The following is a 55669-nucleotide window of genomic DNA, read 5'->3' as shown; positions in this document are numbered from 1 at the left end:
TATCGCCGCGCGCATAATTCTCGCGCACGATCCCCGCCTTCCAGAGCCGCCAGACGTTCGACACTTCGTCGCGCAAATAAGGCCGCAGGTCGTCGAGCGTGACGCCGGGCTTGAAATTGTCATAGGCAAGAATCTTCATCGGCCATTCCTTGCATTGCTGTTCGACCAGCGCCGGGTAGCATGGCGGAATCAGCGGCGGCAACGAACGAGATGGTGCGTTGAAACGGCCGCACGATTGCCGTTCTGTGCCGTGCGACGGACGGCCAGGCGGCCGCGGTATAGTTTTCGCTGAGGAGGAAAAGCGCAGTGACCATCGAAAGGCTGAACCCCGAGGGCATGCACAGCAACCCGGCCTATTCGCAAGGCGTGTCGCTGCCGGCATCCGCGCGCATCGTGCTGGTCGGCGGCCAGCATGGGGTCGACGCGCAAGGCCGGATCGTCGCCAGGGACGATCTCGCTGCGCAGACCGCTTAGGCGCTTGCCAACCTGGCAAAGGTGCTCGAAGCCGGTGGGGCAAAGCCTGAAGACCTTGTCAGCCTCTCGGTCCATATCGCCGGCGACCTGGACATAGGGCCGGCATTCGGCGCCTGGATCGCCTTCGGGGCAAATCGTGGCGCGCCGCCGATCATCAAAGTGCTGCGCGTCGCCGGGCTCGGCAATCCGGATTTTCTGATCGAGATCGAAGCCCAGGCGGCGATCGCCTGAGCCCTAAACAGGTTCTGCAAATCTTTTGCCCTGCCTGGAGGCCGGCGAAGCTTTCGCGAAATTCCATTCCCCTGCTGGCGGCCGGATTGGCACGATCTATCTTCTTTCCAACTGCAAACGGCTGGAAAAGACGGTAGGTTGCCGTCTTCCAGGGCGGTTGCTCATTCTGGCAACGGAGCATCTGACATGAGCAAGCACAAGATCGTAGCACCGGACGATGCATCGTCCCGCCTGCGCCCGCCCTATGCCTCGGTTCTCGACCTGATCGGGCAGACCCCGGTCGTCGAGCTGACCAAATTCGACATCGGCAAGTGCCGGCTGTTCATCAAGCTCGAAAGCCAGAATCCCGGCGGCTCGATCAAGGACCGCATCGCGCTGTCGATGATTGCCGCCGCCGAAAAACAGGGCAGACTGAAGCCCGGCGGCACCATCGTCGAGGCGACCGCCGGCAACACCGGTCTCGGCCTCGCCCAGGTCGGCATCCCCAAGGGCTACCGCATCATCCTCGTCGTTCCCGACAAGATGTCCCGCGAAAAAATCCAGCATTTGCGCGCGCTCGGCGCCGAAGTGCGCATGACGCGCTCCGATGTCGGCAAGGGCCATGCCGAATATTACCAGGACATGGCCGAAAAGATCGCCGTCGAGCTGCCCGGCGCCTTCTATGCCAACCAGTTCGCCAACCCGGCCAATCCGCTGGCTCATGAAACCACGACCGGACCGGAAATCTTCCAACAGCTCGAAGGCGACGTCGACGCGGTTGTCGTCGGTGTCGGCTCCGGCGGCACGCTGACCGGGCTCGGCCGCTATTTCGCGAAAGTCTCGCCGAAGACCGAGATGATTTTGGCCGATCCGGTCGGCTCGGTGCTGGCGCCTTTGATCAAGACCGGCAAGATGGTAGAGGCCGGAAGCTGGACCGTCGAAGGCATCGGCGAGGATTTCGTCCCGCCCAATGCCGATCTGTCGCTGGTCAGGAAGGCCTATTCCATCCCCGACAAGCAGAGCATGCTGGCGGTGCGCGACCTGCTTTCGAAGGAAGGCATCCTCGCCGGCTCGTCTTCCGGCACGCTGCTTTCGACGGCGCTCCGCTATTGCCGCGAGCAGACCGTGCCGAAGCGCGTCGTCACCTTCGTCTGCGACAGCGGCAACAAGTATCTGTCGAAAGTGTTCGACGACTTCTGGTTGGCCGAACAGGGCCTTGCCGAGCAGGAGCAGCATGGCGATTTGCGCGATCTGGTGATGCGCTCGCATCGCACCGGCGACACCGTGTATGTCGGCCCCGACGAAAGCCTGCTCAACGCCTATGGCCGCATGCGCCGCTCGGATGTTTCGCAGCTGCCGGTGCTGGACGAGGGCAAGCTCGTCGGCATCATCGACGAAAGCGATATCCTGGCCAAGGTCGAAGGCCCCTATGACAGCCGCTGGGACCGCTTCAAGGCCCCGGTCAGTACGGCCATGACCTCTACCCTGCACACGCTGCAGGCCAGCCAGACGCTGGATGCGCTGCTGCCGGTGTTCGACCGCAACGAGGTCGCTATCGTCTTCGATGGCGACGAATTCATTGGCCTGATAACCCGTATCGACCTGATCAACCATCTGAGGCGCGCCCGATGACCGTCAAAGCCACCGTATCGGGCAGGAACCGCCTCGCCTTCTCGACGCGCACCATCCATGGCGGCCAGAGCCACGACCCGACGACGGGCGCGGTGATGGTGCCGATCTACGCGACCTCGACCTATGGCCAGCAGAGCCCGGGCGTGCACAAGGGTTTTGAATATGCCCGCAGCCAGAACCCGACCCGCTTTGCCTTCGAGCGCGCTGTGGCCGACCTCGAAAGCGGCACAGCCGCCTTCGCCTTCGCTTCGGGGCTGGCGGCGATCGCCACTATTTTCGAACTGCTCGATTCCGGCGCCCACATCGTCGCCACCGACGACATCTATGGCGGCACGTTTCGGCTGCTTGAGCGGGTGCGCAAGCGCTCGGCCAACCTCCAGGTCGACTTCGTTGACTTCACTGATCTTGCCGCGGTCGAAGCGGCGATCCGCCCGGAAACCAAGCTGCTCTGGGTCGAGACGCCGACCAATCCACTGCTGCGTGTCGTCGATCTCGAAGGCGTCGCGGCATTGGCCAGGCGCAAAGGCGTGCTGTCGGTCGCCGACAACACTTTCTGCAGCCCCTATCTGCAGCGGCCGCTGGAGCTCGGCATCGATATCGTTGTTCACTCGACGACGAAATACCTCAACGGCCATTCCGACATGGTCGGCGGCGTCGCCGTGGTCGGCGACAACAAGGATCTCGCCGATCGGCTGAAGTTCCTGCAGAACGCCATCGGCGCCATTTCCGGGCCATTCGACAGTTTCCTGGCGCTGCGCGGCCTGAAGACGCTGGCGCTGAGGATGGAGCGTCATTCGTCGAACGGCCAGAAGATCGCGCACTGGCTGGAAAGCCGCCCCGACATCCGCCGTGTTATCTATCCCGGCCTGCCCAGCCATCCGCAGCACGCCATCGCCAGGCGGCAGATGCACGCCTTCGGCGGCATGATCACCATCGAGCTCGACCGCGACCTCGCCGGCACCAAGCGCTTCCTCGAGCACACGCAACTGTTCACGCTGGCCGAAAGCCTCGGCGGCGTCGAAAGCCTGATCGAGCACCCCGCACTGATGACGCACGGCTCGATCCCGGCGAAAAAACGCGCGGAGATCGGGATATCCGATTCGCTGGTGCGCTTGTCGGCCGGGATAGAGGATGGTGATGATCTGATTGCGGATCTGGATCAGGCGCTGGCGAGTTGAGTGCACGATGCCGAAACGACGGCGGGACAGCGCCCCCCTCTGCCCTACCGGGCATCTCCCCCACGAGGGGGGAGATTGGCCGTCATCTTGCGCTTTCGCCAATCTCCATCGCTGAAACACGGACGGACGGCGAAGCTGCCGATCTCCCCCTTGTGGGGGAGATGTCCGGCAGGACAGAGGGGGGCGTGAAGGATCACCAAAGATCGGAGCCTACACGCTGCTCCGTTGACCTTGGCGCCATCTGGCGAAATGGTAGTCTCCCTATGAACAACCGACACCGCAACCAACCGACGGTAAGCGACACTCCGCTGACCTTCGCCATCCTGGTCTTCCCCGGTTTTCCGATGATGGCGTTCAGCTCCGTCATCGAGCCGTTGCGCGCGGCGAACGTGCTGGCCAAGCGGGACTGCTATCGCTGGATCATCGTCGGCGCCGCCGAAGGCCCGGTCGAGGCCTCGAACGGCGTCGTCATCCAGCCCGGCTTTGCCGCCCATGACGCGCCGAAGGTCGATCGCATCGTCGTCTGCTCGGGCGGCGATGCCGATCATCTCGTCGCGCACGATGCCGTGAGCTGGATCCGCAAGAGCCTGCGCGGCGGCGCCCATATCGGTGCGGTGGCGGATGCGGCGTTCTTCCTCGCCCGCGCGGGCCTGCTCGACGGCCATGCCTGCACCTTGCACTGGACCAGCCAGGCAGCCTTCACCGAAGCGTTTCCGGATATCGAGCTGAGGCGCGATCTCTATGTCATCGACCGCAAGCGCTTCACTTCGGCCGGTGGCGTCGGCAGCCTCGACATGATGCTGGAGATCATCACCAACGATTATGGCGCCGAGCTGGCGGCCGGCGTCGCCGAATGGTTCGTGCACAGCCCGCTGCGCTCCAGCGTCGACCGCAAGCTGATGCCGCTGCGCTTACGCACCGGCGTCCAGAACGAACTGGTGCTGTCGGCCATCGCCATCATGGAGGATGCGGTGGAGGAGCGGCTCGGCATGGCGGAGCTGGCGGGGCGGCTCGGCGTCTCCTCCGACAAGCTTGAACGCAATTTCCGCTCCGAGCTCAGCATCTCGCCCAACGGCTACTACCGCCGCCTGCGGCTGAAGCGCGCCGCTGATCTCCTGGCACATTCGACGCTGATGGTGCGTGACGTGGCGCTGGCCTGCGGCTTTGCGTCGATGTCGAGCTTTGCCCGCGCGTTCCGGGAGGAGCATGGCCACGCGCCGAAGGTGATGAGGAGGCACTAGCGGCGTTAATCGCTCCACGCTGAGTTCCCGCCCACCCCCCTCTGGCCTGCCGGCCATCTCCCCCTCAAGGGGGGAGATTGGTAGCTTCGCAAGCAAAGCTCACTCGACAACTTTGGAGATTGGCGAAAGCTGAAGTGACGTCCAATCTCCCCACCTGAGGGGGAGATGGCCGGCAGGCCAGAGGGGGGTGCTGTCCGGCCACCGCTCACGGCATCCAGCACAACATTTGCGGTTTTCCGCACAACGCCCGCACGTCCTTTGCTCCATGGTCTCGCTTCCAGGAGGCACCCATGAGCATCGTCGTTTTCGACCCCGACAGCACCGAGGACGTTGACTTCAAGGACCGCATGCGGCATCCGGCTGCGGCCGATCCGGCCGGCGGCATGTGGTTGTCGGATACCGAGCCGTCCTTCATCAATGCCGACGCGCTGCGCAAGGGGCGACTGGCCAAGCTGCGCGCGTGGATGCGCGAGGCCGGCTATGGCGGCGTCGTGCTGTTCGACCCCTACAACCAGCGCTACGCCACCGGCTCGCGCAACATGTTCGGCTATTTCCTGCGCAACTCGACGCGCTACTTCTTCATCCCGACCGAAGGGCCGATCGTGTTGTTCGAATATCCGCAGAGCTACCATGTCTCGATGGTGCTCGACACGATCGACGAGGCGCGGCCGTCGAAGCTGGTCTGGTCTTCGGTGTCGGGCCGTGACGACGAAACAGCCGGCCCGTTCGCCGATGAGATCGCCGAATTGCTCAAGGCGCATGGCGGCGGCTCGATGAAGCTCGGGCTCGACCGCTGCAGCCATCTGCAGGCACTGGCGTTGGAAAAGCGCGGCTGCGACGTCCGGGATTGCCAGGGCGAGATTTTGGCGGTGCGCGCGGTCAAGACGCCAGAGGAAGTAAAATGCCTGCAGGTGTCGATGGCTGGCGCCGAGGCTGCGGTCTATGCGGTGCGCGAGGCGATCAAGCCCGGCGTATCCGAAAACGAGTTGTTCGCCATCATGTATGGCGAGGTGATCCGCCAGGGCGGCGAATTCATCGAAACCCGTTTGCTGACCTCGGGCCAGCGCACCAACCCATGGTTCAATGAGGCGAGCGGCCGCAAGATCAGGCCGGGCGAACTTCTGGCGCTCGATACCGACACGATCGGCTGCTACGGCTATTATTCGGACTTTTCGCGCACCTTCCGCTGCGGCCCGGGCAAGCCGACCGATTATCAGAGATCGCTCTACCGCATGGCGCACGATCAGGTTCAGCACAACATCGGGGTCGTCAAGCCGGGCATGGCGTTTCGCGAGATTGCCGAAAAGGCCTGGAAGATCCCGGACCGCTTCGTCGACCAGCGCTACACCTCGGTCATGCACGGCGTCGGCATGCATGGCGAGACGCCGTTCATCGCGCATGCCATGGATTACGAGACCTATGGCCGCGACGGTGTCATCGTGCCCGGCATGGTGGTCAGCGTCGAAAGCTATATCGGCGAAAAGGGCGGCCGCGAGGGCGTCAAGCTGGAGGACGAGATCCTGATCACCGAGACCGGCACCGAACTCCTGTCGCGCTTTCCCTATGAGGACGATTTCCTTGACAGGCACGTTTGAGTGCTGACAGGCAGTTTTGCATGAAAAGCCCGATCTCGATCAAGCGCGGCAAGGCGGCGGCGGTGTTCATCGATCTCCAGGAGGAGCATCGGCGGGACAAGCGCTATCTGGTCGAAGGCTATGGCGACATTCTCGCCAACGTCCAGCGGCTGCAGCAGGCGGCTCGGGCCAACAATGTGCCCCTGTACCACTGGGCCTATATCGTCGATCTCGCCACGGCACGGCCGTTCCACCCGGTCGAGGCCAACGGCAAGTCGGCGTTTTCCGACAAGGACGATCCACTGACGGCGATCTGTCCGGAAGTAGGCCCGGCGACAGGCGAGACGATGCTGGTCAAGACCGATGCCAGCGCCTTCCGCGCGGGGCCTGCCGCCGAGCGGCTGAAGGCCGATGGCGTCGAGTGGCTGGTCGTTGCCGGCGTCTGGACCGAGGCCTGCATCGATGCCACCGTAAAGGACGCGGTGGCGCTCGGGTTTCGCGTGCTGCTGGTCAAGGATGCCTGCGGCAGCGGCAGCACGGCGATGCATCAGACGGCCATTCTCAATCTCGCCAACCGGCTCTATGGCGGCGCCGTCACCACCACCGACGGCGCCTGTCGGCTGCTGGCCGGCGAGACGGTCGAAGCCTGGCAGGTCGAGGGCTCGGTGCCATTGCGCTTCAGCTACGAAAACGCCGCCCGCCTCTACGCCGAGCTCTGAGCGGGACCGCGCCGCGATGATCACCGAGGCCGATCGACCAGAAACGACAGAGCGCGGAAAATACCAAACGCTGCTCGATCCGGAGCTGTGGGCCTATATCGACCGGGTCAATGAGTCGTATCCGCCCGAGATCGTCTACATGCCGATCGACAGGCAGCGGGCGGTCTATGACGCCATGTGCCGGGCGTTCCGCGAGCCCTATCCGTCCGGTGTCAAGGCCAGCGACAGCGCGGTTCCTGCCATTGACCATGCGATCCCGGTCCGGCGTTACCAGATGGCGGGCACGGCGTCACAAGCGATGGTCGTCTATTATCACGGCGGCGGCTTCGTCCTTGGCGGGCTCGACAGCCATGACGACATCTGCGCCGAGATTTGCGCCGGCACTGGCTTTCCCGTTCTGTCCGCAGACTACCGGCTGGCGCCCGAGCATCTGCATCCGGCGGCCTTCGAGGATGCGCTGGCCGTATTCGAATGGGCTGCGGCGACGACCGGCCTGCCGCTCGTACTCTGCGGTGAGAGTGCCGGCGGCAATCTTGCCGCCGCCGTCGCGCATGCGACGCGCCGCCATCCTCGCCATGCGATCGGCCAGGTGCTGATTTATCCCGAGCTCGGCGGTGACGAGCTAGACGGCCCCGAGCTGGACGGCAAAGCGCGCGCCGGCTCCTATGTCGAGCACGCAGAGGCGCCACTGCTGACATTGCGCGACGTCGAATTCTATCGGCATATCCGGGCAGGGAAGGGGCAGTCGCCGGACGACCCAACATTTTCGCCGCTCGGCGATACGGACTTCTCTGGCCTGCCGCCGACCGTCGTCATCACTGCCGAATGCGACCCGCTGTCGGCTGACGGCAAGGCCTATCGCGATCGCATCCTTGCCGCCGGCGGCCAGGCATGGTGGCGCGAAGAGCCGCGGCTGGTGCACAGCTTCCTGCGCGCCCGCAAAACCGCACCGCGCGCCGGCCAGGCGTTTGAGCGCATAATCGCGGCAATAGCCGCGCTGGGCGGAGGTGATTGGCCTGAGTGACGCGGACCGTCCTCCAATCTCCACTGTCGCGGAACAGCGCACAACAACTGCGGAAACCCGAACACTGCTTCGGTCAGGCCAGCCCTATCATCACGCCACGTAAGGAGCCCGCATCCGCGATGCGCCGGCCCGACAGGGAGGATTTACGATGAAGTTCATGCTGACCGACCGGAAATTGCATCCGCAGGCGGAGCCCGTCGCCGATGGCTTCAAGAAAGGCCAGATGAACCGGCGCGAATATCTCGCCACCATGGCTGCGCTCGGCGTCAGCGCTGCCGGCGCGCTGGCGCTGGGCGGGCTTGCGCCGTCACCGGCCAGGGCCGAGGAACCGAAGCGCGGCGGCATCTTGCGTGTCGCCATGAACGTCAAGGGCTGGAAGGATCCGCGCACTTTCGACGGCGTCGAGATGTCCAACGTCGCCCGCCAGTGCAACGAATATCTGGTGCGCTGGAAGCGCGACTTCACCTTCGAGCCATGGCTGCTCGAGAGCTGGGAAACCAGCGACGACGCCCGCGTGCTGACGCTGCATGTCCGCAAGGGCATCACCTGGTCGAACGGCGACACCTTCAACGCCGACGACGTGATCCACAATCTGACGCGCTGGTGCGATGCGTCCGTCGCCGGCAATTCGGTCGCCGCGCGCATGGGCGCACTGGTCAACGCCGATACCAAGAAGGCCGTCGACGGCGGCATCGAGCGCGTCGACGATTTCATCGTCCGGCTCAATCTGCCCAAGCCCGACATTTCGCTGATCGCCGGCATGGCCGACTATCCGGCGCTGATCATGCACCGCAGCTATGAAGGCGACGGCGATCCGCTGAAGGCATTGGCGATCACTACCGGGCCTTGCGAACTCGTCGCATGGGACGCCGAGGTCGGCGCCGAAGTCCGCCGTAAGGACAAGCCATGGTGGAAGGGCGACTTCTACCTCGACGGCATCAAATGGGTCGACTACGGCTCCGATCCCAACGCCATGCTGTCGGCCTTCGAATCGGGCGAAGTAGATACCGACCACGAAACCGCCTCCGACACGGTTTCGCAGACCGACTCCATGGGCCTGAGCAATTCGGAAATCGCCACCGGCTCGACCATCGTCGCGCGTTTCAACATCGGCAATCCGCCCTATGACGACATCAAGGTGCGGCGCGCCGCCCAGCTCGCGGTCGACAACGCCGCCGTGCTGAAGATCGGCATGGACAATCGCGGCAAGCCTGCCGAGAACCATCACGTCGGGCCGATGCATCCCGAATATGCCGATATCGGCCCGGCCGTCCGCAACACCGATCAAGCCAAGGCCTTGCTCGCCGAGGCTGGCAAGGCCGACCACGAATACGAACTCATCTCGGTCGACGTCGACTGGCAGAAGAGCACCGGCGACGCCATCGCCGCGCAGATGCGCGAGGCCGGGCTGAAGATCAAGCGCACTGTGCTGCCGGCCGCGACGTTCTGGAACGATTGGAGCAAATATCCCTTCTCCTGCACGGAATGGCTCGGCCGGCCGCTCGGCGTCCAGGTGCTGGCGCTCGCTTATAAGTCTGGCGCCGCGTGGAACGAGAGCGCCTATGCCAATCCGGAGTTCGACACTCTGCTCGACAAGGCCCTAGCGATGCCTGATCCCGGCGCCCGCAAGGAGCTCATGGCCAAGATCGAACAGAATCTGCGCGATTCCGGCGTTATCATCCAGCCCTACTGGCGCTCGGTTTACCGCACCTACCGCAAGGGCGTCCATGGCTGCGAGCAGCACCAGTCGCTCGAGCAGCATTTCGAGAAGGTCTGGCTCGATGCCTAGTCTCGCCGCTCGAAAGAAAGGCCGGCGTTAGCCCGTCGCGCCCGTCGCTGAAATCTCCTGCCCGAGCCGCACCGTTTCCCGGACCAGCAGGTCAAGATCGTCGCGACGGGTGCGGTGGTTGTTGATCGCCACCCTGAGGCAATGCTGGCCATGCACTGTCGTGTCGGAAATGGCGGCGATGCCTTCTTCCTGCAGCCTCAGCATGATCTCGGTGTTGAGCGCCTTCTGCCTCTCTCCCGTCAGCCCGGCGCCGCGGTAGCGAAAACAAACGATGTTAATGTTCACCGGTGCCACCAGTTCGAGAGCCGGTTCCGCCTCGATCAGCGCGCCGAGATGATGTCCCTGCGCAATGTTCTGGTCGATCAGCCGGCCGAACTTTTCGATGCCGTGCTCTCTCAGCGCCATCCACACCTTCAGCGCGCGGAAACCGCGTGACGTCTGCAAGCCGAAATCGTGCAGCCAGTGGCCGGAGGCGAGTCCGCGCGGGGTCGATTCCAGATATTCCGGCGTCACCGCGAACGTGCCGCGATGCGCGGAGGCATCCCTGATCAGCGCGCAGCCGACCTCGAATGGCGCGTGCAGCCATTTGTGCGGATCGAGCGCGATTGAATCGGCGCGTTCGATGCCGGCAACGCGATGCGAATTGTCCGGCGCAATCGCAAGCAGGGCGCCGATGCACCCGTCGACATGGAACCACAGATCCTCTTGTGACGCCAGGTCTGCCAGCGCTTGCAGATCGTCGATCGCGCCGGTGTTCACGGTGCCGGCCGTGCCGATCACGCAGGTCGGCTTGAAGCCCGCGTTACGGTCCTCGACAATCGCCGCCCGCAATGCAGCGATGTCGATGCGCAGCCCCACATCGCTTGGGATGCGACGCAGTGCCCGGTTACCGAGGCCGAGCGCCTCCATCGCCTTGCGATGGCAGGAGTGAAGCTGGTCGGAGCCATAGAAACGCAGCGGCCTGTCGATGCCGGCAACACCGTGCTCGCGTATGTCGATGCCGGCCTTGGCGTTGCGCGCCACGGTCAGGCCGATAATGTTGGCCATCGAGCCGCCGCTCACCAGCGTGCCGCTGGCCGATTGCGGAAAGCCCATCATGTCCTTGCACCAGTCGACGACCTGGTTGTCCATCAACGCGGCGGCATGGTTGCCGCCGCCGAGATTGGAGCCCTGGATCGCCGCCAGGAAATCGCCGAGCGCGCCGGTGAAATTGCTAGAGCCCATATACCAGGACCAGAAGCGCGGATGGATGTTGCCCATCGGATAGGGCATCAGCTTCCCTGTGACGTCGCCGTAGATTTCGGCCAGCGGAGCCGGCGAACGCGGCAGCGGCGCCGTGAAGAAAGTCCTCACATCAAGCGGCATCTCCTGCCACACCGGACGCTCTCTGACATCGCGCAGGTAAGCGACGGCATCGTCGACGATCCGATGCGACAAGACCTGCACGTCGGCCCAGTTCGAGGGGTCAAGCGTTTCCTCGGTGGCCGTGACGGCCAATCCAGGCTTCGTGTCCATGCAGGCCGCTCCCGATGTGCCGCCGTCACGCCGGAAACTGGCAGCCGGGCGTCGACTGCGAAAGCGCAGTCTCCTCGGCGTCCATCTCGGCTTCGATGCCGTCGAACAGCGGTGTCGTCATGTAGCGTTCGCCAGTATCGGGCAGCATGCACAGGATCACCGAGCCGGGCGCCGCCTTTTCCGCGATCTGCCGCGCCACCGCGAAGGTCGCTCCGCCGGAGATGCCGGTGAAAATCCCTTCCTTCTGCGCCAGCGCCTTGGCCCATTTCATGCCCTCGGGCCCGGCAATCGGCACCACCTCGTCATAGAGGCTTGCGTCGATCGCCTCCTGCAGCACGTCCGGAATGAAGTCGGGCGTCCAGCCCTGGATCGGATGCGGCTCGAAGGCCGGATGGCTGGCGGCAGGCGCGCCACCGGCGCCGCGCTGCTGCGGCTTGCCGCTGCCGATCAGCTGCGCGTTGGCCGGTTCGGCGAGCACGATCCGGGTCTCCGGACGCTCCTGCCGCAGCACGCGCCCGACGCCGACGACGGTGCCGCCCGTGCCATAGCCGGTGACGAAGCAGTCGAGCCGCGAGCCGGCGAAATCGTTGATGATCTCGCGCGCCGTCGTCGCCTCGTGAATGGCGGCGTTGGCCTTGGTTTCGAACTGGCGGGCCAGGAACCAGCCATTGGCTTCGGCGAGCTCCACCGCCTTCTTGTACATGCCGAAACCCTTCTGGGCGCGCGGCGTCAGCACCACCTTGGCGCCCAGCATGCGCATCAGCTTGCGGCGTTCGATGGAAAAACTGTCGGCCATCGTCACCACCAGCGGATAACCCTTCTGGGCGCAGACCATGGCAAGGCCGATTCCGGTGTTGCCGCTGGTCGCCTCGACTACGGTCTGGCCCGGCTTCAGGGCGCCGCTGCGCTCGCCTTCCTCGATGATGTTGAGCGCCAACCGGTCCTTCACCGAGGCGGCGGGATTGAAGAACTCGGCCTTCACATAGATCGTCGCATGATCCGGCCCGAGATTGTTGATGCGGATCACCGGCGTATCGCCGACCGTGTCGAGAATGCTGTCGAACAGGCGGCCGCGCCCGGCCGTGGTTCTGATTTTCTGTTGATGCAACATGTCGATCTCCTCGCTTCCTCGTTGTCTCTTGTCGTCACGGGCCGGTTACAGACCGGTGGCTTGGGCGGCGAGGTTTCGAGACCTTGCCGCGCTACATTTGCCTCCCGGCAATGTGGCCATGGCGGCATCCGGCGCGGAAATTCGCCGCCGGATGCACCGTGTCGCGTTTGGTGATAAAACAAAGGCCGACTGGCCAGCGTGGGAGCAGGCGTGGAAACGCACGTGGAATCCACCCGATCGAGCCTCGACGGCGAGGTGACCGGCCTTTCCGTGCGCCTGCTCGGCCCGCTGACGATCGCACGCAATGGTACCATCATCGCGCTTCCGAAGTCGCGCAAGCTGCGCGCGCTGTTCGCCTATCTGGCGCTGGCGCCGCATCCTGTCGGGCGCAGCCGCCTCTGCGAGCTTTTGTGGGATGTGCCGAACGACCCGCGCGGCGAGCTTCGCTGGTGTCTCAGCAAGCTTAGAGGCATGCTCGATGAACCCGATCGGCCCCGGATTGAGACGCAAGGTGACACGGTTGCGGTCGACCTGAACGGTGTATCCGTGGATGCCGTGGAGATTGCCTCCGCCGCGACGAAGGGAATAGAGACGCTCGAGCTCGAACGCCTGCTGGCGCTTTCCCGGCTGTTCGCCGGCGATTTCCTCGACGGGCTGGAGATCGACCGCAGCCCGCATTTCAACAGCTGGTTGACCGCTCAGCGCCGCCGCTTCAGCTCATGCCACGCGGCCGTGCTGCAACAGCTTGTCGAGCGGCTCCCCAGCGATTCCGATGACGTGTCCGCGCACCTCGAAAAATGGCTAGAGCTCGCGCCATTCGACGGCCGTGTGCATCTGGCCTTGCTGACGAGGCTCGCCCAGCGCGGCCAGTTCGGCGCGGCCGAGGAGCATATTGCGGCCGCCGCACGGCACTTCCAGTCCGAAGACCTGGATTTCGGACCCGTTCGCGACGCATGGCGGGCAATCCGCTGTCAGCACGGCGCGTCATCATGGGTGCAGCCGGCCGTTCCGCTCTCGGTATCCCCTATCATGCTTGCCGATCCCAATGCCGCAACGTCGCGCAAGGCTTCGCTTGCGGTGATGCCGTTTATTGAACAGGCCGGCATCGGCGGCGTTCCTGGTGGCCCTCGCGGAGGGGTTGCCGACGGCCTGACCCACGACATCATCACCCGCCTGGCCAAGCTCAGGGATTTCTTCGTCATCGCGCGCGGCTCGGTGTTTGCCTTGGCGGAGAAAAACATCGCGCCCGAAGATGCCGGGCGGCGGCTCAACGTCGACTATGTCGCCACGGGCACGGTGCGCTGCCAGGCGGGCCGCGTCACCGTTGCGGTCGAGCTGGTCGAAGTGCGCACCGCCAGGATAGTCTGGGCCGAGACGTTCGAGCGCAAGCCGGACGACATCTTTGCCGTGCTCGATGATATCGGCAACAGCATCGTCTCGTCGATTTCGGCCGAGATCGAAACGGTCGAGCGTAACCGCGCCATGCTGAAGGCGCCCAATTCGCTGAATGCCTGGGAGGCCTATCACCGCGGCCTGTGGCACATGTACCGCTTCACCCGCGCGGAAAACGAGCAGGCCCGGCATTTCTTCGACATGGCCTTGAAGCTCGATCCTACCTTCGCCCGCGCCTATGCCGGGCTCTCCTTCACCCATTGGCAAAACGCATTCCAGCGCTGGGGCGACCGTGACCAGGAGAGCGCCATGGCCTTCGAGGCAGCCGGCCAGAGCCTTCTCGTCGACGATCACAATCCGGCCGCGCATTGGGCCATGGGGCGGGCGCTGTGGCTGCGCGGCGAGCAGGACGGCTCCCTCATTGAGCTGGAACGCGCCGTCGACCTCAGCCCTAATTTCGCGCTTGGTCACTATGCCCTGTCTTTCGTCCACTCGCAGTCCGGCGACCCGAAGGCCGCGATCGGCTCGTCCGACCATTCCAGGCATCTGAGCCCCTTCGATCCGCTGCTGTTCGGCATGCTGGGCGCCAGGGCGATGTCGCATGTCCGGCTCGGCCAGTTCGATGAAGCCGCCGAATGGGCGCTGAAAGCAGCCGCGCGTCCCAACGCCCATGCCATCATCCTGGCAATCGCCGCGCATTGCCTTGCGCTGGCGGGACGGCTGGACGAGGCTCAAGGTTTCGCCGCCGCGTTGCGCAAGACGCTGCCGAACTATTGCGCCGATGATTTCATCGGCACCTTCCGCTTCGAGCCGGACGCCGAGGCGCTGTTCCGGCAAGGCGCCAAGCGGATCGGGCTGGGGTGAAGCAGGCGCGGTTAGCCGGGTTCTCTAAACCGCTCATCGCGGCTGAGCCGCCCCAAACATCGTCATGTCCGCAGCCCAAGGCGCCAATGGTCAGATCGGTCGCAAAATTCGTCGACCGGAGCGGATCAGACGGGCTCAACGGATTTGACATTGCCGTCGGTATCCACGAGGCAGCTTGTCTTCTTGCCGCCGGCATCGAGTTCGACCTGATAGGTCTTGGAATCGAGCTTGCTCGATGAAACCGGAAGTATCTTCGTGCTGTCGACGCCGCTGGCCTTGGCGACCGCATTGGCGCAAAGCAGCTGAAGGTCCGCCGGGGCCGTCTCGACCTTGGTCCTGGACATCTGGTCCTGCGGCGGCGGCGATGGCGCGCTGACGCAAGCGCCAAGGGCTCCAGCCAGGAATCCAATTGCTGTCGCCCGAATCGAAGTTCTCACTGCATTTTTTGCCGACATTGCTTGTCCCTCTCCGAATGCCCTCACACGCCTTTGTAAAGTGCCGCCCCCTGCATGAGGACGATGACCTTGGCCCCGACCTTGACGCGGGATGCGAGATCGACGATGTCGTCGTTCCTCATCCGGATACATCCCGACGACACGTCGAGCCCGATAGTCCAGGGCTCCGGGGTGCCGTGTATCCGGTAGATCGTGTCCTGGTCGCGCTCATAGAGGTAGAGCGCCCTTGCGCCGAGCGGGTTGTCCGGCCCCCCCTTCATGCCTCCGGCATATTTCACCGCCTTTGGATCGCGAGCGACCATTTCGGCCGGAGGTGTCCAGGTCGGCCACTCCGCCATACGGCCGACGCGCACGATGCCGGCCCAGCCAAACCCCTCCCGGCCCACGCCGATACCATAGCGCATGGCCTGCTGACCCGGCTGCACAAGGTAGAGAAAGTGCTGGTTGCCATCGATGATGATCGTGCCCGGCACTTCCGCGGTGCGGAACTTGACCATCTGCGGACGAAATGCCTCGGGCACTTCATTATGCGCGGCATAGTATTTGCGCGCCTTGGTGCGATCATAGTCCACCCATTTGTGGGTTTTCGGGTCAAAAACCTGTGTTCCCGCAGCCAGCGCCGCCACCGCGACAAGACCGAACGCTGCCGCGACAATTGTTGCAAGGGAGCTCCGCTGGAGAGTGGCGCGCCCCACGGTCATCAGATTTCGGGTCATGGATTTGCCCACCCGTGCACCCGGGCGCCTTGTGCGGCAACCCATTGTTTGGCGTATTCATAAGGATCCTGACGCTCTACCTGGAGCGCATAACTCATCTTGGTGATTTCCTCGGGCTTCAGCTCGACCCGTTCCAGGAACGCCACCACCTTCGGATATTTTTTGCGCAGCGAGGTGGCGTAGGCGATATGGAAATGGGCGGTATCCCATGACACCGGCGCACTGGACTTCGAGACCCAGAGCGGGTCCTCTGACGGCAGTACGATCTTCCACCTTGCCGGATCGAAGGGCGGCTCGGTAAGCCGGACAATGTCGTGCAGCTCAAAGACGTAGTGCGGCGCGTAGCAGGCAAACACCATTGGATGATCCGTGGCGACCGCGGCATCGACAGCCGCCATTCCGGCATCCTCGGGCGTCTCCAGCAAGGTCATTGTCTTGGCATAACCATAGCTGTTGGCGCGGACGCGCTCGATAGCGGTTGAGGACCAACCCTCAGCGCCTATCCAGAGTTCGCCACGTCCGTCGCCATCGGTATCCAGCGCGGCGGTTTTCTTCGGGTCGCTGAGATCCGAAACGTCGCGAATTCCAAATTTGTCGGCTGCTTCACGCGTCGCGCATATGCCTTGCCAGGCCGGCACGCCAATGGGGCTGATGGCCACCGTGCCGGCCCCGTCGACATACTTCTTCACCAGATTGTCGAGGTTGGGCAGCCAGATTTCGGGATGAATATCCACCTCACCCGAATTGAGGCCGGCAAAGGCAATAAGCGTCCCCATCTCGCGCACGTCGGCATCGAGCCCGAAATTTTCCTTCAGGCTGACCTTGAGGATGTTTGCCGTGGCCTGGCCCGACGGCCAGTTCGGCATCGCAATGACGAGATCAGCCGCGTGGACCGGGATGTTTAGCGCCAGCATCGTCAACGCTGCCAGCGACATTTGCCGCAGGCACTGCCGAAATCGGTTGTGCATCTCTTCCCCCCTCGCTTCGGTGCTGAAATGAACCGGGACGGGAACAATCTGTCGCGGCAAGCACCGGGTTGTGACACCAGCCCCATCTTCGGACGGGCAACTGCTGAAGGTGCAGCAGTGCGTTCGCCAACCAGCGCCTTCACGTGCCGCCACTGCACGCTACCCGATGACAATCCGACTGGGAAGATGCTCACAACGCGGCCGCGGCCCCCCACTGCGCCGCTATGCGGCACGCCGCAGCGTTGAAAAAGTCGAATGATTGAGCGGCGTTTCTTTCGGCCTGCGCAACGGCTTGGCTGGATTCGAAAAAAATACCACAATAGATTCGGATTATAGCGATCATATAAGAAGCGATGCCGTCGCGCCTTTTTACAAGGCTGGGCGAGAATTCACAATAACATATGAAACTACTTGCAATAACGCGAGATAAAGAGAATGAAGCTAAGAGCGTATTCCGCAAACTTGCTTCCGATCATATTTCAGCATCTGCTAAGATAGCCGGCGCTGGTTCCGAATTATTAAGCATTTGCAAAATTCATCGCCGCAATATTGTGGTTTTTCCTTGCCGCAGGCCGAATCGGATGCAACTTTTTAGAAGCACAGCCGCGTCAGCGGATTGTTGAAACATGCTTGGGCGGACGGGGCACTAAGCATGGAGAGGAATATTGACATTCGCTAATGCGGCGGCCCCCGCTGGGAGCGTTCCCTCCCACGTAAGAGATTACGGCAACCGTCGGCTAACTCGTCGAATGCATCGCCCACAGCCTGGCTCTCGTTCGATGGCCGGCGAAGCTTTGCCCTCCTCCGATTGGCGCCAGACTTCGCGACAAAAGCGGGGATCGCCGCCTGCGATAGCCTTCCGATGCGGACGATCCGAGCCGCCAGCCAGTCGGAGGAATGAATCATGAAACTCGTAATCTGTGCGGCCTTGGCCACTGCTTTGATGGCAATCTTCGGTTGTACCACCGACGACTACGATGGTTGTCGCGGAAAGGGCTGCCTGGTTGATCGGTCCCATAAAGGGAGCCGGAAGATAGACGACCGGCCGCAGTTCGACAGGAACGGCAATCCCAACTTCGATACCAGGGGCCGTTACATCGGCTGCCATGGGCTCGGATGTAAAGTCGACGATCCTGATGACGGGGATCAAAGCATCGACGACAGGCCGCAGTACGACAAGGAAGGCAATCCGAACTTCGATACGCAAGGCAACTACCAAGGCTGCCGCGGCATCGGCTGCGAGGTCGATACACCGGACGATGACAACTCATCGGACGACGACGATTCCGATTAGTGGACCCTCCAATACGAACGAAGAGGATGCCCTCATGTTTGAATCCAACGGTCTTATCCCGCGATGTGCCAAAATCGTGATGATCGGCCTCATGGGGTTGGGAATGACGCTGACCTTCGCTTTCGCCGCGAATGGTGCCTGCGACGGCGTAAAGGTCGATGTGACGAAGGCGCGCAAGCAGGAATATGCCCCCCTCGTTGCCTCGGCGTTGGACAACAAGGTCAAGCCTGCTCGGGTGAAGTTCATCACGATCATGGAGAACGGCAACTGGAGCGCCGCCTACGTCTCCACGCCGGTGAGCGACGACGGCGTGATGTTCTTCCAGACGGTCGACGGAAAAAAGCAATTTCGCGACGTGTGGGGCGGCTATGCCGACCCGTCGGAAAAACCTGAACTGGTATCCTGGGCGAAGAAGCTCGGAGCGCCGCAAGATCTGGCAAAGTGTTTTGCCGAGGAAGTTACGGAATGACGGTGATGATCGCAGGGGGAGAATGATTGGTGAGCGCTCCGGGGCGCCGGGCCTCTGAGATCGGTTCCAATCATCAGCTGCAGGATGTGCAAAATGCAAACTGTTCGAAAGTCCAGACTGATAATGCAGTTCGCCCGTGCATTGGCAACTTCAGTGAAAATGACGGCTGTTGTGAGTGTAGCCGTCCCGCACACGATCAATGTTGCGTATGCCAGCAAATATGATCTGCCGAAACCCTATGTTTCCCGGGCTCTTAACGCGGTTTTGATACCCATCAACCACGCCTCTCGGCACCGCTACCAGATCCCGCCCAAGCTTCGCGGGGTGTATGTCTTGGCCGTTGCACCCCATGGCGTTGCCGCGCGGCAAGGCATCCGGCCGGGCGACGTGCTTGCCACAGTGCGGCATCAACCGATTTCGACGCCGACCGATGTCGACCGACTCGTATGGGCCGCTCTTGCCGTGAGCGCTACCAGTTTTCTGTTTGGCGTGAACCGCGGAACAGAAGCCGCAGATGTCGTCGAGGTCAACACCAACATCACCGTCAACAACTTCAATACCAACATCTCGGTCAACAATATCTCGCAATGGACGAGCGTCGATAACCATGAGGAGTGGACGCAGATCGTCGATCAGTACGACGACGAGATGGAGACGGGCCTCGATGACACGAGCTATCGCGAGGACGACTCGCAGCCTGGCGACGCCAATCCGGACGCCAACGCGACCGCTCCCGATGCTGATGACAAAGACAGCACAGACACTGACGACGATAGTACGGATACCGATGCGTCGGATGACAGCACTGACAACAATAGTTCCGACGATCAGGACGTTTCGAGCGATCAGAACGACGATCAAGACTCAACGGACGGGGACGATGACAGCCCGGACGACAAGACCGACGCCGACAGTTCCAATGATCAGGACGATTCGAGCGATCAGAATGACGATGCAGACCCAACGGACGGCGGTGATGACGACAACAGCACCGACGCTGGCGACAACAGCCCGGACAACGACGCGTCGGATGACAGCACCGGCGACGCTGACGGATCGGACGACGACGATGCCAACTAGCAGCCGACCGCGCCGGTAGTTCTAAACGGAGGGCAACCGATGAAAACCGCGATGCTGACCACTGCCATGGTTCTGGCCATGCCGGCTTTCGCATCTGCCCAGGACAAGTGCAACGACGCCGCCAAGGATCAGTCCGCCCCGAACGAGTGCGCCGATGCCGGTTCCAGGAAATCCGACAAGAAGCTCAACGAGCTTTATAAGCAGATCGAAGCCCGCCTGAACGACGACGCGGATACCAGGACGCTTCTCGTTCAGGCACAGCGCGATTGGGTCAAATTTCGCGACGCCGAGTGCAGTTTCCAGACCGCGCGAGCGGCTGGAGGAAGCGTGGCTCCAACGCTCGCCGCACAGTGCATGGACGGCCTGACGCAATCCCGGGTCAAAGATTTCGAGGGTTACCTGAAATGCAGGGAAGGCGATGCGAGCTGCCCCGTTCCGGCAGCGAACACATCACCTGCCGTATCTGCCGTGGCCCAGGAGAAGGGCCGGACCGGCCTTGCTCAGGCTGCTGGCCCGATCCCCATTCCATTGCAACATGTCAGGGACTACGGAACCGACAGTGATGAAGTCATCTATCACAAACTCGGGATCTCGGTGGGCATCAATGGTGCCAAGCCTCGTCTGTTCGAATTCGACACCGGGTCGGATGAGTTCAACGCTGAGATCGATTCGAGCGTCCCTGGCGTAAAGCCGGTGCCCGGCAGCAAGCCCGAAATGTACGGTTATGGAGACGGCACCTATGGCGATTGGGTACAACAGGTGCGGTTCGACAGCCTGTCCTATTACGATCCGGATGACCCCTCGGAGCCGGTCGTAACCTTCGACGGCGGGTTTAGCGCCGGTCGGGTGGTGGATTACGTCTACACCAAGGGTTTCGGCGACCTCGAGGATCTGAAATTGACGCCAAGGCCCGTTGGCCAATACGGCGATACGCCGGTCTATGCGGATCTTAATGCACGCAAGAGCATGCAGAATGGCAGACCTGGTGGTTCGACGACGTTTTACGGCATCTTTGGGGCCGCCGATTTTATCTTTCCAGGAAACCAGACCGTTGCCCCGGGCGGTCAAACCCAAAGCGGCTATGTGGTCTCTGCCAATGCAAATCTTGGAAAAGAGAAGACGACACCGGGCTGCGCTCCCTGCCTGACGCTGAATTTGTCCCCCAGCCTGAGATCTCAGTTCACGGCCCTGATGCCGTGGGGCGAAGGGGATTTTCAGGCTTACCAGAGACGATTCCCGCGATCAGGCGCGAACGCATCCAATGAGTTCGAAGGGTCTTACCGCTATGCAATTTCTTTTGATAATAAGGGAAAGAAGCAATCGGTTGATTTCAGCGGACCTGTTTTATTGGATACAGGAACGTCGACCTTCATTTTTATTACGACAGAATCTATTTTCAATAAGCTTCAGTCAAGAGGATTTCATCTTAATGAATATCGTTCTGCCGTAGTCGACGTTAAGATTTGGGGATTTAAAGATAGTTTCAATAATAAGGAATACAGCGATGTCGTTATCGATCGCCAAAGCGATGAGGAGGGACGTGATGGAGTTATTGTCGGCATACCCTTCTTTCAGTCCAATTCCGTAATGTATGATCTGGAAAACAGAACAACCGCATATTCACCCTATTTTGTCAGCGCTGCCAACTTTACGACAGATGCGGCTGCCGAGGATCAAGTGCAGCTGAATCGCGCGACCAGCGATGCTGGAAGCAATGGCTGGCTCGGACTGGCCGGCATCATCTCCGGCGCCGGCGACTTCACGATCGAGAAGGACGCGGACGTGCGCATGACCGGGGCCAATACCTACACCGGCACAACGCATATCGCGGCCGATGGGTATCTTACTCTGGCCGGGCCGGGCAGCATCGAGCATTCCTCGCGCGTCATGGTCGGCGGTGTGCTCAACATCGATCAGAAAGGAAACCACCTGAAGTCCTGGGGGGTGGCGCACTCCCTGAACGATACGGTCATTCGCAACCTTGGTGGTAAAGGCAATGTCTATCTGGGTGCGGGCAGACTGATCCTGACAGAAGCCGACGGGCAATTTGATGGAACCATAGCGGACTTTGATGACGCCGGCGGCATGAGCGGCGGCCTCGTTGTCGCCGGCGGCAAGCTGACGCTGAGCGGCAAGAACAACTACTCCGGCGTGACGGAAGTCGCGTCAGGGGCGCAGTTGCGCGTGACCGGCTCTTTGACCGGTGACATTTCCGTCTCGGGACTGCTTGTCGTTGACGGGGAAGTCTCCGGCAAAGTCACCGTCAAAGAACGCGGCAAGCTGACCGGCTCAGGAAAGGCCGGCAGCGTCACGGTCGCCGAAGGTGGCAAAGCTGATCCAATGAAAACCAGATAATCGGGAAAGGGAAATCGATGAAAACCGCAATACTGACTGCCGCCGTGGTTCTGGCCATGCCGACGTTCGCCTTTGCCCAGGACAAGTGCTACGACGCCGCCAAGGATCAGGCCTCGCTGAATGCGTGCGCCGATGCGGCGTTCAAGAAATCCGACAAGAAGCTCAACGAGCTTTACAAGCAGATCGAAGCCCGCCTGAAGGACGATGCGGATACCAGGAAGCTTCTTGTCCAAGCTCAACGGGATTGGGACAAATTTCGCGACGCCGAGTGCAGTTTCCAGACTTCAGGAGCGGCCGGAGGAAGCGTAATGCCGATGCTCACCGCGCAGTGCATGGACAGCCTGGCGCAATCCCGGGTCAAAGCCTTCGAGGGTTACCTGAAATGCGGCAAGCAGGGCGATCCGATGAGTTGTCCCGTTCCGGCCGCGAATTGACACATCGGTGCCGGGATGAAGACCTTCATCGTATCTGCAGTGCACTTGATAGCTGGGCTGTTGCTGGCGGCAATTGTTACGGCCGCAGCTGCCGCTGAGATCCCCGAAGGGGACTATTACATCGTCGCGAAGCATTCCTACAAAGCGCTCACCGCCTTTGAAGGCAGGCATGGCGAGATCGTGCTTGGTCAGTCCGCTCGCAAACCCAAGGATGGTCCCGCGCAGCTGTGGACCATCACCAGGGCGACCGGGGAAACGAACGGCGCAACCTATCAGATCCGGTCTCGACGATACGGAACGTATCTTGCTGGGGGCGACGAAGACGAAAACGGGAATACGAGTGTCGTCCTCAAGGACGAGCAGTCCGCTGAGGGGCAGGCATGGCGCTTCAAGCCGCATCTGAACAGCTATGGCATCGAGCTGGATGACAGCGGCACGACGCTCAACGTCAGGGCCAATGAACGTGCGGACGACGCTCAGATCATCGTCTATGACGCCAGCCTGGACGATAACGCCCAGTGGTTGCTTTATCCGGCCGGCAATGGCGACCGACCGGCAGCGGCGTCGGCAGCGGTGTCGGAATTCGACAATCTGAACAAGCGCTATCGCCTCGCTCCGATGCCTGCAGCCACACCCGAGGCCAATAGGCTGAGACGCACGAAGCTGATGGACGATCAGCCAAGCGGTGTGTTCGTGAGAAAGGGAGAGGCAGTATCGGTTACGGCCGAAGGCCTGCCGCCTTCCCCCGACGGCTTGATGATCATGATCGGCCCGATGAACAGCTTCTATGACGAAAGACCCCAGGATGACCCGCAATTGGTCATTGCCAAGGAAGGGCGCACCGACTTCACGGCGAAGCGCGACGGGCTGATCCATTTCCGCTACGCCTACAGCGGCTTCAGTGCGGCTCTGCCTCCGATCGACGTGGCAATCGTGCGCGGCGGCAGTTCGATCCCCCTCTACGTCAAGGGAAAAACAAGCTTCGAAGACTGGCGTAAAATGCTCACCGACATGCCCGGTGCGCCATTCGTCGAGATGATAAGCGAGCGTGTTGCCATTACCGCGACCCGCAAAGTCTATATGAGGGCGCCTCAGGACGACCCTGCGGAAATTCTCGACGCCCTCGAGCAAATTCTAGGCTGGTACGATGCACTATCCGGTCTCGACGGTTCCTCCAAACTTCATCGGGCATCCCGTTTGCGCATGCACTATCAGCAGGACACGGTGACACCGGCGAAGGTCTTCGACGACGGCATATACATGTACGCAGGCAACTATTTTATGGGTGTCCCCGGCAGCAACATGGGTGATTTGCTGGACGTGAATAAGCTGCGGCAAGCGTGGTCGATCTGGCATGAAACCGGCCATATGTACCAGCAGGAGGATTGGACCTGGGGCGAGATCGTAGAAACTACGGTCAATATCTATTCCCTCAATGCCCAGGCACATTTTGGCCATCCGTCCCGCTTGAAAGAGCGCGATGACTCTACCGGCAAGACGCCGCTGGATCTGGCGGCGCGATATCTGGCGCGGAAGACGCGCGATTTCGACAATGAAAAACAAATGCGTGCCAGCGCGGATGACGACGATGAGCTTTGGGTGCGGCTGGTCATGTTCGATCAATTGCGCCGGGGTCTCGGCGAGGACTTCTATCCGAAGCTTCACCGATATTACCGGGGGCTGCACATAGAGCAGGAAACCGCCGACAGATTGAAGCGTTTGAATCTGCCTCCAGCAGATCCTCAACTGTCGCGCGTTGGTCTGAATGTTGTTTCACGGTGAAGCCGGCGGCGAGCGTGATGCCGGAGCCAGACACGAAAGGATGCGGGGGTATCGGCATTGCGTGAGGGGCTAAAGGAGGTGGATTGTGAAACGCTATAGATCACTGCCCGCAGTGACGATTGCAGCATCTGCGCTGTTGGCTTGTGCTGTGTCGGCGACAGCCCAGGGCGACCTCGGCTTCGACGTCAACGTCACGCTTTCCAAAAAAGCAGCCGCCAAACTCGCGACTGAAAAGGAAGGGATCGTTGTCCTCGCCTCCTATTACGGTGACCCGAAGCGGAGCGCCGAGAAGCACGCCAACGAAGTCGGCCAGATCGATCTCACGCCGCAGGACGAAGAGGTCGAGATAGCGGGCACAGCGGGCCACGCCCACATCGGCGGCACAAAGGTCGACACGAAGCGTCTCGACTGGCTTGCCGGCCCTCCCGAGGTCAACGTCAACGTTGCATCCGCACGCAAGAGAGTCCGGACAATCTGCTCAGCTGCGATTTCATCGACGGTCCACTAAGCGATGTCCAAAGGAAGCCTGTGACGCTTCATTGCGGATTGATCGAAGAAAATGTGGACACGAAGTTGAGGCCATAAGGCCTACAAAATCATGCCGCCTCGTTACCTGCGTCAACGCAGATTATCGGCGGCATGACCTGCTTTACTTAAGGAGGTAAAGGTTCTCATGCGCCCATTATTCGCTACCTGTTTCTGCCTGGCCATCATGTCCTTGCCTGCCGCCGCCTACGCCGAGCGCCGTTGTGGCTGGTACTCCAGCCCGACACCCGGCAACCTCGTCCTGACCGACAGTGACGGGGATTGGTGGATCCAGATGCAGGGGCGACCGGATCCCAAAGGCATCGACAATGTGCCGGCCTTTGACGAGCGGCAATTCGTCGAGACCAATGTGCCTGGTTCCGGCCACGGCTACGGATGCGCGTGCATGACCGTCGTAACCAACGCCAAGCAGCAAAAGATCACCAGAATAATCTCGGGCGAAATCCTTCCGCTCGTGCGCTGTCGCAACGACAGATCGCTGCCTAACCCGGACGGATAGTCATGACCAGGAACCGGCGACAGTCAGGAAACGGCGCCTCTCCTCCAATCGCTTCTGGATCGAAGGGACGGACCGGCGATGCTTCCGTAATTAAACATCTGATGGGTTCAGCTTGTGGAACCGATCGAAGACGGGACCGCGGAGAAGCCGCGGCCAATATTCGGAAACGTCAACCAGATGGCGCCGTAGCGCCACAAGTTACCGAAAAGCATCATGATCCGGCTGGTCTTTCTTTTTCTTGGGGCGCGTGCGCTGAAACCCATCTGGCAGCTCCTGACTGCGGCAGGCGTCATCTGGATGCTTGTCGGGGTTGCCATCCTGTTCGATCTGAGCGATGGCGCGCTCTCCGTCGCGCTGGATACGCTCGCCATATTCCTGGTAGTCGAGGGACTGGTCGAGATTGCCGCGGCCATATCCGTCGGACTTCGCCAGCATTGGATTGATACGCTGCGTGGCATCGCATTTCTGTTCGCGGCGTTTCTGGTCTTCGACGTCCCCTGGGACAACAATATCGGCGCGGCAATCGTGTTCGGCACTGCCTTCCTGGTTGACGGGCTCTTTCGGATCGGCTCCGCTTTGGTGATCCACAACCCACGCTGGCGGGTGGGGATTATCGCCGGCCTGATCGAGATCAGCCTGGCCATCGGCATCTTGATGTCCTGGCCGGTCCCGCACCAGCTGACAGTTCCATTTTGCTTTGCGCTCCTTCTGCTGACATCCGGCTATGCACTTGTGCGGATGGCCCTGCCATTACGGCAATTGCCGGAAGGCGGCTCGATCACCTCCCTGCCGCTTTATGCGGCCCGAAACTGGCAGGGTCGCGTGGCCCGCCCGGTCATTCCCGCAAACGGCGATGTCTGGGCCAAGGCGGACGAGGTCCTCAATGTCTATGTCTGGACGGCTGTCGGTTCGATAAAGGACCCGGAGCGCAGGATTCTAATCGACCGGTATGTCGCGGCAGTCGACAAGAAAGGCGTGATCTCAACGGGCCATTCCGCGCTGGAAATGCCACCGGACCTTTACATCAGCCACTATCCGTTCGACGACATCGACCACAGCCCTGACGACTTCCGGGCCATTCTCTCGGCGGGACATGAGAATGATGTAGCTGGGCGGTTCAACGAGTCCCTTGCACAGGAATCGGCCGACTGGTGTGAGCCGGACCAGAAGGTGACGTTCCACAGGTTCAATCCGCAAGCCCTGAGGATATTCTGGGAAGCATATTCTCAGGACAAGACCTACAATCTCACGGCCCGCAACTGCTCGACAACCGTTATCCAGGCACTCGATGCGGCTCTGGAGGGCGCATCGTACAACGGCCATGTTTGGCGGGATCTCTTCAAGATCATCAGCAACCCGCAATTCTGGTTGTTGCGGCTCGTGCGCGGCCGGGCTGAGGCCTTGACGTGGACCCCTGGGCTCGTTCTGGACTATACGCGCCTCCTGCGCAGCGTTGTTGAGCACAGCGACCGGCGCTGGAGAAGCAAGCTCTCCGACGCGTTCAGCACTGGCCGCAAGCTCGCCCATGTGGCCGAGCGCGACGGGGCGCCTGCATGATGAGCGGGCTTGTGCGCACGTCAGCGGTCGTCATCCTGACCGCCGCAATCTTCGGGCTGACCTATGGCCTCAGCGCACCGCTGATTGCACTTGAGCTGGCGGAAGCGGGCTATTCCGAAAGCCTTATTGGGGCGAACAGTGCCATGTACGCCATCGGTGTACTTCTGGCGGCCCCCTACCTGCCCCGCCTTGCACAGCAGCTTGGATTTGTGCGGCTGGCGAAGGGAGCTCTAATAGCATCGGGCGGGTTGTTCGTCTTTTTTCCCTTGGCACCGTTTCTTTGGGTCTGGTTTCCCTTGCGTGCGGCTCTCGGAGCGGCGTCAGAGACGCTGTTTGTCGTTTCCGAAACGTGGCTCAACCAGCTTGCCGGTGAGAGAAACCGGGGACGAATGATAGCAATCTATATGACCGCTCTTTCCTGCGGCACCGCAATTGGCCCTGCCATCCTGGTCCTGGTCGGACGTGAGGAGTCTCTTGCTTTCATTGTCGGCGCTGCAATAGCACTTGTCGCTTGCGTGGTCCTGATCGTAGGTAGGCCCGATGCAGCCAAGCCAGCGCGCGAGGATATCGGCAATCCGTTTCGGTACCTCAAACTAGCGCCAGTGGCGGTTGCTTCCTCAGTCTTGAACGCCGCATTGGAAGCGGCCGGTCTCAGCCTATTGCCGCTCTATGCCATCCGCGCCATCCGCCTTGGATGGCCGGAGCATTCAGCGACGCTCCTGTTAACCGTGCTCCTTATCGGCTCGATCCTGCTGCAATTGCCCATCGGCTGGCTCGGTGACCGAATGGATCGCCGGTGGCTGCTGATTGCCCTTGCGGCCATATCGGCGCTTGGGGCGCTTGCATGGCCCTTGGCCTTCTTGCACCCGTGGTTTGCCTATTCCCTGCTTTTCCTGTGGGGAGGTGCCTTCGTCGGCATCTATACGACTACGGTCGCCATGCTCGGCGAGGCTTACAAGGACGCAGAATTGCTCAGCATCTATGCGTTGCTCTCCATCGCCTGGGGTATCGGCGCGCTCCTGGGGCCGTTCATCGCCGGCATGGCGATGGAAAGTTCACCGCATGGTCTGCCCGTCTTCGCTGCGATCACCTGTGGCGGATTCACGTTGTTTGCCGGCTCGCGGGAGGAGATATGGAAACGAGGCAGGGTGGTATGACGATTGCGGCATCTGTATTGTTGGCGGGTGCCGTGCCGGCAACGGCCCAGCCGACATGAGCTTCGACGTTAACGTCACGCTTTCCAAAAAAGGCAGCTGCCGAGCTCGCGGCTGAAAAGGAGGGGATCGTTGTCGTCGCAAGCTCTCGAGCGAAAATCCTGGTGCGCTGTCGACGCGTACAGCCTAGGACATCCGGCCAAGAAAAAGGCCCGGCAAAACCGGGGCTTTTTCTTGGGGTTTCTGAACCTTATCAAAAGTTCGAAACGGGAATTTGGTGCCCAGAAGAGGACTCGAACCTCCACTCCTTGCGGAACACGGACCTGAACCGTGCGCGTCTACCAATTCCGCCATCTGGGCTGGTGCGCGCTCATTAAGCGGGCAAAGGATGAGTGTCAACGCGCTTTTTTGAAAGCCGCGTTCCTTCTCCGGCTCAGTGCTCCAGCACTTCCTTCGACGCTACCGTGGAATCGGCGTTGAGCGTGTAGATGATCGGCACACCGGTGCCGAGCTCGAGCTTGACGATCTCCTCGCCCGACTTGCCGTCCAGCGCCATGATCAGCGCGCGCAGCGAATTGCCGTGCGCCGCCACCAGCACGGTACCGCCGCGCAGCACATGCGGCTGCAGATCGTGCAGGTAATAGGGCCAGACGCGTGCGCCGGTGTCTTTCAGGCTTTCACCGCCGGGCGGCGGCACGTCGTAGGAGCGGCGCCAGATATGCACCTGGTCCTCGCCCCATTTTTTGCGCGCATCATCCTTGTTGAGGCCGGAGAGATCGCCATAGTCGCGCTCGTTCAGCGCCTGGTCGCGGATGGTCTCGAGCCCGCTCTGGCCGACAGCGTCTAGAATGTGCTGACAGGTCTTCTGCGCCCGGATCAGCGACGACGTGAAGGCGATGTCGAATTTCATGCCGCGCGCCCTGAGCTTGGCGCCGGCCGCCTTGGCTTCGGTATGGCCTAGTTCGGTCAGGTCGACGTCGCGCCAGCCGGTAAAAAGGTTCTTCAGGTTCCACTCGCTCTGGCCGTGGCGCACGAGCACGAGAGTTCTCGACATATTTGCTCCTTCAAATTTTATGGATCAACTGGTCAGGCCGAGCACGTCCCGCATCGAATAGAGGCCCGGCTTGCGGCCGCGCGCCCACAGGGCTGCCTTGACTGCGCCGCGGGCAAAGATCGCCCGGTCCTCGGCATGGTGGGCGAGCGTGATGCGCTCGCCGGTACCGGCCAGCACCACACTGTGGTCGCCGACGACCGAGCCGCCGCGCAAGCTGGCGAAACCGATCGAGCCTGCCTTGCGCACGCCGGTATGACCGTCGCGCGACCGCACGCTGTTCCCGTCAAGGTCGATGCCGCGCCCATTAGCGGCGGCTTCGCCGAGCAGCAGCGCCGTTCCCGACGGCGCGTCGACCTTGTGCCGGTGATGCATTTCCAGGATCTCGATGTCGAAATCGTCGGCATCGAGCGCGCGCGCCGCCTGCTCCACCAGCACCGCCAGCAGATTGACGCCGAGGCTCATATTGCCTGACTTGACGATCGTCGCGTGCCGCGCGGCGGCCGCGATCCTGGCGTTGTCTTCGGCCGAACAGCCGGTGGTGCCGATGATGTGGGCGATGCGCGCCTGCGCCGCGTAGCCGGCGAATTCGACGGTCGCTTCCGGGGTGGTGAAATCGAGTACGCCGTCGGCCTTGGCGAAGACCGGCAGCGGATCGTCCCCGATCGCCACGCCGAGCCGGCCGACGCCGGCCAGCTCGCCGGCATCCTTGCCGATATGGGGCGATCCGGCCGGCGCGATGGCGCCGGCGACACGCGCGCCCGGTATGGTGTGGATGGCGCGGATCAGCGCCTGGCCCATGCGGCCGGCCGCGCCGACCACCACCAGGCCCATTTCACTCGCGGTCGGTATGTCACTCATGAATGTCTCCCGGCCGCCTTTTTCGCGCGGACATGTTGCGCCGCAGTCTGGATTGGCTTGCCGTCATCGACAAGCCCCAGCCCTTTCCTGCCTTGCACCCGGTGGAACCGCGCATAGACGCTGTGCGGGTCGGCCATCAACGAGGCATGCGTGCCCTGTTCGACCAGCCGGCCCTGCTCCAGGACGATGATATGGTCGGCATTGACCACCGTCGACAGCCGGTGCGCGATGACGATGGTGGTGCGCCCTTCCATGACATGGGTCAGCGCCTGCTGGACGCGGGCCTCGGCCTCGTTGTCGAGCGCCGAGGTGGCTTCGTCGAGCAGCAGGATCGGCGCCTGCCGCACGATGGCGCGGGCAATCGATACGCGCTGGCGCTGGCCGCCCGACAGCGTCACGCCGTTCTCGCCGACGGGCGTGTCATAGCCTTGCGGCTGGTGGCGAATGAAATCGTCGGCCACAGCCTGTTGGGCGGCGCGTTCAATCTCTGCGTCGGTGGCGCTCAGCCTGCCGTAGCGGATGTTGTCGCGGATGGTGCCTTCGAACAGATAAGGCTGCTGCGATACATAGGCGATCGAGCCGCGCAGCGAATGCTTGGTGACCTTTGAAATGTCCTGGCCATCGATATCGATGCTGCCCGACTCGACGTCGTAGAAGCGCTGCAGCAGCGCAACCAGCGTCGTCTTGCCGGCGCCCGAAGCTCCGACGATGGCAGTCACCTTGCCGGCAGCGGCGACAAAGCTCAGATCCTGCAGGACCGGCGCCTCTTCGACATAGCGGAAGGACACATTGTTGAAGCGCACTTCGCCAGAGGTGAATTTCGCCTCGGCGGCTCCCGGCACGTCACCCTGCTGCGGCTCGAGGTCGAGAAGCTCGTAGATCATGCGCGCATTGACCAGCGACTTTTCCATGCCGACCTGCATACGCGCCAGCCGCCTGGCGGGGTCATAGGCAAGCAGCAGGGCGGTGATGAAGGCAAACACCGCGCCCGGCGGTTGGCCGCCGACAGTCGCCCGGTAGCCGGAATAGGCGATGACGCCGGCGACGGCGAAGCCGGCCAGCATTTCGGAGATCGGCGTCAGCCGTTCCGAGACGCGGGCGATCTTGTTTGCCCGCTGCTCGGCGCCGGCGACGAGGCCGCCGATGCGCCGCGACAGCTCGTCCTCCAGGGTGAAGGCCTTGACGATAGCGATGCCTTGCGTCGCTTCCTGCATGGCGCCGATCAGCCGCGAGTTGATCTGCACCGATTCGCGAGTGATGCGACGTACCCGGCGCATCAGATAGGTGACACTGTAGATCAAAGGCGGCCCGATCAGCAGCGACATCGCCGAGAGCACCGGGTCCTGCCAGATCATGACGCCGACCAGCGCGACAAGCGATACGGCATCGCGTGCCAGCGATGTCAGCGTCATCGACAGGAGATCGCGGATGCCGTTGACGTTCTCGTTGATCTGCGCGGCGAGCCGGCCCGAACGGGTGTCGTTGAAGAAACTGACGCCGAGCTTCATCAGGTGGTCGAAGATGCGGCGCTGATAGCGCGCCACCAGATTGTTGCCGATCTTGGCCAGCGTCACTGCCTGGCCGTAGCTGGCCAGCCCGCGCAGCATGAAGGCGGCCAGAATCGACACGCTGATCAGCGCGATAAGGTCGCCGCGCTGCTTGTAGAAGATCTGGTCGATGACATCCTTCATGATCCAGGCGGTGAAGGCGGTCGTCGCCGCGATCGTCACCAGGCACAGCACGGCAAGAGCATAGTACCAGCGATAGTCGCGGCTGTTCTCGGCGATGATGCGGCGGATCACCGCCACGATCTCGCTGGGACGGACTTTCCCTTTGGTTGGTGCTGGAAGTGTCAAGTTGGAGCGCTTTGTGGTTTCGGTTCGGCCGGGCTGCAATTCGGCAACCTCTTAACGCCCCAATGGCGGCTTGCCTATGGCCGGGGACGGCGAAACTTCGTCGCGGCGCAGCTTGTGTCCTAGACCCGCCAGCGCCGCCCCGCCGTCTGCACGCCGAACAGCGACGGATTTCTGGCATAGGCGGCCAGCCCTAAAAGCGCCGCTAGCGGATGGGTGATGACATAGACCGGCATGCTGCGCATCAGGGCGCTATGCGGCGCCTTGTCCTCGAAGGCGGCGCGGAAATTGCCGGTGCGCAGTGCCGGCAGGATTTTTTGCGCGATGCCGCCGGTGAGAAACACGCCGCCGCGGCTCATGAACACCAGAGCGAGATCGCCGGCGGTGCGCCCCAGGCAGGTGACGAAGATCGACAGCGCCTCTTCGGCTACCGGATCGTTCTTTGCCAGCGCCGCGGCGGTGATCTCGGCGGGCGTGGTAAAGGGCGACGGCTTGCCGTCCGCCTTGGCCACCGCCCGGTAGGCATTGACCAGGCCGCGCCCGGACAGGATCTGTTCGCCGGAGATGCGGCCCTCGAGCTTCTCGATATGCGGAAACACCTGGAAATCGCGCGGCGAGCGCGGGCCGATATCCATATGGCCGCCCTCGCCGGGCACCGGTATCCAGTGATGCAGCGCATAGACCAGCCCGGCGACGCCGAGCCCGGTTCCCGGGCCGAGCACTACCCGCCCGGAATTCGGTTCCGGCGCGTCACCGCCGATCTTTTCCATATGCTCTTCGCCGAGCGCGACGACGGCCAGCGCCTGCGCCTCGAAGTCGTTGAGCACCACGACGTCGCTGAGACCGAGACTGGCGAACATCTGTCTCGGCTTGACGATCCATGGGCAATTGGTAAGCGGGATCTCGTCGCTTTCGACAGGACCGGCTACCGCCAGCACAGCTGAATTCGGCCGGACCGACGAGCGGTCGAGCACGGCCGACTGGATCGCCTCGTCGATCGTATTGAAGTTGGCGGTCTGGACGATCGTCGGCTCGCCGGCTTCGGAATTCGCGTCAAGCACGATCGAGAAGCGCGCATTGGTGCCGCCTATGTCGCCGATCAGAATCGGAAACCGCAACAGAGTGTCGTCGTCGCTTACGCCTGGCATGCTCTCGTCCGTTCCCGACGCGTATCGCCGTTCTCTCGTTGACTAGCGCATGACCGCAAAAAGGGAAATCGGTTTTCGAAGTGGAGATGCACGGATGCAGACAGCGAACACGCTGCCCGCATCAGTGCCCCGGTCGTGGCCGCGGCAGCGGAATGCGGATCTCGGGGGTCGCCACAAAGGCGTTCGCCGAGGCCGGAAGCGCTGCCGCGCCGGCTGCGACCGTCGGCGGCGGCGAAGGCTCTGCCGCGGGAGCGGGTACGGCCGCGATCGGCACGCCGTCGCCATAATAGGTGACTGCTTCCGCCGAGGCCGGAGCCGGCGCGTCGAGCACGAACTGGCATTGCCTGGGCAGGTTCGCCATCGTCATCACGTCGCGTGCCTTCGGCTTGTCCGGATTCTTGTTGGGGCGCCACGGCTCCTCGGTGAACCACCAGGCCAGCGCCTGGTCGCAGCCATCGCCTGGCGCCGTCGCTTCCTGCGCCTTGCAGTCGGGTGACCCAGGCTGGCAGCCGATACGAATGTGGAAGTGGTAATCGTGGCCCCAGAACGGCCTGACCTTGCGCAACCAGCTGCGGTCGCCTTTGACCGTGTCGCAGAGCTTCTTCTTGATCCCTGGATTGACCAGGATGCGCTCGACTTCGGGATAGCTCGCGGCGCGCCTCAACAGCCGCGTGTGCATCGGCGTCCACAGGCCATCCTTTACCAGATGGGTCTTTTCATCGACCATCAAGGTAGCGCTGATGTTTTCGCGCTCTTCGGTCGAAAGCTTGCGGTCGGGCATCGGCGTCAGCCAGATGTCGGCGTCGAGGCCGATCTGGTGCGAGGCATGGCCGGTAAGCATCGGTCCGCCGCGCGGTTGCGAGATGTCGCCGATCAGCAGGCCCGGCCAGCCGTCGGCTGCAGCATCGCGTGATAGTTTCTCGATTAGCGCGATCATTGCCGGATGGCCCCAACGGCGGTTGCGCGACGGTCGCATCACCTCCCAGTGCCGGCCGTCCATGGGCAGCGCGACGCCGCCGGAAAAACAGCCTTTGGAATAAAAGCCGATCGATTGCGCTGCTGCGAGTGCCGGCAGCTTTTTGGCGCCGAACAGCTCTTTTGCCCGTTGCTCGGCGCTCGCCGTTGGCGCGGCAAGCGTTAGGCCGGCGACGGCCAGTGCTGCCGTCAGCAGCAGTGTTTTTCCCGGCAAGGCTCGCTTTAACGTCTTCCCCAAGCTGGACCCCTCCGCGATTTGAACCGCATCATACCACGCCCCGCGCAACGTATCGATCACGACCGTTTCATCGGACTGCGCGCCTCGCCGTCGCGCCAGTCGCCGCTCGCCCACATGGCGTCGAGAGCCGAGCGGTAGTCGGGGAAGCGAAAGCCATAGCCGGCCGCCTTGATCGCCGCGTTGGCGACACGCTTGTTCTCGCCATAGAAGGACCGCGCCATGGGCGAAAGTTGGGCGGTCTCGAACGGAATTTCGGGCGGCGGCTCGATGCCCATCAACCTGGCGGCATAGGCGACGACGTCCTGCGGCGGCGCCGGCAGGTCGTCGGTGACGTTGAAGATGCCGCCGCGATCGCCTTCGGCTAGATGCCAGAGAGCGCCGGCAATATCGTCGCAATGGATGCGGTTGAACACCTGGCCCGGCTTGACCAGTCGCCGGGCGGTGCCGTTTTCGAGATTGACCAGGGCGTTGCGGCCCGGCCCATAAATGCCGGAAAGCCGCAGGATCGCCACCGGCCGGTGGATGTCGTGGCCCAGTTGCAGCCAATCCTGCTCGGCTGCGACACGCATCACCGACCGCTTCGACAACGGCCGGCATTCGGCGGCCTCGTCCACCCAGTTGCCGCCATGGTCGCCATAGACGCCGACGGTGGAGAGATAGGCGATCCATTCGAGCTCCGGCATGTTGGCCACGATCACCTCGCGTGCCGCGCCCAGCACCGGGTCGCCGGCCTCGTCCGGCGCGACCGAGACGACGAGATGGGTTGTCTTCCCAAGCGCATCGCCGATTTCGGAAGTCAGCGTGCCATCGAAACGCAGCGGCACGATACCGGCTTGCCGCAGCGCCGCGAATTTTTCCAGCGACCGTGTTGTACCGAAGATCGTTGTGTCGGCATCCCTGTTGGCGCCGGCGAAGGCCCTGCCCGAATAACCGGCGCCGAAGATGAAAATCTGCTTTTTTGTCATGTATGGGCCTCGATCGGCTTTGGCAGGGCCAGAAGCCATTCGCCTCTTACCGCCTCGTCACCTTCTAGTTGCAAAGCGGCTGCGGCACGTTCGGCAAATTCCTGACCCGGCACTAGCCGCGACAGCGCCCATACCGCGGCGCCGCGAACCAGCGGCGAGGCATCGTCGAGCAGCGCGCGGACGGCGCCGGCCAGCGACAAGTCCTGGGAATTGCCGGCCGCGATCAGCACGTTGCGGATAAAACGGTCACGGCCGATGCGCTTGACCGGCGAGCCCGAAAAAAGCGCGCGGAAGGCAGCGTCGTTCAGGCAAAGCAGCTCGGCGAGCGGCGGTTCGCGCAAGTCCGCGCGGGCGGCAAGCTTAGCCTCGGAGGCAGCTTGGGCGAATTTGTTCCACGGACAGGCGGCCAGGCAGTCGTCGCAGCCGTAGATGCGATTGCCGATCTTTTCCCGGAACTCATGTGGGATCGGTCCTTTGTTCTCGATGGTGAGGTATGAAATGCAGCGCCGCGCATCGAGCCGGTAAGGCGCCGGAAAGGCGTCCGTCGGGCAGGCGTCGAGACAGGCGCGGCAGGAGCCGCAATGATCGTCCTCAGGCGCGTCCGGCACCAGCTCGGCCGTCGTGAAGATAGTGCCGAGGAACAGCCAGGAACCATGGGCGCGGCTGACCAGGTTGGTGTGCTTGCCTTGCCAGCCGAGGCCGGCCGCCTCGGCCAGCGGCTTTTCCATCACCGGCGCGGTGTCGACAAACACTTTGACGTCGCCGCCGGTGCGCGCCACGAGCTTGCCGGCGATCGCCTTCAGCCGGCCTTTCATCACGTCATGATAATCGCGGTTCTGCGCATAGGCGGAGATCGCGCCGCGGTCGCGCTTTGTCTGGATGTCGCGTGGGTCGTGGTCGGGGCCGTAATTCATCGCCAGCACGATGATCGAGCGGACCTCTGGCCAGAGCGCCGCTGGTTTGCCTCGCCGCTCGAGCGTTTCGGCAATCCAGCCCATCGAGCCGTGAAAGCCGTCCGCAACGAATTCGGCCAGCCGTTCCGGCGCCCGCGGAATCGCATCGGGCGTTGTGACGGCGACGGCGTCAAAGCCGGCGTTCCGCGCCTCGCGGTCGATCAGCGCGCGCAGCTTTGCCGTATCAGAAATCGAGATCCGCATAATGTGACACCGGCGACAGGCCACGCACCCGGTCGGACAGAAGCGGCCGGAACGAAGGCCGTGATTTCACCCTTGTATACCATTCGCGCGCGGCGCTGTGTTCGCGCCAGTCGATCTCGCCGAGATAGTCGAGCACCGACAGTGCCGCCGCCGCCGCGAGATCGGCATAGGTGACCTTGTTGCCGGCCAGCCAATGACGGGTGCCGGCCAGCCAGTTGGTGTATTTCATGTGCTGGCGGATATTGGCGCGGGCGGCGCGGATCGCCGCCGAATCGGGCGAGCCGCCGCCTGCTGTTTCCGGCATGACCGGCTTCAGAACGCGCTCGCGCACCAGATGCCGGGTAACCTCGCTTTCCGCCTTGTTGAGGTACCAGTCGGTCAGCCGGCGGATTTCGGCGCGTTCCATCGGGTCTTCGGCGAATAGCCGCTTGTCGCGCTTGAGTACGCCGCGCGTCTCGTCGAGATATTCGGCAATGACCACTGCGCCAACAATCGGCACGTCGCCCTCGGCAAGCAGGATCGGCAGCGTGCCGGCCGGGTTCAGCGCCAGGAACTCCTTGCGCCGCGTCCACGGCTTCTCTTCGATCAGTGCCAGTTCCTCGCCATACTCGCCAAAGGCGAGGCGGACGAAGCGGCAGCTGGCGAACATCGGATGGTGGAAAAGCGTTAGCATGGTCCCGCGATAATAGAGCGCACTGGCAAATCGCCGGCTGCGCCGGTAAGTCTTGGCCGCCCGATTCAGGGGCTGTCAGGGTGCTGCGACCTATAGGGGGAGTTCCGCGCCGTGACAAGCAAGCCGTTTTCTCAAGCCCTCCCTCCAACGCCGAGGTTGCCATGGAAAGCCAGACCGTCGTCGAAGCGCTGCTGCTCGGCATGCTCGAGGGCCTGACCGAGTTTATTCCGGTGTCTTCGACCGGTCATATCCTGCTCGCCGGCCATTTCCTCGGCTTTCATTCGACCGGCAAGGCCTTCGAGATCCTGATCCAGCTCGGCGCCATATTGGCGATCCTCAGCGTCTATTTCCGCCGGCTCTGGAAGATGCTGCTCGAACTGCCATACGATCGGCTGACGCGGCATTTCGTCCTTGGCATTCTCATCGCGTTCCTGCCGGCGGCCGTCGTCGGCGCGCTGGCGCATGATTTCATCAAGACGGTGCTGTTCGAATCGCCGCGGCTGATCTGCATCATGCTGATCATCGGCGGCGTCATCCTGCTGCTGGTCGATCGCATGAAGCCGAAGCCATATTACCACGATGTCGAGCGGTTCCCGACCAGGCTCTATCTGCAGATCGGGCTGTTCCAGTGCTTGTCGCTGATCCCCGGCACATCGCGCTCGGGTTCGACCATCGTCGGCGCGCTGCTGCTCGGGGTCGACAAACGGGCGGCGGCGGAATTCTCCTTCTTCCTTGCCATCCCGACCATGGTCGGCGCCTTCGCCTTCGACCTGTTCAAGAACCGCAATGTGCTGAGCAGTGCCGACCTGCCTATCATCGCCGTCGGCTTCGTCGCCGCCTTCGTCACCGCGCTAATCGTCGTGCGCTTCCTGCTCGACTATGTCTCGCGCCATGGCTATGCGCTGTTCGGCTGGTGGCGGCTGGTCGTGGGCATCGTCGGCCTGGCGGGGCTGGCAATCTGGGGGTGAGCCGGCGCGGATAGCGCAATCCCAGCCGGAACTCTGTTCTTGCCCGAAGCCGAGCCATACGATCTTGTGGACGTATGGTTGGCAGGGGGAATGCATGAGCGAAGTTCTTGACGCCCTCGTTATTGGCGCCGGTCCGGCGGGGCTCGGCGTCAGCTACTTCTTGAAACGGCAGGGCCGCGACCACCGTGTGCTCGATCGAGGCCGGATCGGCGAAACGTGGCGAACGCAGCGATGGAATTCGTTTCGACTGAATTCGCCGACCATTCGCTCCATCTTACCCGGTGATTCCTACGAGGGGCCGGAGCCCTGGGGCGCGATAACCCACCACGAATTTGTCGCGTATCTCGAAGGCTATGCCGAGCGGCACCGCCTGCCGGTAAGCACCCAAACTCCGGTTCAAGAGCTGACGAGAGACGATGGGATCTTTCGCGTCACTACGGCGGCTCGTGGCGTGCTTCTGGCGCGCAATGTGGTGATCGCCACCGGCGACCAGAACCGACAGGTCCGGCCACCAGGGTCGGCGGACTTGCCGGCGGCAGTTCGCCAAGTCGATTCTTCGGCTTATCGCAACCCGGCCGAGTTCGAGAATGGCGCGGTGCTGGTGGTCGGCAGCGGCCAGTCGGGCGGCCAGATCGCCGAGGATCTGGCGGTGGCCGGACGTGCGGTCTTTTTGGCGACCAGCCGCAACGGCCGTTGGGTGCGGCGCTACCGCGGGGGCAACATACTTAAATGGCTGACGCTGTCCGGTTTTCTCGACGTTCCGCGCAAGGAACTCGTCCTCCCCTCCGGCAAGCTGCAGGCCCGCGCGCTGGTCGGCGCGACCCATACAATCAGCCTGCAATCGCTGAGTGCACAGGGCGTGGTGCTGCTCGGCCGCTTCAGGGGCGTGGAGAATGGCAGCCTCGTCTTCGGCGACGAACTCGACGACCATATGCGATTTGCCGACGAGGTTTCGGCGAATGCCAAGCGCCTGGTCGACGAGTACATTGAGCGCGCCGGCCTCGATGCGCCCCTGGCCGAGGATGATCCAGCCGAGACGGTTGCCCCGCGCTTGCCCGATCCTCCGATCCGCTCCCTCGACTGGACGGCGAGCGGCATCAGATCAGTGATCTGGTGCACGGGTTTCACCGGCGATTTCTCATGGGTCCGGCTTCCTGGCGCGCTCGATGTGGCCGGCCAGCCCGTCCACGAGGATGGCGTCGGCGCTGTTCCAGGTCTCTTTTTCGCCGGCCTCGATTTCGGGTCGACACGGAAATCGGGCACCATACCGGCCATTCCAGAGGAGGTGGCTGGCATTGTGGAGCGACTTGTCCAGGTGCGGCGGCCTTGACCTCGGCGCGTCTGGACCTCGGCTGGTCGTCGTCGGGCTGACAGCACTGGCCATATAGGGATGAGCCGGCGCAGTCATTCGGAATGGTCGCCCTGGAGACGCCAAAGGAGGTGCATCAAGGCGCGCGATCGGTCAGCGCGCTCGCACCTTCCTCAGCGGCGCAATGTGCGCAGCAGTAGATGATGTCATCCTGTTCGACGCCATGTCCGATGATCCGGCATCCGCAATGCGGACACGTCGGAGCAAGTTTCTGGACCGCGCATTCGAAGCTGTCGAATGTGTAGGTCTCCTCGGCCATCGTCACTTTGAAAGCCTTGTCGTAGTCATTCCCGCATTGATCGCATCTGGCCATAGTTCTTTTCCTTCTTTAATTGGCTTCAAGCTCGACCAACCTGTCGCGCGGCGATAGGTTCCCGCCAGGATCAGGGGGCCGTCCTAAGGCGGAGACGAGCGCGAGCCTACGCCTCGGCGCTGTTCGATCACGCGGATCACCTCGTCGATATCCCGCGGCTCGATGTCGAGTTCCTTCAGGCCCGGCGCGTCAATTGCTGCCACATTATCCTGACGCATAAGATCGATCTGGTTGCGCGTTATGGGGGCAGCCGGGAGGAGTTCCGCGACGCCAGCCAAGGCGTTCCATACAGCAAACGGCACCGGCATCAGCTTTACGTGCGTATCGAGCTGTCGGGCGATCTCCCGAAGCAGTTCCTTATAGGTATAGATACGCGGGCCACCGAATTCGAATATGGGTGAACCCTTGTGGCTTCGCCCGTCGATCAGCCTGCTCACTGCTTCCGCGACGTCGGCCACATAGACCGGCTGAAGCCGTGTGCCACCATCGCCGAACAGCGGATAGACCGGCAGGAGGCGTATCAGCCTCACAATGGTCGTGAGGAAAGCGTCGTCAGGTCCTGTCATGACGGCGGGACGCACAATGAAAGCGCCGGGAAATGCGTTTCCCACGGCAACTTCTCCGCGCCCACGTGCCCTTATATAATTCGAATCCGATTGAGGATCGGAGCCGATCCCTGAAATCTGGACGAACTGATCGATCTCGACCTTGCGCGACACGGCAGCGAGATCGGCCGCGGCTTTCACATGGACGCGTTCAAAGGTCTGGACGCCCTGCTCGACGTAAAGACTGATAGCATTCACGACCGCCTGTGATCCGGTAATGGCCGACCCAATCGAGGACGCATCCAATATATCCGCCTCGACTGCTTCGGGCATCCTTGTAATCGAGGAAAAGACCAGGGCCACGCGAGCCGGATGGCGAGATGCGGCGCGCACCGTGAAACCCCTTTCCAGGAGCCGCGTCACGATCCTGCGCCCGAGAAAGCCAGTTCCGCCGAACACGGTGACGATCCGTTCCTGGTTGAGATCGTCAGGATCCATTTGCCTCGCCATCCCTTGTCCTCGCACGCCTGCCACGAGGACTGCCCTGATCGGCATTTGAACCAGCCCGTCGAACATCAGGACGGTTGGAGAACAACGCAGGAACGCTTTTGTTCCAGTCAGTGCTGGGCGGAGACCAGGTCGACAAACCGATCGATTGAGCGAATCCAGGTGAGCGTCGGCACATGATCCAGGCAGCAAATGGCGCTACTTGCTTGTTCCCATCGACGAGACGACAGGCAATCGAATCTGAACCGGAGATCGCGGCAAAACCGACCCCACTTCGGGAATGACCTAGTTCCCCCCGTAAAAAACGTTCTCGACATGCACCGGCCAGCGCCACGGCAATACCGCCACCATGTCGAAGCGCACCGATAATTTTCCGTAGTCGGATTGGCGCGACAGCCAGAAATCGGCCGCGCCTTCGATGCGGCGCTCCGATTCGCGGCCGACGGCCTCCATCGCCTCGATCAGCGTACGGCGTGCCTTGACCTCGACGATCAGCACCAAATCGCCACGCCGCGCGATCAGGTCGATCTCGCCAAACCTGGTACGGTGGCGGCGGGCAAGAATCCGGTAGCCCTTCAGCATCAGCGCCGCCGCCGCCAGCCATTCACCGTGATGGCCGCGCCGGTAGGCCTTTTGCCGGCTGGCGCTTGGCCGTTCAGCCATCGCCGTCTCCGCCGGCCCCGTCTCTTCCGGCATTCCTGAGGTCGAGCAGCCGTCGGTAGAGCGTCTGTTTTTGGCCACCCGTCATCTTGGCGGCTTCCGCCGCCGCCTTGGAGGCCGGCATCTCGGCGGCCAGCGAAAGCAGCAGCCGGTCGATGTCTTCAGGCTCATCAGCGACCGCATCGGCCGGGCCGACGCAGATGACGATTTCGCCCTTAGGCGTATCGGCTGCCGCGTAATGGCCGGCGAGTGACTGCAGGGTGCCGGTCCGCATCTCCTCGAAAGTCTTGGTCAGCTCGCGGCCGATCGCCGCCTTGCGGGCGCCGCCCAGCACCTCGACCATGGCACTGAGCGTCTCGGCCAGCCGGCGCGGCGATTCGAAGAAGATCAACGTTGCCGGCACCGCCTTCAGCGCTTCCAGCCGCGTCAGCCGCTGGCCGGTCTTCACCGGCAGGAAGCCGGCAAACAGAAAGGCGTCCGAAGGCAGGCCGGATGCCGTCAGAGCGGCAAGTGGCGCCGACGGTCCGGGGATCGGCACGACACGAATGCCGCGTTCCAGCGCCTCGCCAACCAGCCGGTAGCCGGGATCGGAGATGAGCGGTGTGCCGGCATCAGAGATCAGCGCTACGCTCTGCCCGGCCAGCAGTGCCGCGATCAGCTTCGGCCCGGCCTCGGCGGCATTGTGCTCGTGATAGGCGGTGGTGCGGCGGCGGATGCCGTAGCGGTCGAGCAGGACGCGCGAAACACGCGTGTCCTCGCAGGCGACGATATCTGCGGCGGCGAGCGTTTCCAGCGCGCGCAGCGTGATGTCGGCGAGATTGCCGATCGGCGTAGCCACCAGATAGAGCGCGGGCTCGAGCGGCCGGGCGGCGATCTCGGTCTGCCCGACCACATAACTGCGTTTGGCCAATTCGCCGGTCACCTGCACAACTCCGTTCGACCCTGTTTGGCACGGCTCACGCCTGGTTGCAAAAGCCTGGGTTGCAAACGCCCGGTTCCAAACGGGGTCCCGACGTGAACCGGCCGCCATGCCTTTGCCATAGTAGGGAACGAAACCGTTGCCGGCGAATTTTAACCCTGATCTCGGGAGGAGCAGGATGGACAGCCTGACGATACAGGACGTTTTCGAACCCTATTATGCCGGCCGCAAGCGCTTCGCCGCGCCAGGCGACAAGAGCCTGCGTGGCAACGCGGATGGCGAGGCCAGGAAACCGCTCGCACGCCAGCCATTGGCCGAGAGCAAGCCCGTAACCGAAACCGACAGCACGACGGAGCACTGACCGGACGATGCCCAATCGCTTCGATATTTTCATCACCCGTCTCGAAACAAAAAGCGCCCGCGATGGCGCAGCATCACATCCCACAGGCGACCAGCATTCTGCCCCGCGCGACAAGAGCGAGATCAAGCAGACCCGCTCCGGAGAAGCGCATGCCGAGAAGGACCGCGGCAAGCGTCGTTTCAAGCACGACGCTTAGCCGGGCACTTCGTCCTTCGCTAGGCCGCGATCGATCTCGCCTTGCGGATAGCTTCGGCATTTGGCCGAGGTGCGGCTTTCGAGGCCTTCACCGTTCTATCGATCTTATAGATCAGACCATCCTCAATATCGACATCACCTAAAAACCCTCCCCGAAAACGATGAAGGGGTTGAGCTTCGCTGTGGTAGCTAAATAAAGGAATATTATTGATAAAATGGTTTGTTGTGTTTGTAACCGTTACCTTATCTAGCCGAACCGGAGAGTTAATGGCCGATCTTATTCTGTCAACAAACTTGATAATCGTGGTGGGTCCATACGTTTGAACGTCGGGTGTAGCAATAAAGAGCTGCCAATCAGCAGAGTCTTGTAAACATAACCAAGCCGCGATTGATATGGGAAGCCCAGCTTTTTCCAAAGCGTGTACGAGGTTGCGACCGCCGTCGATATCAAAGTCTACCAATGGTGTCTTAGCCATGAGAGCACTCCTGTACCTCTTTGGACTACCGCGCGAACCATGTCCGTGGCCTCTACCTGCGACCAGGCTTTATACCTCGAATTGATGTTCCATGCCCGTACGGTCGCCCAGTTTGCGCGAAATGCCGGACGAACCTGTTCTTCAGCGTTCAGGTGACCATCCAACTGGGCCAGCCTAACCAATTTTACAAGATCGTGGCCGTCCCTATAAAAGTCTTCGACCAACTTTTTGTCGGGGACGTCGTTGGCTCGAAAGAGGGTAGATATCTTGGCCTTCAGCGCACATTCAACTGAAATCCCTGCAATATGGTAAGCTACATCATAGCGACCATTTGCAAGTAATGTGGACGCACTTCGTCCAAGCTCTCTTGACCGTGCCTTCCATTCGTCTCGTGTCATTTTCGCCCCTAAGACACGATCTGGATCTTAGTACCGAATAAGCTCGTTACAACTCCCTTCGAGGATTTACTACCGGGCCAGATCCGCCACGACCGCATCGAGCACGATCATGCCGGCCGGCGTGGCGCGCAGGCGGGTATTGCCGATCGGCGCCACCAGGCCTTCGTGCTGCAGCACCGACAGCCGTGCCGTCGACAGGCCGCGCCCTGAGAAGGCCTCGTAGCGGGAAAGGTCGATGCCTTCCGCCAGCCTTAGCCCCATCAGCAGGAACTCGTCGGCTTCGTCCGATCGCGTCAGGATCTCGCCGCCGGTGACGCCATGGCCCTTGGCCTCGACCAGATTGGCCCAGGTCTCCGGCATTTTCTCGGCGATTGTCACCACGCGCCGCCCGCTCTCGACGAAACGGCCATGCGCGCCGGGACCGACGCCGACATATTCGCCATAGCGCCAGTAGGTGAGATTGTGCCGGCTTTCGGCGCCGGGTCTGGCGTGGTTGGAAATCTCGTAGGCCGGCAGTCCGTGCGCGGCGGTGATCTCCTGCGTCAACGCATAGAGATCGGCGGCAACATCATTGTCTGGAATGATGAATTTCCTTGCTGCATGCAGTGCATGGAACGGCGTGCCTTCCTCGATAGTCAGTTGGTACAGCGACAGATGGTCGGCGGCGTGGCCGATCGCCTGCTCGAGTTCCGTCTGCCACGCTTCAGGCGTCTGGTCCGGCCGCGCGTAGATCAGGTCGAACGACAGCCGTGGGAAAATCTCGCGCGCCAGGCCGATCGCATGCAGGGCCTCATCGACATTGTGCAAACGGCCGAGAAAGCGCAGATCCTTGTCGTTCAGCGCCTGCACGCCAAGCGACACCCGGTTAACGCCCGCCGCGCGATAGCCGCGAAAGCGCTCGGCCTCGACCGAGGAAGGATTGGCCTCCAGCGTCACCTCGATGCCATCTGGTACCGTCCAGTTCTTCGCCACGGCATCCAGCACCGCCGCCACGGTCTGCGGCTTCATCAGCGACGGCGTACCGCCACCGAGAAAGATGCTTGTCACCTCGCGCGGCCCGGTGCGGCCGCGCATGGTCGCCAGCTCGGCCTCGAAGGCGCGCGCAAAACGCTCCTGGTCGACCGGCTGGTGGCGGACATGGCTGTTGAAGTCGCAATAGGGGCACTTGGCCGCGCAGAACGGCCAGTGGATGTAGACGCCGAAACCCGGGCTGCGGTCGAGCAGCATAGTCATGCGGCGGCCAATCGGGCTTGCGCGAATTTCTGGAAGGCGCGGGCGCGGTGCGACAACGCTGTCGGCTGGCCGGGCTTCCAGCCATGTTTTTCCTCAGCGGTCATCTCGCCGAAAGTCTTTTCGAACCCGTTGGGCAAGAACACCGGGTCGTAGCCGAAGCCGAGTTCGCCGCGCGGCGGCCATACCAGCGTACCCTCGACCTCGCCGCGAAAATATTCAGCTTGGCCGTCGGGAAAGGCCAGGCAGATGACCGCGACAAAGCGGCCCTTGCGCTGAGCAGGCGCGATCGCGCCAACTTCCTGCAAGGCCACTTCCGTGCGCTGCATGGCCATGCCGAAGTCGCGGGGGCCGTCCGGCGTCTCGGCCCAGTTGGCAGTGTAGACGCCGGGTGCGCCGTCGAGCGCATCGACACATAGGCCGGAATCGTCCGACAGCGCCGGCAATCCAGTGGCCTTGGCAGCGGCCAAGGCTTTTATGAGGGCGTTCTCCTCGAAAGTGGTGCCGGTCTCGTCCGGTTCCGGCAGGCCGTACTCCTTGGCCGACTTCGCTTCTATGCCGAACGGCGCCATCAGATCGGCGAATTCGCGCAATTTGCCGGCATTGTGGCTTGCGACGACGATCTTATGCCCATCAAGCGAATGAACAGTTGGCGAATGCATCAGATGCCCCAAATTCTTGGCTCGGCGAATTCGATCGAATTGCCCGAGGGGTCGCGAATATAGATCGAGCGGCCGCCTTGCGGCCACTCGAACTCGCTTTCGATGGCGATGCTCTTTGCTTCCAGGTGCGCTTTCCAGCGCACGATCTCGTCGGCGCTTGCGGCGAAACAGAGATGGCCCTCGCCGACCGCGCCATGCGGCGGCACCGGCAGCCTGGCATCGGACGCCGGCGGCACTTTGGTCGCCTCGGCATTGAAGATAAGCAGCACGCCGTCGCCGCAGCGGAAGAAGAGATGCCTGCCGTCGACCCTGCCGAGCGGATCGAGCCCGAGGACGCCCGAATAGAACTGTTCCGCGGCAGCAAGATCCGTCACGTAGAGTGCTGATTCCAGGATTGCGGAAGGGGTCACAGGATTATCAATCCTCATCGTCATAAACTGAAGATCAGTCCACCGCCATCTGCTGCAGGCTGACCAGGCGCTGAATGCCCTTCTTGGCCAGCCCCATCAAGGCCGCGAACTGCTCTTCCGAGAACGGCTCGCCCTCGGCCGTGCCCTGGATCTCGACGATGCCGCCCTTGCCGGTCATGACGAAATTGGCGTCGGTTCCGGCCGAGGAATCCTCGATATAGTCAAGGTCGATGACCGGCTGACCATCATGGATGCCGCAGGAGATCGCCGCAACGTGATCCTTCAGCACCTTGCCCAGGCTCGCCATTTGGCGGGCTTCCATCCAGCGCAGGCAATCGTAAAGCGCCACCCAGCCGCCGGTGATCGAAGCGGTGCGCGTGCCGCCATCGGCCTGGATCACATCACAGTCGACGGTGATCTGCTGCTCGCCGAGCGCCTGCAGATCGACCACGGCGCGCAGGGAGCGGCCGATCAGCCGCTGGATCTCCAGCGTGCGGCCGCCTTGTTTGCCGGCCGAAGCCTCGCGGCGCATGCGCTCGCCGGTCGAACGCGGCAGCATGCCGTATTCCGCCGTCACCCAGCCCTTACCGGAGTTGCGCATCCAACCCGGCACCTTTTCCTCCAGGCTGGCCGTGCACAGCACATGCGTGTCGCCGAACTTCACCAGGCACGAGCCTTCCGCATGCTTGGAGACGCCGCGCTCGAAGGAGATGGGGCGCATTTCGTCGAACTGGCGTTTGGAAGGGCGCATTCAGGCTTCTTTCTTTCTTCGGGATCTTGGCCGGCTTGTAGCCGCACGGGGCGTGAGGCGCAAAGGAAAATGGACCGGTTGCGCCGACGCCGCGGAAGTCTATATCTTCGGGCCGGAGGTTTTTGGCTCGAAATGACCAAGGCAGTCGATCCCGGTTCGCAATCGCACGTGCTCCCGTCGCACGCGCTGCAATCGCCCGCGCTTCAATCGCTCGACATGCGTTCGCGCGACATCTTCCGGCGCATCGTCGATTCTTATCTGAGGGATGGCGAGCCGGTCGGCTCGCGCAGCCTGTCGCGCATCCTGCCGTCGTCGCTATCGCCGGCCACCATCCGCAACGTGATGAGCGACCTCGAGCATCTCGGCCTGATCTATGCGCCGCATATTTCGGCCGGCCGTCTGCCGACCCAGGCTGGCCTGCGCTTCTTCGTCGATGCGTTCATGGAACTCGGTGACCTCTCCGACGAGGAGCGCCGCACCATCGAGGCGCAGGTGCGCGCCTCCGGCTCGGGCGCGACGCTGGAGCATATGCTGACCGAGGCCAGCCAGATGCTGTCCGGCATGTCGCGCGGCGCCGGCCTCGTGCTCGCCGCCAAGAACGAGGTGGCGCTGAAGCACATCGAATTCATCCAGCTCGAGCCGACCAAGGCGTTGGCCGTGCTGGTCTCGCAGAACGGCGACGTCGAAAATCGCGTCGTCGATCTGCCCGCCGGCATCACCGTCTCGCAATTGCACGAAGCCTCCAATTTCCTCAACGCCCATATTCGCGGCCGCACCCTGGCCGAAGCGCGGGTCGAGATCGCCCGCATCAAGGAAGAGACCAGGGCAGCCCTCGATACGCTTTCACAGGATCTGGTCGAGAAGGGCCTGGCGGTCTGGGCAGGCGCCGAAAGCGGGGTGCCTGGGCGGCTTATCGTGCGCGGCCGCGCCAATCTCCTGGAAAACGTCACTGCCCAGGCCGACATCGAATTGCTGCGGCATCTCTTCGAGGATCTCGAAACCCAGGACGGACTGATCCAGCTCCTCGACCTCGCCGAGGAGGGCCCGGGCGTGCGCATCTTCATCGGTTCGGAAAACAAGCTGTTTTCTCTGTCGGGCTCATCACTGGTGGTGGCACCCTATCGCGACAAGGACGCCCGCGTCGTCGGTGCGCTCGGCGTCATCGGGCCGACGCGGCTGAATTATGCGCGCATAGTACCGATGGTCGACTATACCGCGCAGCTGATTTCGCGCATGCTGCGCTAGGAGCCGCCGCGGCCTGCCGCAAGGAGAAAAAGAATGGCGCTGGAATCGTTCAAGGCCCAGATCAGCCTGCTGCTCGAAGAAATGATCAACCAGCCAGAGGATCAGCACGAGGTGCAAGAGCAGTTGCGCGAGAAGCTGCAAGAGATGCGGGCCATGGGCTTGCCGCTGCCGGCCGATCTGGTCGCGCTGGAAAAGCGCCTCGACGACGATTTCTACGCCGCCGGCAAGTGAATCGGGGTTCGGCTTCAAATCCTCGTGTGCTGGACGGCCGCTTGGAACGACCAATGCCTCATCCTGTTTGCCCTTTTCGAGGCGAATCCCGGAGGACGTTGATGATCCGATCTGGCGGCTTTGCGGCCATTGCCGCTGCTCTCCTTGTTGCGACACCGGCAGCCGCCCAGCAGGCGGATCAGAAGGTGCTCAAAGGCGAAGCCGCTTTTGGCGATTGGCACGCCGACAGGCCTGGCACCCGCCGCCTGATCGGGCCGCAAGACATGCCGCCAGCCGATCCCGCCCAATCCGCGTCGAACGGCGCCGGCGTGGCGGAACGGCCCGAAAGGGCCAAGCCAGATTTGCCGCCGGGCTTTTCGGCCGAACTGATCGCATCCGGCATCGTCAATCCGCGCGTCGTGCGCGTCGCTCCGAATGGCGACCTGTTCGTTGCCAACAGCCATGCCGACCAGATACGTGTCTATCGTCTCGCCGAGGGCAGCGCCAAGCCCATCGAGAAAGCGATCTTCGCCAAGGGGCTCAGTTATCCCTACGGCATCGCCTTCTATCCGCCAGGAGACAAGCCGCAATGGGTCTATGTCGCAAACAGCGACAGCATCGTCCGCTTTCCTTATCGCGACGGTGACCTGAAGGCATCCGGTAAACCAGAAACCATTGTCGCCAAAATCCCGTCGGGCGGTCACACGACCCGCGACATCGCCTTCTCGCCGGACGGCAAGACGCTTTATCTGTCGGTTGGCTCCGCCTCGAACGTCGCCGAGGACATAGGCAAGGAGCCGGATAGCGGCCTCGACGCCTGGGCCAAATCAAAGCCGCTCGGGGCGGCCTGGGGCTCCGAGGACGGCCGTGCCGATGTGCTCGCCTTCGATCCGGATGGGAAAAATCCCCGAACTGTCGCCACCGGCCTGCGCAACTGTACGGGCATGACCGTGCAGCCCGCCACCGGCGCATTGTGGTGCGTCGTCAATGAGCGCGACGAACTCGGCGACAATGTGCCGTTCGAATTTGCAACTGTAGTCAAGGACGGCGGATTCTATGGTTGGCCTTGGTACTACATCGGCAATCACGAGGATCCGCGCCATCAGGGCGAGCGGCCCGACCTAGCCGGCAAGGCCACTGTCCCGGACGTACTGATGCAGGCGCATTCGGCGCCGATGAATATAGCCTTCTACGACGGCAACAACTTCCCGGCGGATTATCAGGGTGACGCCTTCGTCACCATGCATGGTTCGTGGAATCGTGGCGCCAGGACCGGCTACAAGGTGGTGAGGCTCAAATTCAGGGATGGCAAGCCGACCGGCGAATATGAGGACTTCATGACCGGCTTCGTTATCTCGAACGACGCCGTCTGGGGCCGCCCGGTCGGTGTCGCGATGGCCAAGGACGGCTCGCTGATCGTCACCGAGGACGGCAACGGCACCATCTGGCGCGTTACCTACGAAGACGGCCGCTCTTGAACGGCGGTGTCGCCTGCTGCGCTGGCGCAATCGAATCCGGGCCGAGGGAATTCACCCAACTTCCACATTGTGCGACAAGAGCGAATCATGACGCTCACCGGGTTCCTCGCCTATAGTGCTGCCCTCGGCATCGCCGCAGCCATCCCCGGCCCCGGCGTCACCGCACTCGTTGCGCGTGCGCTGGGTTCCGGCTTCCGCTCGTCGCTGGCCATGTCCTTCGGGCTGATGCTCGGCGACCTGACGTATCTCACGGCCGTGGTGCTCGGCCTCGCTTTCGTCGCACAGACCTTTGGCATGATCTTTCTGGTCATCAAATGGCTGGGCGTCGCCTACCTCGCTTTTCTTGGCTGGCGTTTCTGGACGAACGGCATCACGCCCGAGACGGTGGAGGCGAAGAAAGGCAAGGGCGGCTTGGCATCCAGCTTTGTAGCCGGTCTCGCCGTCACGCTCGGCAATCCGAAGACGATGATCTTCTATCTAGCCATCACCCCGACCATCGTCGATCTGAAGACGATCACGCTGGCCGATTACGGCATCCTAGTCGCGCTCACGATCGTCGTCCTGCTTGTGGTGCTGGTGCCTTATCTGGCGCTCGCGGCCAAAGCGCGCTGGTTCCTGAAGTCGCCGCGGGCGCTGAGGGCACTCAACCGCACCGCCGCCGGTTTCATGATCGGGGCGGCGGCAGCTATCGCCGCCCGCCAATAGACCTCTTTCGCCAAGCCGGCCAGGAATTGTCACGCCTTTCCAAGGCGAGGGCATTCGGCACGAACTTCACTCGGATATTTTCGATCGACAGCCTATCTTGCGCGGCGGATGGCTCTATCTTATGCCCGCCCGACTCTTGCCGCTTGACCTCTGGGAGGAAAATCAATGAACAAGCCCGCCACCCCCACACACGTGCCCGGCCGCGGCCGCATCTACAATTCGATCACCGAGACGATCGGCGACACGCCGTTGGTGCGGCTCGACAAATTCGCCAGGGAGAAGGGTGTCGTCGCCAATCTGCTGGCCAAGCTCGAATTCTTCAACCCGATCGCCTCGGTCAAGGACCGCATCGGCGTGTCGATGATCGAGGCACTGGAGGCTTCTGGGAGGATTACGCCCGGCAAGACCACGCTTATCGAGCCGACCTCGGGCAATACCGGCATCGCGCTCGCCTTTGCCGCCGCCGCCAAAGGCTACAAGCTGATCCTGACGATGCCGGAAACCATGTCGGTCGAGCGCCGCAAAATGCTGGCGCTGCTCGGCGCCGAGCTGGTGCTGACCGAAGGGCCGAAAGGCATGAAGGGCGCCATCGCCAAGGCCGACGAGCTGGCCGCGACGCTGCCCGATGCCGTCATTCCGCAACAATTCGAGAACCCGGCCAATCCGGAAATCCATCGCCGCACCACAGCCGAGGAAATCTGGAACGACACCCATGGCGAAGTCGATATCTTCGTTGCCGGCATTGGAACCGGCGGCACCATCACCGGCGTCGGCCAGGTGCTGAAGAAGCGCAAGCCCTCGGTGCATGTCGTCGCCGTCGAGCCGGAGGCCTCGCCGGTACTGTCCGGCGGCCAACCCGGCCCGCACAAGATCCAGGGCATTGGCGCCGGCTTCGCACCAAAAATCCTCGACACGACGATCTACGACGAGATCGTCAAGGTCTCGAACGAGGATTCGGTCGCCAATGCACGGCTCGTCGCCCGTCTCGAAGGTGTACCGGTCGGCATCTCGTCGGGTGCCGCCCTGCAGGCGGCGATCGTCGTCGGCTCGCGGCCGGAGAACAAGGGCAAGAACCTCGTCGTCGTCATCCCCTCCTTCGCCGAGCGCTATCTCTCCACGATCCTATTCGAGGGATTGGGTGCTTAGAGTCTGGACACCTCGTCATCCCAGGGCGGAGCGAACGCGAAGCGGAGCGCAGACCCTGGGATCCATTCCGTGACCGTGGCCAACGAATACCGCGGTGCAGAAAACGAAAGCCGTTGCAACATCGACAGCATGCACGCTGTCTTCCGACATCTAAAGGCTCTGCACCGTCGCGACGCTCGGAAGTTGCGGCATGGATCCCAGGGTCTGCGCCGCGTCGCTTCGCTCCTTGCTCCGCCCTGGGATGACGAAGTGGAGGGGTGTTTCAGCTAATCTCGAAGGTTTGTACTGTGCTAGTTCACCTAAGGGGCAGCAGGCTCCAACGCGTGCGCCGAGGACCCAGATAACAGCGCTGGACTGCTGAAAAACCACCTGTGGCGAGCGTCGTTCGCTTGAGCGGCGAGTCACTTCCATATCAAATCGTCGCTGCACCGGCAGGTGGAGGACTTCATGTACAAGCTCTATACGCGTGCCAATACCGGCGGCTTTGTCGTCGAGGCGGCGCTTGCTTTAGCGGGAGTGCCTTTCGACCAGATCGATGTTCCAAAAGGCCGACCCAACCAGGCCTTCCTCGACATCAATCCCTTGAACCAGGTCCCGGTCCTGGTCTTGCCGGACGGGCATTCGATGACCGAGTCGGCGGCAATCTGCATCCTGCTCGCCGAACGCTATCCGGAAGCAGCTCTAGCGCCGGCAGCGAACACACCTGACCGTGCCGACTTCCTGCGCTGGATGTTTTTCATGTCCTCCGTCATCTATTCGGCTGACCTGCGGTTCTTCTACGCTCATCGCTACACGACAGATCCCGGCGGCGTGGAAGCCGTCAAACAGGCGGCGGTCTCGGAAATGGATCGCGGCTTCGCCATTCTCGATGCCGCCCTCGAAGGCCGCGACTGGCTGGTCGGCGAACGGCTCTCGCTGGCCGACATCTATCTCGTCATGTTGGTGGCCTGGCATCCGGAGGTTGCGAAGGTTCCGACCACTTGGCCGAATATCGAACGCCTGTGGGCCAAATTGCGGGAGCATCGGGTGATAAAGAGGCTGAATGCTTCCCACGACATGTGGCCGGCCTAAGCACTCCGCCTTGTCTCAGTGTCTTTCCGCGCGCCCGAGCCCTGCCCGTCGTTCCTGCAGGAACCGGCGCACGGCCGGATCGCGTTCGAGGCCGATAGCCCGGTCATAGGCCTCGCTCGCTTGCGGAACTTTGCCGAGTCTGGCCAGCAGGCCCGCGCGGGCGGCCCAGTAAGGTTGATAGTCATACAGCCGCTTGTCGCCGCTGAGTTGATCAAGGGCGCCCAATCCTGCCGAAACACCTTCGGCCTCGGCAATGGCCACCGCGCGGTTGATCGACACCACCGGCGAGCCGGCGATCACCGACAGCGCGTCATAGAGCTCCTTGATCGCGACCCAGTCGGTAGATCCGGTCAGCCGCCTTGTCGCATGGGCTGACTGCACGGCGGCCTCGAGCTGGTAGCGGCCGACCACGCCCTTGGCCGCCGCGCGCCCGAGCAGCGCCTCCGCTTCGTCGATCATTGTATCGTCCCACAGTGCAAGATCCTGCTCGGCCAGCGGCACATAGTCGCCTGCCGCATTGCGCCGCGCTGCGCGCCGCGCTTCGGCGAACAGCATCAGCGCCAGCAGGCCGAGTGCTTCCGGCTCATCCGGCATCAGCGAGGCGACCAGCCGGCCGAGCCAGATGCCTTCGGTCGCGAGATTGCGCCGCTGCGCTTCGGTGCCGGCGGGGTCGGACCAGCCTTCGGCAAACGCCGCGTAGATCGCTTCCAGAACGGTGCCCAGCCGCTCGCCGAGTTCGGCCCGCTCCGGCACGCGGAACGGAATGCCGGTCTCGCGGATGCGGGCCTTGGCGCGCACCAGGCGCTGGCTCATCGTGGCCGGCGAGACAAGAAAGGCCGAGGCGATGGTCGCTGCGTCGAAGCCCAGAACCGTCTGCAGGATCATCGGCGCGCGGATACCGGCCTCGATCGCCGGATGAGCGCAAGCAAACATCAGCCTGAGCCGCTCGTCCGGCAGGTCTTCGTCGGCCATGCGTGCCTCCATCTCCTCCGCGATCAGCCTGAGGTGGTCGCGGCCCGCCTCGCTTGTCAGCCGCCGTCTGAGCGCGTCGACGCGGCGCCGGCGCGCCACCGCCAGCAGCCAGGCTTCCGGCTTGTCGGGCACGCCCGCCTGTGGCCAACGCTCGAGCGCCGCTGCAAAGGCATCGGCCAAGGCGTCCTCGGCAGCGGCCACGTCGCGCGTGCGTGCGGCGAGATAGGCGACCAGCTTGCCGTAGCTTTGCCGGGCGGCCGCTTCCGCCGCCGCCCGTGCGGTGTCGGGCAGTTCAGGGATCACATGGTGAGTTCCCAGATCGGCCGCACCTCTACCGTGCCGGTGCTGGCACCCGGGCAGCGCGCCGCCCAGGCAATAGCCGCGTCGACGTCCTCCGCTTCGATCATATAGAAACCGGCAAGCTGCTCCTTGGTGTCGGCATAGGGGCCGTCGAGCACGTTGGTCTTGCCATTGGCCATCCGCACCGAGGTAGCGGATTGCGTCGGCTTCAGCCGGTCGCCGGCGAGCCAGGCGCCGGATTTCTTCAACGCTTCGGTGTAGGCGACGTACGCGCTCGACATCTGTGTCACCGCATCTGCCGGCGCCGCTGCCATCCCCGCTTCGTTTCCGTAGATCAAAAGCATATATCGCATGGTCTTCTCCCGTTTCTCGAAGGCCGCATCGTTGCGAGCCGGACTTATGTCGCGCGGCCCTGCCGGATTTCGACAGGTGCTGGAAAAATCTTTCTGCCGCGACGCGACCTCGCGCAAGCGCCAACCTGTTGCGGCATTGCTTAGCCGTTCGTCTAATCGCTGCTATTGCGGGTTGGCATTTCCCGCCCGCTGTCTAAACTCGCTTCGCTTCGTGCCGCAGAGGAGGGCACGGCGGCGAGTTTTTCAGGGAGGAAATCGCATGCTCAATTTCAGGACGAAATTTGTTGCAGCCGGCGCGCTGGCGCTGTCGCTTGGCCTTGGCGCGGTATCGGTCAAGGCACAGGAATTCATCAACGTGCTGACCGGCGGCACGTCGGGCGTCTACTATCCGCTCGGCGTCGCGCTATCGGAGATCTATAGCAAGGGCATAGAAGGCGCGCGCACCCAGGTGCAGGCGACGAAAGCGTCGGTCGAAAACCTCAATCTCTTGCAGCAGGGCAAGGGCGAGATCGCTTTCGCGCTTGGCGATTCCGTCAAGCTGGCCGCCGAGGGCAATACCGAAGCCGGCTTCCCAGGCAAGCTCGACAAGCTGCGCGGCATTGCCGCCATCTATCCCAACTACATCCAGATCGTCGCCAGCAAGGAGTCCGGCATCAAGACGCTCGCCGACCTCAAGGGCAAGAGCCTGTCGGTCGGCGCGCCGGCCTCGGGCACCGAGCTCAACGCCCGCACGATCTTCGCCGCTGCCGGGCTGAAATACGAAGACCTCGGGCGGATCGAATATCTGCCCTTCGCCGAATCGGTGGAGCTGATCAAGAACCGCCAGCTCGACGCCACGCTGCAATCGGCTGGCCTGGGCGTTGCCTCGATCCGCGACCTCGCCACCTCGGTCCCGGTCAACATCGTTGCCGTGCCGGCGGAGGACGTCGCCAAGATCGGCTCGCCCTATCTTTCCGTGGTCATCCCGAAAGGCACCTATGAGGGCCAGACCGATGATGTCGCGACCGCCGCCGTCGGTAATTTCCTGATCACCAGCGCCGATGTCTCCGACGAGACCGCCTACCAGATGACCAAGCTGCTGTTCGAGCATCTCGACCAGCTCACCGCTGCCCATGCCGCCGCCAAGGCGATCGACCCGGCCAAGGCGCTCGACGGCATGCCGGTGCCGCTGCATCCAGGCGCCGAGAGGTATTACAAGGAAAAGGGATTGGTGAAGTAAGGCGCCATCCCTCCCCCTTGAGGGGAGGATGGCCCGCAGGGCCGGGAGGGGTCCTCGGCGACGCGCTCCATCGTTCAGGCAAAGGTCGAGGCAGTTGAGGCTACCCCACCCGTCCATCCGCCTTCGGCGGCTGTCCACCCTCCCCTCAAAGGGGGAGGGCCGCCCCCCCGGAACCCCGCCCAAGCCCGCACCCCCGCCCGTTGTTTCCCCCCCAGCCGCAAAACCGGTGGAAGGCCGGCCCCCCGGGGTCGGG

At 62.6% G+C, this 55669-nt stretch carries 56 protein-coding genes and 1 tRNA gene (1 of these 57 cut by a window edge); 31 read left to right on the top strand and 26 right to left on the bottom strand.

From position 1 onward, the window contains the following. On the bottom strand, positions 1-139 hold the beginning of the coding sequence (locus tag NKH01_RS28665) for a hypothetical protein (RefSeq protein WP_023718782.1). Its footprint begins 191 nt before the window's first position; the window shows 139 of its 330 coding nt (coding positions 1-139); the start codon lies at positions 137-139; its stop codon lies beyond the left edge, outside the window. A 167-nt stretch (positions 140-306) separates the two neighbouring features. On the opposite strand from NKH01_RS28665, the gene NKH01_RS28660 reads away from it, so the two are divergent. The 9 genes from NKH01_RS28660 (at position 307) to NKH01_RS28620 (ending at position 9841) form a co-directional block, all read left to right on the top strand. Further along, positions 307-474, top strand: a complete 168-nt coding sequence (locus NKH01_RS28660; protein ID WP_352918735.1) for a hypothetical protein — start codon at positions 307-309, stop codon at positions 472-474. Between the two features lie 21 nt (positions 475-495). Continuing rightward, on the top strand, positions 496-705 hold the full coding sequence (locus tag NKH01_RS28655) for a RidA family protein (RefSeq protein ID WP_352918733.1): 210 nt from the start codon (positions 496-498) through the stop codon (positions 703-705). A gap of 186 nt (positions 706-891) precedes the next feature. Beyond that, positions 892-2316 (top strand): pyridoxal-phosphate dependent enzyme, encoded by a 1425-nt coding sequence (locus tag NKH01_RS28650; RefSeq protein ID WP_352481345.1) that lies wholly within the window; start codon positions 892-894, stop codon positions 2314-2316. After that, a complete protein-coding gene (locus NKH01_RS28645) occupies positions 2313-3494 on the top strand; it encodes a cystathionine gamma-synthase (RefSeq protein WP_352481346.1) in 1182 nt (393 codons plus the stop codon). The genes NKH01_RS28650 and NKH01_RS28645 overlap by 4 nt, the downstream gene beginning before the upstream one ends. A 263-nt stretch (positions 3495-3757) precedes the next feature. After that, positions 3758-4735, top strand: coding sequence for a GlxA family transcriptional regulator (locus NKH01_RS28640; RefSeq protein WP_353023519.1), 978 nt, complete (start codon positions 3758-3760; stop codon positions 4733-4735). A 290-nt stretch (positions 4736-5025) separates the two neighbouring features. Next, complete coding sequence (locus NKH01_RS28635) at positions 5026-6330, top strand: M24 family metallopeptidase (protein WP_352845452.1); 1305 nt, start codon at positions 5026-5028, stop codon at positions 6328-6330. Between the two features lie 20 nt (positions 6331-6350). Then, complete coding sequence (locus NKH01_RS28630; RefSeq protein ID WP_352481348.1) at positions 6351-7028, top strand: isochorismatase family protein; 678 nt, start codon at positions 6351-6353, stop codon at positions 7026-7028. Positions 7029-7044: 16 nt separating this feature from the next. Continuing rightward, entirely contained in the window at positions 7045-8052 is a 1008-nt protein-coding gene (locus NKH01_RS28625; protein WP_353023516.1) for an alpha/beta hydrolase, read from the top strand. Between the two features lie 148 nt (positions 8053-8200). Continuing rightward, positions 8201-9841, top strand: coding sequence for an ABC transporter substrate-binding protein (locus NKH01_RS28620; RefSeq protein ID WP_352789131.1), 1641 nt, complete (start codon positions 8201-8203; stop codon positions 9839-9841). A gap of 27 nt (positions 9842-9868) precedes the next feature. On the opposite strand, the gene NKH01_RS28615 is transcribed toward NKH01_RS28620, so the two are convergent. After that, positions 9869-11356: a pyridoxal phosphate-dependent decarboxylase family protein gene (locus NKH01_RS28615; RefSeq protein ID WP_353023514.1), complete on the bottom strand. Its 1488-nt coding sequence runs from the start codon at positions 11354-11356 to the stop codon at positions 9869-9871. A 25-nt stretch (positions 11357-11381) separates the two neighbouring features. Then, the gene (locus NKH01_RS28610) at positions 11382-12467 is read right to left on the bottom strand and encodes a PLP-dependent cysteine synthase family protein (protein WP_352918727.1); all 1086 of its coding nucleotides are present in this window, start codon (positions 12465-12467) and stop codon (positions 11382-11384) included. Positions 12468-12689: 222 nt separating this feature from the next. Between NKH01_RS28610 and NKH01_RS28605 the strand changes: the two genes are divergently transcribed. Then, positions 12690-14723, top strand: a complete 2034-nt coding sequence (locus NKH01_RS28605; protein WP_353023512.1) for a transcriptional regulator — start codon at positions 12690-12692, stop codon at positions 14721-14723. Positions 14724-14848: 125 nt separating this feature from the next. Here NKH01_RS28605 and NKH01_RS28600 read toward each other — a convergent pair whose 3' ends face one another. The 3 genes from NKH01_RS28600 to NKH01_RS28590 form a co-directional block, all read right to left on the bottom strand. Beyond that, positions 14849-15067 carry a hypothetical protein gene (locus NKH01_RS28600; RefSeq protein WP_352592252.1) on the bottom strand — a complete coding sequence of 73 codons (219 nt, stop codon included), beginning with the start codon at positions 15065-15067 and terminating at the stop codon, positions 14849-14851. A 134-nt stretch (positions 15068-15201) separates the two neighbouring features. Beyond that, a complete protein-coding gene (locus tag NKH01_RS28595) occupies positions 15202-15894 on the bottom strand; it encodes a L,D-transpeptidase (protein ID WP_502912688.1) in 693 nt (230 codons plus the stop codon). Continuing rightward, a complete protein-coding gene (locus NKH01_RS28590; protein ID WP_353023508.1) occupies positions 15891-16862 on the bottom strand; it encodes an ABC transporter substrate-binding protein in 972 nt (323 codons plus the stop codon). Before NKH01_RS28590 ends, NKH01_RS28595 begins: the two co-directional genes overlap by 4 nt. 904 nt (positions 16863-17766) lie before the next feature. Between NKH01_RS28590 and NKH01_RS28585 the strand changes: the two genes are divergently transcribed. From NKH01_RS28585 to NKH01_RS28540, 10 genes are all read left to right on the top strand, one after another. After that, complete coding sequence (locus tag NKH01_RS28585) at positions 17767-18156, top strand: hypothetical protein (protein ID WP_031193957.1); 390 nt, start codon at positions 17767-17769, stop codon at positions 18154-18156. A 34-nt stretch (positions 18157-18190) separates the two neighbouring features. Then, positions 18191-18625, top strand: coding sequence for a hypothetical protein (locus tag NKH01_RS28580; protein WP_352548652.1), 435 nt, complete (start codon positions 18191-18193; stop codon positions 18623-18625). 93 nt (positions 18626-18718) lie between these two features. Next, on the top strand, positions 18719-19705 hold the full coding sequence (locus NKH01_RS28575) for a PDZ domain-containing protein (RefSeq protein WP_353023506.1): 987 nt from the start codon (positions 18719-18721) through the stop codon (positions 19703-19705). Positions 19706-19744: 39 nt separating this feature from the next. Continuing rightward, positions 19745-22060 carry a lysozyme inhibitor LprI family protein gene (locus tag NKH01_RS28570; RefSeq protein WP_353023504.1) on the top strand — a complete coding sequence of 772 codons (2316 nt, stop codon included), beginning with the start codon at positions 19745-19747 and terminating at the stop codon, positions 22058-22060. 17 nt (positions 22061-22077) lie between these two features. After that, positions 22078-22494, top strand: coding sequence for a lysozyme inhibitor LprI family protein (locus tag NKH01_RS28565; RefSeq protein WP_023718799.1), 417 nt, complete (start codon positions 22078-22080; stop codon positions 22492-22494). A gap of 15 nt (positions 22495-22509) precedes the next feature. Continuing rightward, positions 22510-24276, top strand: coding sequence for a M60 family metallopeptidase (locus NKH01_RS28560; RefSeq protein ID WP_353023502.1), 1767 nt, complete (start codon positions 22510-22512; stop codon positions 24274-24276). Between the two features lie 85 nt (positions 24277-24361). Continuing rightward, positions 24362-24784 (top strand): hypothetical protein, encoded by a 423-nt coding sequence (locus NKH01_RS28555; protein WP_353023500.1) that lies wholly within the window; start codon positions 24362-24364, stop codon positions 24782-24784. A 165-nt stretch (positions 24785-24949) separates the two neighbouring features. Then, complete coding sequence (locus tag NKH01_RS28550) at positions 24950-25321, top strand: DUF4087 domain-containing protein (RefSeq protein WP_352495429.1); 372 nt, start codon at positions 24950-24952, stop codon at positions 25319-25321. Positions 25322-25534: 213 nt separating this feature from the next. Then, positions 25535-26878, top strand: a complete 1344-nt coding sequence (locus tag NKH01_RS28545) for an HdeD family acid-resistance protein (RefSeq protein ID WP_352548655.1) — start codon at positions 25535-25537, stop codon at positions 26876-26878. Next, positions 26878-28035: an MFS transporter gene (locus tag NKH01_RS28540; RefSeq protein WP_353023497.1), complete on the top strand. Its 1158-nt coding sequence runs from the start codon at positions 26878-26880 to the stop codon at positions 28033-28035. Before NKH01_RS28545 ends, NKH01_RS28540 begins: the two co-directional genes overlap by 1 nt. A 272-nt stretch (positions 28036-28307) precedes the next feature. On the opposite strand, the gene NKH01_RS28535 is transcribed toward NKH01_RS28540, so the two are convergent. The 9 genes from NKH01_RS28535 to NKH01_RS28495 all read right to left on the bottom strand — a co-directional run bounded on the left by NKH01_RS28535 (position 28308) and on the right by NKH01_RS28495 (position 36953). After that, positions 28308-28392, bottom strand: a tRNA-Leu gene (locus NKH01_RS28535). A gap of 73 nt (positions 28393-28465) precedes the next feature. Next, positions 28466-29086: a 2,3-bisphosphoglycerate-dependent phosphoglycerate mutase gene (locus NKH01_RS28530; RefSeq protein WP_352495430.1), complete on the bottom strand. Its 621-nt coding sequence runs from the start codon at positions 29084-29086 to the stop codon at positions 28466-28468. A gap of 24 nt (positions 29087-29110) precedes the next feature. Further along, positions 29111-29944 (bottom strand): 4-hydroxy-tetrahydrodipicolinate reductase, encoded by an 834-nt coding sequence (gene dapB / locus NKH01_RS28525; RefSeq protein ID WP_502897719.1) that lies wholly within the window; start codon positions 29942-29944, stop codon positions 29111-29113. After that, positions 29941-31800: an ABC transporter ATP-binding protein gene (locus tag NKH01_RS28520; RefSeq protein ID WP_353023495.1), complete on the bottom strand. Its 1860-nt coding sequence runs from the start codon at positions 31798-31800 to the stop codon at positions 29941-29943. The genes dapB and NKH01_RS28520 overlap by 4 nt, the downstream gene beginning before the upstream one ends. Before the next feature lie 119 nt (positions 31801-31919). Beyond that, a complete protein-coding gene (locus NKH01_RS28515; RefSeq protein ID WP_023718823.1) occupies positions 31920-32945 on the bottom strand; it encodes a glucokinase in 1026 nt (341 codons plus the stop codon). Between the two features lie 121 nt (positions 32946-33066). After that, on the bottom strand, positions 33067-34158 hold the full coding sequence (mepA, locus tag NKH01_RS28510) for a penicillin-insensitive murein endopeptidase (RefSeq protein ID WP_353023493.1): 1092 nt from the start codon (positions 34156-34158) through the stop codon (positions 33067-33069). Between the two features lie 56 nt (positions 34159-34214). After that, positions 34215-35123, bottom strand: coding sequence for an SDR family oxidoreductase (locus NKH01_RS28505; protein WP_352495433.1), 909 nt, complete (start codon positions 35121-35123; stop codon positions 34215-34217). Continuing rightward, entirely contained in the window at positions 35120-36280 is a 1161-nt protein-coding gene (queG, locus tag NKH01_RS28500) for a tRNA epoxyqueuosine(34) reductase QueG (protein ID WP_353023491.1), read from the bottom strand. The genes NKH01_RS28505 and queG overlap by 4 nt, the downstream gene beginning before the upstream one ends. Then, positions 36261-36953 carry a glutathione S-transferase family protein gene (locus NKH01_RS28495; RefSeq protein ID WP_023678968.1) on the bottom strand — a complete coding sequence of 231 codons (693 nt, stop codon included), beginning with the start codon at positions 36951-36953 and terminating at the stop codon, positions 36261-36263. The genes queG and NKH01_RS28495 overlap by 20 nt, the downstream gene beginning before the upstream one ends. Positions 36954-37114: 161 nt before the next feature. Here NKH01_RS28495 and NKH01_RS28490 point away from each other — a divergent pair, with 161 nt between their 5' ends. Together NKH01_RS28490 and NKH01_RS28485 are read left to right on the top strand one after the other, a co-directional pair. Next, complete coding sequence (locus NKH01_RS28490; protein ID WP_352481365.1) at positions 37115-37921, top strand: undecaprenyl-diphosphate phosphatase; 807 nt, start codon at positions 37115-37117, stop codon at positions 37919-37921. Between the two features lie 94 nt (positions 37922-38015). Beyond that, complete coding sequence (locus NKH01_RS28485) at positions 38016-39251, top strand: flavin-containing monooxygenase (RefSeq protein WP_353023488.1); 1236 nt, start codon at positions 38016-38018, stop codon at positions 39249-39251. Between the two features lie 115 nt (positions 39252-39366). Here NKH01_RS28485 and NKH01_RS28480 read toward each other — a convergent pair whose 3' ends face one another. From NKH01_RS28480 to rsmI, 4 genes are all read right to left on the bottom strand, one after another. Beyond that, a complete protein-coding gene (locus tag NKH01_RS28480) occupies positions 39367-39603 on the bottom strand; it encodes a metallothionein (RefSeq protein ID WP_023718829.1) in 237 nt (78 codons plus the stop codon). Between the two features lie 83 nt (positions 39604-39686). Continuing rightward, entirely contained in the window at positions 39687-40724 is a 1038-nt protein-coding gene (locus NKH01_RS28475; RefSeq protein ID WP_353023486.1) for a complex I NDUFA9 subunit family protein, read from the bottom strand. Between the two features lie 216 nt (positions 40725-40940). Continuing rightward, a complete protein-coding gene (locus NKH01_RS28470; protein WP_352640380.1) occupies positions 40941-41318 on the bottom strand; it encodes a YraN family protein in 378 nt (125 codons plus the stop codon). Then, positions 41311-42237: a 16S rRNA (cytidine(1402)-2'-O)-methyltransferase gene (gene rsmI, locus NKH01_RS28465; RefSeq protein ID WP_353023484.1), complete on the bottom strand. Its 927-nt coding sequence runs from the start codon at positions 42235-42237 to the stop codon at positions 41311-41313. The genes NKH01_RS28470 and rsmI overlap by 8 nt, the downstream gene beginning before the upstream one ends. A 175-nt stretch (positions 42238-42412) precedes the next feature. Here rsmI and NKH01_RS28460 point away from each other — a divergent pair, with 175 nt between their 5' ends. Both NKH01_RS28460 and NKH01_RS28455 read left to right on the top strand, forming a co-directional pair. Further along, the gene (locus NKH01_RS28460; protein ID WP_023718833.1) at positions 42413-42595 is read left to right on the top strand and encodes a hypothetical protein; all 183 of its coding nucleotides are present in this window, start codon (positions 42413-42415) and stop codon (positions 42593-42595) included. Between the two features lie 7 nt (positions 42596-42602). Continuing rightward, positions 42603-42791 carry a hypothetical protein gene (locus tag NKH01_RS28455; RefSeq protein WP_023718834.1) on the top strand — a complete coding sequence of 63 codons (189 nt, stop codon included), beginning with the start codon at positions 42603-42605 and terminating at the stop codon, positions 42789-42791. A gap of 19 nt (positions 42792-42810) precedes the next feature. On the opposite strand, the gene NKH01_RS28450 is transcribed toward NKH01_RS28455, so the two are convergent. The 5 genes from NKH01_RS28450 to rph form a co-directional block, all read right to left on the bottom strand. Then, positions 42811-43266, bottom strand: coding sequence for a hypothetical protein (locus tag NKH01_RS28450; protein WP_353023482.1), 456 nt, complete (start codon positions 43264-43266; stop codon positions 42811-42813). Between the two features lie 467 nt (positions 43267-43733). Then, complete coding sequence (gene hemW, locus NKH01_RS28445) at positions 43734-44897, bottom strand: radical SAM family heme chaperone HemW (RefSeq protein ID WP_353023480.1); 1164 nt, start codon at positions 44895-44897, stop codon at positions 43734-43736. Beyond that, the gene (gene rdgB / locus NKH01_RS28440; RefSeq protein WP_353023479.1) at positions 44894-45556 is read right to left on the bottom strand and encodes an RdgB/HAM1 family non-canonical purine NTP pyrophosphatase; all 663 of its coding nucleotides are present in this window, start codon (positions 45554-45556) and stop codon (positions 44894-44896) included. The genes hemW and rdgB overlap by 4 nt, the downstream gene beginning before the upstream one ends. Continuing rightward, positions 45556-45966: a VOC family protein gene (locus NKH01_RS28435; protein ID WP_352845487.1), complete on the bottom strand. Its 411-nt coding sequence runs from the start codon at positions 45964-45966 to the stop codon at positions 45556-45558. The genes rdgB and NKH01_RS28435 overlap by 1 nt, the downstream gene beginning before the upstream one ends. Positions 45967-46000: 34 nt before the next feature. Continuing rightward, positions 46001-46717: a ribonuclease PH gene (gene rph / locus NKH01_RS28430; protein WP_023718839.1), complete on the bottom strand. Its 717-nt coding sequence runs from the start codon at positions 46715-46717 to the stop codon at positions 46001-46003. A gap of 132 nt (positions 46718-46849) precedes the next feature. Here rph and hrcA point away from each other — a divergent pair, with 132 nt between their 5' ends. The 6 genes from hrcA to NKH01_RS28400 all read left to right on the top strand — a co-directional run bounded on the left by hrcA (position 46850) and on the right by NKH01_RS28400 (position 52572). Then, complete coding sequence (hrcA, locus tag NKH01_RS28425; RefSeq protein ID WP_352481369.1) at positions 46850-47962, top strand: heat-inducible transcriptional repressor HrcA; 1113 nt, start codon at positions 46850-46852, stop codon at positions 47960-47962. Between the two features lie 33 nt (positions 47963-47995). After that, the gene (locus NKH01_RS28420; RefSeq protein WP_023718841.1) at positions 47996-48193 is read left to right on the top strand and encodes a hypothetical protein; all 198 of its coding nucleotides are present in this window, start codon (positions 47996-47998) and stop codon (positions 48191-48193) included. 101 nt (positions 48194-48294) lie between these two features. Then, positions 48295-49650, top strand: coding sequence for a PQQ-dependent sugar dehydrogenase (locus NKH01_RS28415; protein WP_353023478.1), 1356 nt, complete (start codon positions 48295-48297; stop codon positions 49648-49650). 87 nt (positions 49651-49737) lie between these two features. After that, on the top strand, positions 49738-50355 hold the full coding sequence (locus NKH01_RS28410; RefSeq protein ID WP_352640374.1) for a LysE family translocator: 618 nt from the start codon (positions 49738-49740) through the stop codon (positions 50353-50355). A 165-nt stretch (positions 50356-50520) separates the two neighbouring features. Further along, positions 50521-51501 (top strand): cysteine synthase A, encoded by a 981-nt coding sequence (gene cysK, locus NKH01_RS28405; RefSeq protein WP_023718844.1) that lies wholly within the window; start codon positions 50521-50523, stop codon positions 51499-51501. 447 nt (positions 51502-51948) lie between these two features. Then, a complete protein-coding gene (locus NKH01_RS28400; protein WP_353023477.1) occupies positions 51949-52572 on the top strand; it encodes a glutathione S-transferase family protein in 624 nt (207 codons plus the stop codon). Positions 52573-52587: 15 nt separating this feature from the next. Here the strand turns inward: NKH01_RS28400 and NKH01_RS28395 are convergent, their stop codons facing one another. Together NKH01_RS28395 and NKH01_RS28390 are read right to left on the bottom strand one after the other, a co-directional pair. Next, positions 52588-53844: an RNA polymerase sigma factor gene (locus tag NKH01_RS28395; protein ID WP_353023537.1), complete on the bottom strand. Its 1257-nt coding sequence runs from the start codon at positions 53842-53844 to the stop codon at positions 52588-52590. Then, complete coding sequence (locus tag NKH01_RS28390) at positions 53844-54197, bottom strand: YciI family protein (RefSeq protein ID WP_023718846.1); 354 nt, start codon at positions 54195-54197, stop codon at positions 53844-53846. Before NKH01_RS28390 ends, NKH01_RS28395 begins: the two co-directional genes overlap by 1 nt. A gap of 259 nt (positions 54198-54456) precedes the next feature. Here NKH01_RS28390 and NKH01_RS28385 point away from each other — a divergent pair, with 259 nt between their 5' ends. Next, a complete protein-coding gene (locus NKH01_RS28385) occupies positions 54457-55416 on the top strand; it encodes a TAXI family TRAP transporter solute-binding subunit (RefSeq protein WP_352592304.1) in 960 nt (319 codons plus the stop codon). The last annotated feature ends 253 nt before the right edge of the window (positions 55417-55669 follow it).

Origin of the sequence: Mesorhizobium sp. M1403, from assembly GCF_040317695.1 — a bacterium.
Lineage (GTDB): Bacteria > Pseudomonadota > Alphaproteobacteria > Rhizobiales > Rhizobiaceae > Mesorhizobium.
Note: the sequence above shows the minus strand (reverse complement) of the source record. Positions and strands in the feature narration are given on the sequence as shown.

What these genes read in the sequence shown, in the direction of transcription:
- cysK (WP_023718844.1), top strand. Translation starts at nt 50,521, where the DNA reads ATGAACAAGCCCGCCACCCCCACACACGTGCCCGGCCGCGGCCGCATC.
- NKH01_RS28565 (WP_023718799.1), top strand. Translation starts at nt 22,078, where the DNA reads ATGAAAACCGCAATACTGACTGCCGCCGTGGTTCTGGCCATGCCGACG.
- NKH01_RS28505 (WP_352495433.1), bottom strand. Translation starts at nt 35,123, where the DNA reads ATGACAAAAAAGCAGATTTTCATCTTCGGCGCCGGTTATTCGGGCAGG.
- NKH01_RS28480 (WP_023718829.1), bottom strand. Translation starts at nt 39,603, where the DNA reads ATGGCCAGATGCGATCAATGCGGGAATGACTACGACAAGGCTTTCAAA.
- NKH01_RS28400 (WP_353023477.1), top strand. Translation starts at nt 51,949, where the DNA reads ATGTACAAGCTCTATACGCGTGCCAATACCGGCGGCTTTGTCGTCGAG.
- NKH01_RS28450 (WP_353023482.1), bottom strand. Translation starts at nt 43,266, where the DNA reads ATGGCTAAGACACCATTGGTAGACTTTGATATCGACGGCGGTCGCAAC.
- NKH01_RS28485 (WP_353023488.1), top strand. Translation starts at nt 38,016, where the DNA reads ATGAGCGAAGTTCTTGACGCCCTCGTTATTGGCGCCGGTCCGGCGGGG.
- NKH01_RS28630 (WP_352481348.1), top strand. Translation starts at nt 6,351, where the DNA reads ATGAAAAGCCCGATCTCGATCAAGCGCGGCAAGGCGGCGGCGGTGTTC.
- NKH01_RS28590 (WP_353023508.1), bottom strand. Translation starts at nt 16,862, where the DNA reads ATGCACAACCGATTTCGGCAGTGCCTGCGGCAAATGTCGCTGGCAGCG.
- NKH01_RS28390 (WP_023718846.1), bottom strand. Translation starts at nt 54,197, where the DNA reads ATGCGATATATGCTTTTGATCTACGGAAACGAAGCGGGGATGGCAGCG.
- NKH01_RS28550 (WP_352495429.1), top strand. Translation starts at nt 24,950, where the DNA reads ATGCGCCCATTATTCGCTACCTGTTTCTGCCTGGCCATCATGTCCTTG.
- NKH01_RS28645 (WP_352481346.1), top strand. Translation starts at nt 2,313, where the DNA reads ATGACCGTCAAAGCCACCGTATCGGGCAGGAACCGCCTCGCCTTCTCG.
- NKH01_RS28455 (WP_023718834.1), top strand. Translation starts at nt 42,603, where the DNA reads ATGCCCAATCGCTTCGATATTTTCATCACCCGTCTCGAAACAAAAAGC.
- NKH01_RS28470 (WP_352640380.1), bottom strand. Translation starts at nt 41,318, where the DNA reads ATGGCTGAACGGCCAAGCGCCAGCCGGCAAAAGGCCTACCGGCGCGGC.
- NKH01_RS28580 (WP_352548652.1), top strand. Translation starts at nt 18,191, where the DNA reads ATGTTTGAATCCAACGGTCTTATCCCGCGATGTGCCAAAATCGTGATG.
- NKH01_RS28615 (WP_353023514.1), bottom strand. Translation starts at nt 11,356, where the DNA reads ATGGACACGAAGCCTGGATTGGCCGTCACGGCCACCGAGGAAACGCTT.
- NKH01_RS28545 (WP_352548655.1), top strand. Translation starts at nt 25,535, where the DNA reads ATGATCCGGCTGGTCTTTCTTTTTCTTGGGGCGCGTGCGCTGAAACCC.
- NKH01_RS28575 (WP_353023506.1), top strand. Translation starts at nt 18,719, where the DNA reads ATGCAAACTGTTCGAAAGTCCAGACTGATAATGCAGTTCGCCCGTGCA.
- NKH01_RS28495 (WP_023678968.1), bottom strand. Translation starts at nt 36,953, where the DNA reads ATGCTAACGCTTTTCCACCATCCGATGTTCGCCAGCTGCCGCTTCGTC.
- NKH01_RS28585 (WP_031193957.1), top strand. Translation starts at nt 17,767, where the DNA reads ATGAAACTCGTAATCTGTGCGGCCTTGGCCACTGCTTTGATGGCAATC.
- NKH01_RS28515 (WP_023718823.1), bottom strand. Translation starts at nt 32,945, where the DNA reads ATGCCAGGCGTAAGCGACGACGACACTCTGTTGCGGTTTCCGATTCTG.
- NKH01_RS28610 (WP_352918727.1), bottom strand. Translation starts at nt 12,467, where the DNA reads ATGTTGCATCAACAGAAAATCAGAACCACGGCCGGGCGCGGCCGCCTG.
- NKH01_RS28490 (WP_352481365.1), top strand. Translation starts at nt 37,115, where the DNA reads ATGGAAAGCCAGACCGTCGTCGAAGCGCTGCTGCTCGGCATGCTCGAG.
- NKH01_RS28595 (WP_502912688.1), bottom strand. Translation starts at nt 15,894, where the DNA reads ATGACCCGAAATCTGATGACCGTGGGGCGCGCCACTCTCCAGCGGAGC.
- dapB (WP_502897719.1), bottom strand. Translation starts at nt 29,944, where the DNA reads ATGAGTGACATACCGACCGCGAGTGAAATGGGCCTGGTGGTGGTCGGC.
- rdgB (WP_353023479.1), bottom strand. Translation starts at nt 45,556, where the DNA reads ATGCATTCGCCAACTGTTCATTCGCTTGATGGGCATAAGATCGTCGTC.
- NKH01_RS28635 (WP_352845452.1), top strand. Translation starts at nt 5,026, where the DNA reads ATGAGCATCGTCGTTTTCGACCCCGACAGCACCGAGGACGTTGACTTC.
- NKH01_RS28385 (WP_352592304.1), top strand. Translation starts at nt 54,457, where the DNA reads ATGCTCAATTTCAGGACGAAATTTGTTGCAGCCGGCGCGCTGGCGCTG.
- NKH01_RS28625 (WP_353023516.1), top strand. Translation starts at nt 7,045, where the DNA reads ATGATCACCGAGGCCGATCGACCAGAAACGACAGAGCGCGGAAAATAC.
- NKH01_RS28420 (WP_023718841.1), top strand. Translation starts at nt 47,996, where the DNA reads ATGGCGCTGGAATCGTTCAAGGCCCAGATCAGCCTGCTGCTCGAAGAA.
- rph (WP_023718839.1), bottom strand. Translation starts at nt 46,717, where the DNA reads ATGCGCCCTTCCAAACGCCAGTTCGACGAAATGCGCCCCATCTCCTTC.
- NKH01_RS28475 (WP_353023486.1), bottom strand. Translation starts at nt 40,724, where the DNA reads ATGTTCGACGGGCTGGTTCAAATGCCGATCAGGGCAGTCCTCGTGGCA.
- NKH01_RS28560 (WP_353023502.1), top strand. Translation starts at nt 22,510, where the DNA reads ATGAAGACCTTCATCGTATCTGCAGTGCACTTGATAGCTGGGCTGTTG.
- NKH01_RS28410 (WP_352640374.1), top strand. Translation starts at nt 49,738, where the DNA reads ATGACGCTCACCGGGTTCCTCGCCTATAGTGCTGCCCTCGGCATCGCC.
- NKH01_RS28570 (WP_353023504.1), top strand. Translation starts at nt 19,745, where the DNA reads ATGAAAACCGCGATGCTGACCACTGCCATGGTTCTGGCCATGCCGGCT.
- NKH01_RS28460 (WP_023718833.1), top strand. Translation starts at nt 42,413, where the DNA reads ATGGACAGCCTGACGATACAGGACGTTTTCGAACCCTATTATGCCGGC.
- hemW (WP_353023480.1), bottom strand. Translation starts at nt 44,897, where the DNA reads ATGACTATGCTGCTCGACCGCAGCCCGGGTTTCGGCGTCTACATCCAC.
- hrcA (WP_352481369.1), top strand. Translation starts at nt 46,850, where the DNA reads ATGACCAAGGCAGTCGATCCCGGTTCGCAATCGCACGTGCTCCCGTCG.
- NKH01_RS28540 (WP_353023497.1), top strand. Translation starts at nt 26,878, where the DNA reads ATGAGCGGGCTTGTGCGCACGTCAGCGGTCGTCATCCTGACCGCCGCA.
- NKH01_RS28600 (WP_352592252.1), bottom strand. Translation starts at nt 15,067, where the DNA reads ATGTCCAGGACCAAGGTCGAGACGGCCCCGGCGGACCTTCAGCTGCTT.
- NKH01_RS28640 (WP_353023519.1), top strand. Translation starts at nt 3,758, where the DNA reads ATGAACAACCGACACCGCAACCAACCGACGGTAAGCGACACTCCGCTG.
- NKH01_RS28620 (WP_352789131.1), top strand. Translation starts at nt 8,201, where the DNA reads ATGAAGTTCATGCTGACCGACCGGAAATTGCATCCGCAGGCGGAGCCC.
- NKH01_RS28530 (WP_352495430.1), bottom strand. Translation starts at nt 29,086, where the DNA reads ATGTCGAGAACTCTCGTGCTCGTGCGCCACGGCCAGAGCGAGTGGAAC.
- NKH01_RS28650 (WP_352481345.1), top strand. Translation starts at nt 892, where the DNA reads ATGAGCAAGCACAAGATCGTAGCACCGGACGATGCATCGTCCCGCCTG.
- NKH01_RS28415 (WP_353023478.1), top strand. Translation starts at nt 48,295, where the DNA reads ATGATCCGATCTGGCGGCTTTGCGGCCATTGCCGCTGCTCTCCTTGTT.
- queG (WP_353023491.1), bottom strand. Translation starts at nt 36,280, where the DNA reads ATGCGGATCTCGATTTCTGATACGGCAAAGCTGCGCGCGCTGATCGAC.